Annotated in this window: 53 protein-coding genes (2 of these 53 running past the window's edge); 18 read left to right on the forward strand and 35 right to left on the reverse strand. The window is 73.1% G+C overall.

Features of this window, described 5'->3' with window-relative positions; all coding sequences use genetic code 11:
* Both NE235_RS18480 and NE235_RS18485 read right to left on the reverse strand, forming a co-directional pair.
* A protein-coding gene (locus NE235_RS18480; RefSeq protein WP_252804546.1) for a quinone oxidoreductase family protein crosses the window boundary here: on the reverse strand, positions 1–457 show its start. The gene continues 524 nt to the left of window position 1, outside the view; 457 of the gene's 981 nt are visible here — the first part of the coding sequence; its start codon is at positions 455–457; its stop codon lies beyond the left edge, outside the window.
* Between the two features lie 44 nt (positions 458–501).
* Positions 502–1,362, reverse strand: coding sequence for a helix-turn-helix transcriptional regulator (locus NE235_RS18485; RefSeq protein ID WP_252804548.1), 861 nt, complete (start codon positions 1,360–1,362; stop codon positions 502–504).
* Positions 1,363–1,627: 265 nt separating this feature from the next.
* On the opposite strand from NE235_RS18485, the gene NE235_RS18490 reads away from it, so the two are divergent.
* On the forward strand, positions 1,628–1,972 hold the full coding sequence (locus NE235_RS18490; RefSeq protein ID WP_252804550.1) for a CU044_2847 family protein: 345 nt from the start codon (positions 1,628–1,630) through the stop codon (positions 1,970–1,972).
* Positions 1,973–2,035: 63 nt separating this feature from the next.
* The gene (locus NE235_RS18495) at positions 2,036–6,202 is read left to right on the forward strand and encodes an nSTAND1 domain-containing NTPase (RefSeq protein ID WP_308206104.1); all 4,167 of its coding nucleotides are present in this window, start codon (positions 2,036–2,038) and stop codon (positions 6,200–6,202) included.
* A 45-nt stretch (positions 6,203–6,247) separates the two neighbouring features.
* Here the strand turns inward: NE235_RS18495 and NE235_RS18500 are convergent, their stop codons facing one another.
* From NE235_RS18500 to NE235_RS18550, 11 genes are all read right to left on the reverse strand, one after another.
* A complete protein-coding gene (locus NE235_RS18500) occupies positions 6,248–7,708 on the reverse strand; it encodes a lipase maturation factor family protein (protein WP_252804553.1) in 1,461 nt (486 codons plus the stop codon).
* Entirely contained in the window at positions 7,666–9,156 is a 1,491-nt protein-coding gene (locus tag NE235_RS18505) for a phytoene desaturase family protein (protein ID WP_252804554.1), read from the reverse strand. The genes NE235_RS18500 and NE235_RS18505 overlap by 43 nt, the downstream gene beginning before the upstream one ends.
* Positions 9,157–9,202: 46 nt before the next feature.
* Positions 9,203–10,423, reverse strand: coding sequence for a cytochrome P450 family protein (locus NE235_RS18510; protein WP_252804557.1), 1,221 nt, complete (start codon positions 10,421–10,423; stop codon positions 9,203–9,205).
* A gap of 119 nt (positions 10,424–10,542) precedes the next feature.
* On the reverse strand, positions 10,543–12,249 hold the full coding sequence (locus tag NE235_RS18515; protein WP_252804559.1) for a sensor histidine kinase: 1,707 nt from the start codon (positions 12,247–12,249) through the stop codon (positions 10,543–10,545).
* A gap of 128 nt (positions 12,250–12,377) precedes the next feature.
* On the reverse strand, positions 12,378–14,072 hold the full coding sequence (cydC, locus tag NE235_RS18520) for a thiol reductant ABC exporter subunit CydC (RefSeq protein WP_252804561.1): 1,695 nt from the start codon (positions 14,070–14,072) through the stop codon (positions 12,378–12,380).
* Positions 14,069–15,802, reverse strand: coding sequence for a thiol reductant ABC exporter subunit CydD (gene cydD / locus NE235_RS18525; RefSeq protein WP_252804563.1), 1,734 nt, complete (start codon positions 15,800–15,802; stop codon positions 14,069–14,071). Before cydD ends, cydC begins: the two co-directional genes overlap by 4 nt.
* Positions 15,799–16,896 carry a cytochrome d ubiquinol oxidase subunit II gene (cydB, locus tag NE235_RS18530; protein ID WP_252804565.1) on the reverse strand — a complete coding sequence of 366 codons (1,098 nt, stop codon included), beginning with the start codon at positions 16,894–16,896 and terminating at the stop codon, positions 15,799–15,801. The genes cydD and cydB overlap by 4 nt, the downstream gene beginning before the upstream one ends.
* Before the next feature lie 13 nt (positions 16,897–16,909).
* Positions 16,910–18,283 carry a cytochrome ubiquinol oxidase subunit I gene (locus tag NE235_RS18535; RefSeq protein ID WP_252804566.1) on the reverse strand — a complete coding sequence of 458 codons (1,374 nt, stop codon included), beginning with the start codon at positions 18,281–18,283 and terminating at the stop codon, positions 16,910–16,912.
* A 143-nt stretch (positions 18,284–18,426) separates the two neighbouring features.
* Positions 18,427–19,299 (reverse strand): KPN_02809 family neutral zinc metallopeptidase, encoded by an 873-nt coding sequence (gene ypfJ, locus NE235_RS18540; RefSeq protein WP_252804568.1) that lies wholly within the window; start codon positions 19,297–19,299, stop codon positions 18,427–18,429.
* Between the two features lie 63 nt (positions 19,300–19,362).
* A complete protein-coding gene (menC, locus tag NE235_RS18545) occupies positions 19,363–20,469 on the reverse strand; it encodes an o-succinylbenzoate synthase (RefSeq protein WP_252804569.1) in 1,107 nt (368 codons plus the stop codon).
* Positions 20,470–20,475: 6 nt separating this feature from the next.
* The gene (locus NE235_RS18550) at positions 20,476–21,270 is read right to left on the reverse strand and encodes a GNAT family N-acetyltransferase (protein ID WP_252804571.1); all 795 of its coding nucleotides are present in this window, start codon (positions 21,268–21,270) and stop codon (positions 20,476–20,478) included.
* Between the two features lie 81 nt (positions 21,271–21,351).
* On the opposite strand from NE235_RS18550, the gene NE235_RS18555 reads away from it, so the two are divergent.
* Positions 21,352–22,506 (forward strand): M20/M25/M40 family metallo-hydrolase, encoded by a 1,155-nt coding sequence (locus NE235_RS18555; protein WP_252804573.1) that lies wholly within the window; start codon positions 21,352–21,354, stop codon positions 22,504–22,506.
* A gap of 34 nt (positions 22,507–22,540) precedes the next feature.
* Positions 22,541–25,081: an aminopeptidase N gene (pepN, locus tag NE235_RS18560; protein ID WP_252804575.1), complete on the forward strand. Its 2,541-nt coding sequence runs from the start codon at positions 22,541–22,543 to the stop codon at positions 25,079–25,081.
* A gap of 8 nt (positions 25,082–25,089) precedes the next feature.
* Here pepN and NE235_RS18565 read toward each other — a convergent pair whose 3' ends face one another.
* The gene (locus NE235_RS18565) at positions 25,090–26,040 is read right to left on the reverse strand and encodes an SRPBCC family protein (RefSeq protein WP_252804577.1); all 951 of its coding nucleotides are present in this window, start codon (positions 26,038–26,040) and stop codon (positions 25,090–25,092) included.
* Between the two features lie 162 nt (positions 26,041–26,202).
* On the opposite strand from NE235_RS18565, the gene NE235_RS18570 reads away from it, so the two are divergent.
* Entirely contained in the window at positions 26,203–26,493 is a 291-nt protein-coding gene (locus NE235_RS18570) for a hypothetical protein (RefSeq protein ID WP_252804579.1), read from the forward strand.
* A 61-nt stretch (positions 26,494–26,554) separates the two neighbouring features.
* Here NE235_RS18570 and NE235_RS18575 read toward each other — a convergent pair whose 3' ends face one another.
* From NE235_RS18575 to gvpJ, 8 genes are read right to left on the reverse strand one after another with little or no spacing between them, the layout of a single operon-like run.
* Positions 26,555–26,845: a gas vesicle protein K gene (locus NE235_RS18575; protein WP_252783625.1), complete on the reverse strand. Its 291-nt coding sequence runs from the start codon at positions 26,843–26,845 to the stop codon at positions 26,555–26,557.
* Complete coding sequence (locus NE235_RS38250; RefSeq protein ID WP_252804582.1) at positions 26,826–27,056, reverse strand: gas vesicle protein; 231 nt, start codon at positions 27,054–27,056, stop codon at positions 26,826–26,828. The genes NE235_RS18575 and NE235_RS38250 overlap by 20 nt, the downstream gene beginning before the upstream one ends.
* Positions 27,053–27,826 (reverse strand): GvpL/GvpF family gas vesicle protein, encoded by a 774-nt coding sequence (locus NE235_RS18585; RefSeq protein ID WP_252804584.1) that lies wholly within the window; start codon positions 27,824–27,826, stop codon positions 27,053–27,055. The genes NE235_RS38250 and NE235_RS18585 overlap by 4 nt, the downstream gene beginning before the upstream one ends.
* Entirely contained in the window at positions 27,819–28,277 is a 459-nt protein-coding gene (locus NE235_RS18590) for a gas vesicle protein (RefSeq protein WP_252804586.1), read from the reverse strand. Before NE235_RS18590 ends, NE235_RS18585 begins: the two co-directional genes overlap by 8 nt.
* Positions 28,274–28,639 (reverse strand): gas vesicle protein GvpO, encoded by a 366-nt coding sequence (locus NE235_RS18595; RefSeq protein ID WP_252804588.1) that lies wholly within the window; start codon positions 28,637–28,639, stop codon positions 28,274–28,276. The genes NE235_RS18590 and NE235_RS18595 overlap by 4 nt, the downstream gene beginning before the upstream one ends.
* 2 nt (positions 28,640–28,641) lie before the next feature.
* A complete protein-coding gene (locus NE235_RS18600; RefSeq protein ID WP_252804590.1) occupies positions 28,642–28,881 on the reverse strand; it encodes a gas vesicle protein GvpG in 240 nt (79 codons plus the stop codon).
* A 1-nt stretch (position 28,882) separates the two neighbouring features.
* On the reverse strand, positions 28,883–29,620 hold the full coding sequence (locus NE235_RS18605) for a GvpL/GvpF family gas vesicle protein (RefSeq protein ID WP_252804592.1): 738 nt from the start codon (positions 29,618–29,620) through the stop codon (positions 28,883–28,885).
* Positions 29,621–30,049, reverse strand: coding sequence for a gas vesicle protein GvpJ (gene gvpJ, locus NE235_RS18610; RefSeq protein WP_252804594.1), 429 nt, complete (start codon positions 30,047–30,049; stop codon positions 29,621–29,623).
* Between the two features lie 348 nt (positions 30,050–30,397).
* Here gvpJ and NE235_RS18615 point away from each other — a divergent pair, with 348 nt between their 5' ends.
* Positions 30,398–31,930, forward strand: a complete 1,533-nt coding sequence (locus NE235_RS18615; protein ID WP_252804596.1) for a UxaA family hydrolase — start codon at positions 30,398–30,400, stop codon at positions 31,928–31,930.
* 127 nt (positions 31,931–32,057) lie between these two features.
* Positions 32,058–32,657 (forward strand): LURP-one-related/scramblase family protein, encoded by a 600-nt coding sequence (locus NE235_RS18620; protein WP_252804599.1) that lies wholly within the window; start codon positions 32,058–32,060, stop codon positions 32,655–32,657.
* 58 nt (positions 32,658–32,715) lie between these two features.
* On the opposite strand, the gene NE235_RS18625 is transcribed toward NE235_RS18620, so the two are convergent.
* Positions 32,716–33,369, reverse strand: a complete 654-nt coding sequence (locus NE235_RS18625; RefSeq protein ID WP_252804601.1) for a response regulator — start codon at positions 33,367–33,369, stop codon at positions 32,716–32,718.
* The gene (locus tag NE235_RS18630; protein WP_252804603.1) at positions 33,357–34,610 is read right to left on the reverse strand and encodes a sensor histidine kinase; all 1,254 of its coding nucleotides are present in this window, start codon (positions 34,608–34,610) and stop codon (positions 33,357–33,359) included. The genes NE235_RS18625 and NE235_RS18630 overlap by 13 nt, the downstream gene beginning before the upstream one ends.
* Before the next feature lie 162 nt (positions 34,611–34,772).
* On the opposite strand from NE235_RS18630, the gene NE235_RS18635 reads away from it, so the two are divergent.
* Genes NE235_RS18635 through NE235_RS18645 form a run of 3 tightly spaced genes read left to right on the forward strand, consistent with a single transcriptional unit; the run spans position 34,773 to position 38,367 of the window.
* A complete protein-coding gene (locus NE235_RS18635) occupies positions 34,773–35,012 on the forward strand; it encodes a hypothetical protein (protein ID WP_252804605.1) in 240 nt (79 codons plus the stop codon).
* 2 nt (positions 35,013–35,014) lie between these two features.
* Positions 35,015–35,818, forward strand: coding sequence for an ABC transporter ATP-binding protein (locus NE235_RS18640; protein ID WP_252804607.1), 804 nt, complete (start codon positions 35,015–35,017; stop codon positions 35,816–35,818).
* Positions 35,819–35,826: 8 nt separating this feature from the next.
* Complete coding sequence (locus tag NE235_RS18645; RefSeq protein WP_252804609.1) at positions 35,827–38,367, forward strand: FtsX-like permease family protein; 2,541 nt, start codon at positions 35,827–35,829, stop codon at positions 38,365–38,367.
* A 72-nt stretch (positions 38,368–38,439) separates the two neighbouring features.
* Here the strand turns inward: NE235_RS18645 and NE235_RS18650 are convergent, their stop codons facing one another.
* The gene (locus NE235_RS18650) at positions 38,440–39,027 is read right to left on the reverse strand and encodes a TetR/AcrR family transcriptional regulator (RefSeq protein WP_252804611.1); all 588 of its coding nucleotides are present in this window, start codon (positions 39,025–39,027) and stop codon (positions 38,440–38,442) included.
* Positions 39,028–39,097: 70 nt separating this feature from the next.
* On the opposite strand from NE235_RS18650, the gene NE235_RS18655 reads away from it, so the two are divergent.
* Together NE235_RS18655 and NE235_RS18660 are read left to right on the forward strand one after the other, a co-directional pair.
* A complete protein-coding gene (locus tag NE235_RS18655) occupies positions 39,098–39,991 on the forward strand; it encodes an NADP-dependent oxidoreductase (protein WP_252804612.1) in 894 nt (297 codons plus the stop codon).
* A 130-nt stretch (positions 39,992–40,121) separates the two neighbouring features.
* On the forward strand, positions 40,122–41,750 hold the full coding sequence (locus tag NE235_RS18660; RefSeq protein WP_252804613.1) for a long-chain fatty acid--CoA ligase: 1,629 nt from the start codon (positions 40,122–40,124) through the stop codon (positions 41,748–41,750).
* A 65-nt stretch (positions 41,751–41,815) separates the two neighbouring features.
* Here NE235_RS18660 and NE235_RS18665 read toward each other — a convergent pair whose 3' ends face one another.
* Positions 41,816–42,013, reverse strand: coding sequence for a DUF3072 domain-containing protein (locus NE235_RS18665; protein ID WP_252804615.1), 198 nt, complete (start codon positions 42,011–42,013; stop codon positions 41,816–41,818).
* 68 nt (positions 42,014–42,081) lie between these two features.
* Positions 42,082–42,540 carry an Lrp/AsnC family transcriptional regulator gene (locus tag NE235_RS18670; protein WP_252804617.1) on the reverse strand — a complete coding sequence of 153 codons (459 nt, stop codon included), beginning with the start codon at positions 42,538–42,540 and terminating at the stop codon, positions 42,082–42,084.
* Positions 42,541–42,673: 133 nt separating this feature from the next.
* On the opposite strand from NE235_RS18670, the gene NE235_RS18675 reads away from it, so the two are divergent.
* Together NE235_RS18675 and kynU are read left to right on the forward strand one after the other, a co-directional pair.
* A complete protein-coding gene (locus NE235_RS18675) occupies positions 42,674–43,522 on the forward strand; it encodes a tryptophan 2,3-dioxygenase (RefSeq protein ID WP_252804620.1) in 849 nt (282 codons plus the stop codon).
* Between the two features lie 12 nt (positions 43,523–43,534).
* Positions 43,535–44,710 (forward strand): kynureninase, encoded by a 1,176-nt coding sequence (kynU, locus tag NE235_RS18680; RefSeq protein WP_252804622.1) that lies wholly within the window; start codon positions 43,535–43,537, stop codon positions 44,708–44,710.
* Positions 44,711–44,715: 5 nt separating this feature from the next.
* Here the strand turns inward: kynU and NE235_RS18685 are convergent, their stop codons facing one another.
* On the reverse strand, positions 44,716–46,347 hold the full coding sequence (locus NE235_RS18685; RefSeq protein WP_252804624.1) for an alpha-amylase family protein: 1,632 nt from the start codon (positions 46,345–46,347) through the stop codon (positions 44,716–44,718).
* Between the two features lie 216 nt (positions 46,348–46,563).
* Between NE235_RS18685 and NE235_RS18690 the strand changes: the two genes are divergently transcribed.
* Positions 46,564–47,592, forward strand: coding sequence for a mechanosensitive ion channel family protein (locus NE235_RS18690; RefSeq protein WP_252804626.1), 1,029 nt, complete (start codon positions 46,564–46,566; stop codon positions 47,590–47,592).
* A gap of 34 nt (positions 47,593–47,626) precedes the next feature.
* Here NE235_RS18690 and NE235_RS18695 read toward each other — a convergent pair whose 3' ends face one another.
* Entirely contained in the window at positions 47,627–48,103 is a 477-nt protein-coding gene (locus tag NE235_RS18695; protein WP_252804628.1) for a MarR family winged helix-turn-helix transcriptional regulator, read from the reverse strand.
* 42 nt (positions 48,104–48,145) lie between these two features.
* On the opposite strand from NE235_RS18695, the gene NE235_RS18700 reads away from it, so the two are divergent.
* The 3 genes from NE235_RS18700 (at position 48,146) to NE235_RS18710 (ending at position 50,205) form a co-directional block, all read left to right on the forward strand.
* Positions 48,146–48,640, forward strand: a complete 495-nt coding sequence (locus NE235_RS18700) for a universal stress protein (RefSeq protein ID WP_252804630.1) — start codon at positions 48,146–48,148, stop codon at positions 48,638–48,640.
* A 201-nt stretch (positions 48,641–48,841) separates the two neighbouring features.
* A complete protein-coding gene (locus NE235_RS18705; protein ID WP_252804633.1) occupies positions 48,842–49,861 on the forward strand; it encodes an SDR family oxidoreductase in 1,020 nt (339 codons plus the stop codon).
* The gene (locus NE235_RS18710) at positions 49,858–50,205 is read left to right on the forward strand and encodes a hypothetical protein (protein ID WP_252804635.1); all 348 of its coding nucleotides are present in this window, start codon (positions 49,858–49,860) and stop codon (positions 50,203–50,205) included. The genes NE235_RS18705 and NE235_RS18710 overlap by 4 nt, the downstream gene beginning before the upstream one ends.
* Positions 50,206–50,209: 4 nt before the next feature.
* Here the strand turns inward: NE235_RS18710 and hpnH are convergent, their stop codons facing one another.
* The 6 genes in view from hpnH to hpnD are tightly spaced (each overlapping or abutting the next) and all read right to left on the reverse strand, a layout consistent with a single transcriptional unit that may run on beyond the window.
* Entirely contained in the window at positions 50,210–51,214 is a 1,005-nt protein-coding gene (gene hpnH, locus NE235_RS18715) for an adenosyl-hopene transferase HpnH (RefSeq protein ID WP_252804637.1), read from the reverse strand.
* Positions 51,211–51,801 (reverse strand): phosphorylase family protein, encoded by a 591-nt coding sequence (locus tag NE235_RS18720; RefSeq protein WP_252804640.1) that lies wholly within the window; start codon positions 51,799–51,801, stop codon positions 51,211–51,213. Before NE235_RS18720 ends, hpnH begins: the two co-directional genes overlap by 4 nt.
* Positions 51,798–53,729 carry a squalene--hopene cyclase gene (gene shc / locus NE235_RS18725; protein WP_252804642.1) on the reverse strand — a complete coding sequence of 644 codons (1,932 nt, stop codon included), beginning with the start codon at positions 53,727–53,729 and terminating at the stop codon, positions 51,798–51,800. Before shc ends, NE235_RS18720 begins: the two co-directional genes overlap by 4 nt.
* Positions 53,730–54,743, reverse strand: coding sequence for a polyprenyl synthetase family protein (locus tag NE235_RS18730; RefSeq protein ID WP_252804644.1), 1,014 nt, complete (start codon positions 54,741–54,743; stop codon positions 53,730–53,732).
* Entirely contained in the window at positions 54,740–56,191 is a 1,452-nt protein-coding gene (gene hpnE, locus NE235_RS18735) for a hydroxysqualene dehydroxylase HpnE (protein ID WP_252804646.1), read from the reverse strand. Before hpnE ends, NE235_RS18730 begins: the two co-directional genes overlap by 4 nt.
* On the reverse strand, positions 56,188–56,394 hold the 3' portion of the coding sequence (gene hpnD, locus NE235_RS18740) for a presqualene diphosphate synthase HpnD (protein WP_252804648.1). It continues 651 nt past the right edge of the window; only the last 207 of its 858 coding nucleotides appear in the window; its start codon lies beyond the right edge, outside the window; the stop codon is at positions 56,188–56,190. Before hpnD ends, hpnE begins: the two co-directional genes overlap by 4 nt.

Here is a 56,394-nt window from a genome sequence, read left to right on the forward strand (position 1 = left end):
GCACCAGGACGCTCTGCCCGGGCTCGATGCGCGCCACCCGATCGAGCACGAGGAAGGCGGTGGTGCTGTTGGACGGCAGCGCCGCGGCCACGTCCAGCCCCAGATCGAGACCGTCCAGCGGAGCGACCAGGTCCGCGGAGGTGACGACCACCTCCGCGTACCCACCGCTGTCGACGATCGTCAACGCGGCCACCGGCCGGCCCGGCGTCAGATCCTCGACGCCCTCGCCGACCGCGCGGATCCGGCCCGAGACCTCGATCCCGGGAACGAAGGGCAACGGCACGTCCACCACGCCACGCCGGTAGAGGACCTCGGCGAAGTTGGCGCCCGCGTACGCGACGTCGATGGAGACCTGGCCCGGACCGGGCTCGGGGATCGCCACCTCGTCCGTACGGAGCACCCCGGCCTCGCCGAACTCGGGGATGGTCACTGCCGTCATCTGCTCACTGCTGCTCATGACGACGAGTCTGGCGACGCGGCCGGAACTCGGGCAGTGTCAGCTCATCCTGGGTGTGACGCCACCAGGTTGCGCTCCCGCATCAGTTGTTCCAGCCGCTCCCGGGTGCCGGTGCCCGGACGGGGGTTGTGCAGGATCAGGTGATGTCCGGGGTGCTCGGGCAGCGGCAGCAGCGTGGCGTCGAAGGTCAGCGTCCCGGCCTCGGGGTGATCGACCGCCTTGACCGCGCTCGTGTGCTCGGCCACGTCGTGGCGCGCCCACAACTCGGCGAACTCCGGGCTGACCTCGGCCAGCTCGGCGGCGATGCGGTCGAACTCCGGGTCGTCGGGGTAGCGCGCGGCGTCGGCACGGAACCCGGCGGCCACCTCCGGCGCGGTCTCGGCCCAGTGCCGGTGCACCACCCGGTAGCGGGCGTTCGTGAAGAAGGACACCAGGCAGTTGTGGTCGGTCTCGCCGTAGCCGAACACGATCCGGGCGGCGTCGTTGATGGCGGTGAAGTTCCAGTGGCGGTCACGGATGTACCCGGGCCGCGGCGACCAGGCGTCCAGCAGCCGCCGCACCTCCGGTGAGGCGGCCACGGAAGGCGCCGAGCGTGCCTGCGGCGGGTTGAGCCCGGCCAGCAGGTACAGGTGCGCGCGCTCGGCGGAGTCCAGCAGCAGCGCGCGGGCGATCGCGTCGAGGACCTCCTCGGACACCTTGATGTCGCGCCCCTGCTCCAGCCAGGTGTACCAGGACACCCCGACCCCGGCCAGCACCGCGACCTCCTCACGCCGCAACCCCGGCGTACGGCGGCGGCCGCCCGCCGGCAGCCCGACGTCGCCGGGCGAGATTCGCGCCCGGCGGCTGCGCAGGAAGTCCCGCAACTCGGCACGCCGACGATCATGAGATGAGGACGAACCGGTCATGAATCCCAACTCTCAGCAATTCCCTCATGCAAGCCACAGTGCCCCCGACCAGCGCGGCGGATACCCCGACCACCCCCCGCCGCGCCGCCCCGGGCGCGGCGGCTACGACGGCCCCGAGCGCTCGACGCGCCGGCGAAGAACGCCGGCCGAATACCTAATGCCGAATTTCGACTTGACCCCTAGAATAATCGTCGCCTGCCTCGTCTTACGTACTGGGGGTCGCGTGCCTTCTTTTCTAGAGGTTTCGCTTGAAGATGGTGGAACGATGCTGGTGGAGATCACCAAGCAGGAGGACACGCTCGCACCGGTAGGGCGGACACGCGACGCGGTAAGTCGGCTTCCCGAGGCTTTCAGCGCCGGGTTGGATCGGGCGCAGCGGTTCGCGAACGAGGTCGTCGAGAAGATGCGGGCGTTCCCCGAGCCGCCGGACCGGATCGCCGTCGAATTCGGTTTGAAGCTCTCTGCCAAGACCGGTGTCGTCGTCGCCGAATCGACGGGCGAGGCACATTTGAAGGTCACGGCCGAGTGGTCCGGTGGGCTGCCGCCCCGCGACGATGACGATGACGATGACGATGACGAGTCCATCGGAAGCGACGCCGGGAATCAATAAGTGACGTTTCCAGCGCGGGGACATGGCGCCGGCGGTTGGGAGGTTCCGCTGGCGTGGGCGCTCGTGCGCATACTCGAGTCGCCGTCTTCGCCTGATGACGCGGAGGCGGGCTCGCCGGATCCGATTGAGGACGGACGACGTCGTCACTGCGGGTTCGGCTTACTGGTCGACTCCGCCCGGGTGATCACCTGCGCTCATGTCGTCGCCCGCTCCCTCGGCGAGCCGGACGACTGCGAGGCTCCTCCGCCGGGAACCCGCGTGCAACTCGACTTCCCGCTTCTGGCGCCTGGCGAGGTGCTCACCGCCACCATCGAGGCCTGGGCGGCCATGGCGGATGACGGCCGTGGGGATGTGGCCGGGCTCGTACTGGACGATTACCCGCCGGCAGGTGCCCGTCCCCACGCGCTGGCGCGGAGCGGCGAGGTCAGCGGCCACGACATCATGATCTACGGCTACCAGGACCGGGCGGGGCACCAGCCGACCTGGGTGCCGTGTGCCGCCGTCGCGCCGGTCGAGGGTGGATGGCTGCAACTCGGTCTCGCCGAGTTCACCGGTGGTCTGCGGATTCGACCGGGTTTCAGCGGCAGCCCCGTTCTCGACCAGCAGACGGGGCAGGTCGTCGGGCTGACGGTCCGCGCCGACACGCGCGAGGGTGTGTGGCACGCGTACGCCGTGACCGGTGAGGTCGTCTTCGAGGCATGGGAACAACTGCGCGAGTCGCGCGGTCGCGCCAACCCGTTCAAGCTCCTCCGCCCGTTCGAGGCCGCCGACCGCAACGTGTTCTTCGGCCGAGACGCTCTCGCCGAGCAGACCCTAGAGAAGATCACCGGCCACGATCGCGCGCTGGTCACCGGGGCCTCCGGGACCGGCAAGACCTCGATGCTGAACGCCCTGGTCGTTCCGGGCCTGAATGAGATCGGCCGCGCCGTGCTCGTCCTCACACCGTCCGGGGACACGACGTTCTGGAACGACGTCGTCGAGGCGGTCGATATGACACGCCTTCCACTCGGGGCGGGACCAGCGGAAGCGCCACCGGCGGACAGTCCGCTGGACCTGAAGGTCTCCTGGCTGCGGGCGGCTCTGGGCGCCGAGCGCATCGTGCTCGTCTTCGACCAGTTCGAAGAACTCCTGTCGGCCGAGCCGACGAGAGTCCGCGACTACACCGACGAACTCAGCGAGTGGCCGACCGTACACGACCACGGTTCCCCGTACGTGCGGGTGGTCGTCGTCGTACGTGACGATCTTCTGCCGCGGTTGCGTCAGGTATGGCGAGCCGCTCCAGGGCCATCCGCGACGGTCACCGTGGGGCCGTTGAGCCGCGAACAACTCCTGCAGGCGGTGACCGGGCCGGTCACGGCGACGGGGTTCGTGCGGTACGAGGAACGGCTACCGGAACGGATCGTGACCGACCTCGGCACTCAGCCGTACTGTCTTCCCGCGCTCCAAGTGGTCTTGCATGATCTGTGGGAGCACGGCGTCACCGACGGTCTGCTGAGGCACAGCGTCTACCAGGAGCTCAACGGCCGGGACGGACCGTTGGCCGGTCATCTGCGCCGAACCTGGCACGGGCTGGCCGAGTCCACGCGCGCCAATGCCCGTGCGTTGTTCCTGAACCTTGTGGTCCCCGTCGGGGATGACGCGTTCGTCCGCCGGGTGGCCTACCGCTCGGAGATCGGGGAGGAACAGTGGGAGACGGCGGTCTCCCTGGCGTTTCACCGGTTGGTGGTCGTACGCGGTTCGGCCAGGAACGACGCGACGGTCGAGCTCGTCCATGACGCGCTACTGGTCCAGTGGCAGGAACTGGCAGAGCATCTCGCCGCGCATCGAGATCTGATCGAGTGGCGCGAGGACATGCGCCGCCGGGTCTCCGCCTGGCAGCGAAGTGGAGAGCAGCCCGGCCATCTGCTTCGCGGCAAGGCCCTGGCGCAGGAACTACGCCGGGTGAACCGGCTCGGTCCGGTGCTGACCGCCCCCGAAGCGCGGTTCCTGTCCGCCGCCCGGGCCCACCGGCGTCTACGTCGCCGGCGGCGGGCCATCGCCGCGGTCACGGTCGTCACGCTCCTGATCGCCCTCACCGGGGTCCTGCTGCGCCTGGACGGTTCCGCGGAGGAGGCCTCGCGAGGTGACCTGTCGCGGCGGCTGGCCGCCCAGAGCCAGGCGCTGACCGAATCGGACCCGGCCTTGTCGGCGCTGCTCGCGGCGGCGGCGTGGAAGACCTCCGAGACCCCCGAGGCTCGTTACAGCATGCTCAGGGTGCGGTACAGCCCGAATCGGGCGACGCTCATGGGCACCGGCGGTTCCTCTCTCGGCGGGGCCTTCAGCCCGGACGGCAGGCTGCTGGCCACCGGCGGAGGGCACAACGATGAGGCGATTCACCTGTGGGATACGCGCACGCACCGGCATCTGGCGCAGTTCTCACAGGGTGAGGGCACGATCTGGAACACCGCTTTCAGTCCCGACGGGAAGATGGTCGCGGGCGCCAGCAAGTTCGGTCATGTGGCGCTGGTCGATCTGACCGGCCGCCGCGTACGAAAGCTCGATCTGACCTCCCACTTCGACATCAGGGACGTGGCCTTCAGCCCGGACGGCCGCATCGTGGCCGGTGTCGCGGGTGACGTTCACCTGTGGGACACGACCACCGGCCGCGAGACGATTCCCGCCATCCGGCCGGCGGAAGGCGCGGAGAGCATCACGTTCGACGCTCGGCGGGGTCAGCTGATCACCGGCGGCAGAGACGGGGTCGTACGGTTCTGGACGTTGTCGGGCAGGCCCGTCGGCTCGCTGAAGGCCGCTGCCGGTCCGCCGGACAAGGCCGTGCTGTCGTACGTGGAGATCAGCGCAGACGGGAAGGTGCTGGTCACCTCGGACGCGAGCCGGCGCATCCGGGTGTGGGACGTTACCGGCCGCCGCCGAATCGGCGGCACGCTCACAGGATCCAGCGCGGCCGTCAGTCCCGACGGCAGGATCATCGCGTATGCCGACCACAAGTCGGTCCGACTATGGAACGTGGAACAGCGTCGGCCTGTCGGCGCCGCACTCACCGGCCACTTCGTCGACATCAACGGGATGGCGTTCAGTCCAGACGGCGGCACTCTCGCAACGACCAGTGGCGACACCACCGTCCGGCTCTGGGACATCGGCGCCTATCGCTCCATCGACGCGCCGTTGGCCGTCGCCTCCGGTAAGAACCTGAATACCGGGGGCGGTCCCGCCGATCCGCGAGAGGTTCCCGGTGGCGTTGACGAGGTCGCGTTCAGCCCGGACGGGAGGACACTGGCGACCGGAGGCGCCGACCTTCGACTATGGGATGTCGCCACGAAGAGGGAGATCGGGACACCCCTCGCGATCTACAACCACGGCTCCGGGAACACCGGGGTAGCGGGCAGGATCTCCTTCAGCCCGGACGGACGCTACCTTGTGGCGATCGGTGGGCAGGTGACCTCGAATGTCACCATCTGGGATCTCAGCACACGGCCGCCGATCCCGTACCCGCTCACCGACCATGGGAAGCCGATCGACGTCGGTCAGGTGGGCTTCGCCTCCGGTGTCTGGCGGATGTACTCCATCCCCGACCATGGTCGGATCGAAGTATGGGACCTTTCCTCGCGACGGGTGATCACCACCATCCCGGGCGACTTCACAGCGCTGAACGACCTCGCCGTCAGTCCTGACGGGAAGATGATCGCAACGTCGCACTACATCCTCCGGACGATTCAGCTCTTCGATATGGGCAAACGAAAATTGGTCGCGACACTGAATTCCGGCCATGCCAACGCTGTCCGTACCGTGGCGTTCTCGCCACAAGGGTCGCTCTTCGCGAGCGCCGGCGATGACCCCGACCCGCGCTTGTGGAACACCACGACGAGGGCCCCCGTGGGCGCACCTCTTCGAGGCCATTCTGGGCCGGTCTTCACGCTCGCCTTCAGCCCTGATGGTAAGACGCTCGCCGCAGCGGACGCGGATCACTCCGTACGGCTGTGGGACGTCGACTCCCGGCAACCGATAGGACAGCCGCTGACGGGCCACACGAGCGACATACGCTCAATGTCCTTCAGCCGGGACGGGAGGCTGATGGCCACCGGCAGCTCCGACGGCACCGTCCGGTTCTGGAGGATGACGCCGACCACCGACCTCCCCACCACGATGTGCCGGATAGCCGGACGCCCGCTGGAGGCCGCCGAATGGCATCGATACGCCCCCGGGGAAGAGATGCCTCACGTATGCGATTAGGGCCGGTCCGATCGCAGCGGGCGACCATCTCGTCGAGACGGTCGTTCACATTCTCTCCCCCGGAATGTCAGGCGAAGGTGTGGAGCCGGCGGCGGGGCGCAGGCCGATGGGAGGGAGGTACTCCCGTACGAGCCGGCGGTCCCACCAGCGGCCGGTCTCGCGGCGTTCGTGCCGCGTGGTGAAGCGGTAGCGGTACAGGCGGGCGCGGACGACGGCGGGCGGGACGTCCGGGAAAGGATTGCGCCGGAGGAGCCGGAGGATCGCCGGGTCGTTCTCCAGCAGCCGCTCGGCGAGCGGGACGATCCACGGCTCGGCGTACAGGGAGGACAGGCCAGCGAACCACATCATCCAGTCGAGCCGGAGATGGTACGGCGCGACCTGCGGCGGCCGCCGCCGCGGGTCGCCCGGTTTGCCCTTGAACTCGTACTCCCGCCACTCGCCGTCCGGGCCGGGGTCGGGGTCCGCACTGCCCTCGATGACGACCTCGTACCGGACCTTGGTGATGCTGCCGAACGCGCCGTAGGAGTTGACGAGGTGCAACGGGTTGAAGCTGGCGTTCATCCGCTGCCGCCGGGAGATCAGGTTGCGGGCCGGCCAGTAGCTCAGCACGGCGACCAGCGCGGTGACCGCGATGACGAGCGCCTGGTGCCACAGGGGCGCGGCGGTGGGGCGGGGGGCGCCGGCCAGGCCGAGGGCCCGCCAGTCCACGACCGAGGTCGCCAGGATCGCGGTGATCCAGTTCAGCCAGGCGAAGTTCCCCGAGACGATCAGCCAGAGCTGGGTGACGATGACGATCGCGGCGGCGACGGTGGCGTACGGCTGCGGCGCGAACAGGCCGAACGGGACGATCAGCTGGGTGACGTGGTTGGCCGCCACCTCGACGCGGTGCAGCCGCTTGGGCAGGTGGTGGAAGTACCAGCTGAGCGGGTTCGGCATCGGCTGGGTCTCGTGGTGGTAGTACAGGCAGGTCAGGTCGCGCCAGCACCGGTCGCCGCGCAGCTTGATCAGGCCCGCGCCGAACTCCAGGCGGAACAGCAGCCAGCGCAGCAGCCACAGGATCAGGACGGGCGGCGCGGTGCGCGCGTTGCCGAGGAAGATGGTCAGGAAGCCCGCCTCGCACAGCAGCGACTCCCAGCCGAAGCCGTACCAGACCTGCCCGACGTTGACGATGGACAGGTACAGCACCCACAGCACCGCCCACAGCGCCATCGACGCCCCGAGCGGCACCACGTCGGCGAGCCCCGCCAGGACGGCCGCGGACAGCGCCGTCCCGGCCCAGGCGACGGCCTCGAGGAAGCGGTCCGAGTAATGGGCGTGGAAGAGGCTCGGGGCCCGCCGGAACGACACCCTTCGCAGGTACGCCGGGACGGGGGTGAGGCCGCGTTCCCCCGCCAGCGCGCGGAACTGGTTCACGGCGCAGAGGAAGGCGAGCAGGTAGATCGCGGCGAGGCCCCGCTGGAAGATCAGCCGACCCGGCCAGTACCCGGGGTCCGTGAGCCACCGCACGGCCGTCGCACCTCCTCCCCGGCGAGTCGGAAGACGCGGCGCAGGGCGGTGCGGGCGGCGTGGTGCCCGCACATGCCGTGGACGCCGGGGCCCGGCGGCGTCGCGGAGGAGCAGAGGAAGACGCGCGGGTCCGGTGTGGCGTACGGGACCCGGGCCAGGGTCGGCCGGAAGAGCAGCCGCAGGTGGTCGCAGGCGCCACCGGCGATGTCGCCGCCGACGTTGTTCGGGTTGCGCGCCTCGATCGCGGCCGGTCCCGACACCGCGCGGGCGAGGACCAGGTCCGTGAACCCGGGCGCGAACCGCTCGATCTGGCGCTCGATCGCCCCGGTCAGGTCGCCCGGCCACCCGCGCGGCGCGTGCCCGTAGACCCACAGGACGTGGGAGCCCGCCGGGGCCCGGGACGGGTCGAACAGGCTCGGCTGGGCCACGATGAGGAACGGCCGCTCCGGCGGTGAACCGTCGTACGCGGCGCGCAGCGCCGTGCCGATCTCGGCGGACGACGGGCCGATGTGGACCGTGCCGGCGCGCCGGCACGCCTCGGCCGTCCACGGCACGGGGCCGGACAGCGCATAGTCGATCTTGAAGGCGGCCGGGCCGTGCCGGTACCGCCGGAGCCGGCCCGCGAACCGGTCCGGCAGCCGTGGCCCGGCGAGGGCGGCCAGGTGCTCGGGCATCACGTCGAGCAGGTACGCGCGGGCGGACGGCAGTTCGCCGAGGTCCCGTACGTGCCGCCCGGTCTCGATCCGGCCGCCGAGGGAGCGCAGGTGATCCGCCAGGGCCCCGGCGATCGCCTGGGAGCCGCCGGCCGGGAACGGCCAGCCCACCTCGTGGGCCGCGAGGGCGAACAGCAGCGCGATCCCCCCGGTCGCGGGCGTGGTGAGCGGCGCGATGGCGTGCGCGGCCAGCCCGGCGAGCAGGGCGGGACCGCGCTCGCCGCGGAAGAGCCGCGCCAGCAGCGCGGCGGGCGCGGCGGCCCGTACACCGAACCGGGCGAGCAGCAGCGGATGGGCGGGCAGGCCGTCGAGGGGGGCGCGCAGCACGTCGGGCGCGAGGTCCCGCCAGTGACCCAGGAAGGGCTCGACCAGGCGGCGGTACGCCGGGCCGTCCCGCCCGAGGGCGACCGAGGTCTCCTCGACGGACCGCGCGAGGATCGCGGCCGACCCGTCGGGGAACGGATGGGCGAGCGGGAGCGGCGGCTCGACCCAGGTGACGCCGTGCCGCTCCAGCGGCAGTCCGAGGAAGGCGGGCGACCCGGCGCCGAGCGGGTGCACGGCGGAGCACACGTCGTGCCGGAAGCCCGGCAGGGTCAGCTCCTCGGTGCGCGTCCCGCCGCCGATCTCCGGGGCCGCCTCGTACACCCGCACGCCGAGGCCGGCCCGGGCGAGCGTGACCGCCGCCGTCAGCCCGTTCGGACCGGCGCCGACCACGACCGCGTCGACTTCGACCATGAATCGTGGGCTGCCCCGCCCGCCGATCGTTACACCGTCCGGCGCGTCAGGGACGCGCGGCGCCCAGGTCGACCGGGAGCGACAGCGGGCCGATCGTGAAGAACGACGGCGAGTACGGGATGTCGTCCGGGTCGATGGCCAGGCGGAGCCCGGGGAACCGACGGTAGAGCGAGGCGAGCGCCAGCCTGCTCTCCAGGCGGGCCAGCGGCGCGCCGATGCAGTAGCGCGGGCCGTGCCCGAACCCGAGGTGCCCGGTCTGCTCGCGGGTGAGGTCGAACCGATCGGCCGTCTCGCCGTACTGCTCCGGGTCGACGCCCGTCGCCTGGTAGACCACGCCGACCGCGCTCCCCTTGGGGATGCGCACTCCCGAGATGGTCACGTCCTCCGCCGTGAACCGGAAGCTCGTCATCATCACCGAGTGGCGGTAGCGGAGGGTCTCCTCGACCACGTCGGCCCACCGGTCCCCGGCCTTGGCCAGCGCGAGCTGGTCCGGGTTCTGCGCGAGCGCCACGATGGCGTACCCGAGGAGGTGGACGGTGGTCTCGTGACCGGCGACCAGCATCAGCCACAGCACGCCGACCAGTTCCTCGGTGGTGAGCCGGTCGTCCTCGTCGCGGGCCTGGACCAGGCCGGAGGTGAGGTCGTCACCCGGCTCGCGCTGCTTGCGCTCGACGAGTTCGTGCAGGTATGTCTGCAGGCTGTGCTGCGTCGCGAACGCCACGTCCGGCGGCGTCGTGTGCGCCAGGAGTGTGGCGGTCCAGTCCCGCAGCCGCTGCCGTTCCCCGGCGGGCACGCCGAACAGCTCGCAGATCACCCACATCGGCAGCGCCTCGGTGAAGGCGGGCACGAGGTCGACGACACCGTCACCGGCGGCGACGTCGTCCAGCAGGCTGTCGATGATGTGCTGGATCCGCGGCTCCAGGGCCCGCACCCGGGCCGGGGTGAACGCCTTCCCGACCAGGCCGCGCAGGCGCCGGTGATCGTCTCCGTCCTTCGTCGACAGGTGACCGCCCTGGACGATCGCGCGCAGCGGCCAGTCGTCGGGGATCGTCCCGTCGTACAGGGCGGGCCAGTGCCTCGGCTCCCTGAGGAAGGTCCTGTTGTCCCCGGCGAGGATCTCCCGTACGGCGTTGTGGGTCAGTGCCAGGTAGGCGGCCACGCCTCCGGGGAACTCCACCTCGACCACGGGAGCGATCTCCCGGAGCCGGACGCAGGTGTCGAGCGGTTTCTCGTCGGCCGCAGGAAAGGGAGGGAGGGTGGTCGCCATGTAACGCCCTTGGGGTGAAGGAGCCCGGAAGAGAGGTCGCTACCCGGATACCCGCTCCCGGCACCAAGATCACCGAACCGGGCCATCAGTCACCCGATCGTTACGCGGCTCCCGGCCGACTACTGGTGCGCCGCCGGGGGGACACGCCACTCCAGGACGGTGCCGCCGCCGTCACGCGGGCGGATCTCGAAGGTGCCGCCGAGGGCCTCGGCGCGTTCGGCCATGTTCCGCAGGCCACTACGGCGGCCGCCCTCGGGGATGCCCACGCCGTCGTCCTCCACGCGCAGCACGAGTTCGTCCCCGACCATGAGGGAGACGGTGACGTGCCGGGCGCCGGAATGCCGCGCCGCGTTGGACAGGGCCTCCTGCAGGACCGCGACGGTCTGGTCCCCCGTGGCCTCGTCGACCACGATGTCCAGCAGGCCGTCCAGCCGGACGGCCGGGGCGAAGCCGAGGGTCTCGGCGGCGCTGTCGACGACGCCGTGCACGCGGGTCCGGAGGGTCTGCTCCATCGTGCTCTGCAACGCGAAGATCGTGGAGCGGATCTGCCGGATCGTGTTGTCGAGGTCGTCGACGGCCCGCTGTACGCGGTGGGCGACCTCCGGCTTCTCGGTGATCTTGATGGCGCTCATCAGGGTCATCGCCGTGGCGAACAGCCGCTGGATGACCGTGTCGTGCAGGTCCTTGGCGATCCGGTCGCGGTCCTCCAGGACGACGAGACGCTCCGCGTCCCTGCGGCGGCCCGCCAGCTCCAGCCCGACCGCGGCCTGGGCCGCGAACGGCTCCAGCAGGCGGCGCACCGGCTCGCCGAAGACGGGCTTGCCGGGGGCGTTCACGACGGACAGCACGCCACGGGCGCCGCTACCGAGCCCCAGCGGCACGATCAGCGCCGGGCCGGTCGGCACCGCCTCGGGGACGCCGAGGCGGTGCTCGGCCGCCACCGTGTCGGTGAGCACGAGCGGCTCGCCGCTGCGGAACACCCGGCCGGCCAGCGACCCGTCGATCGGCACCCGGAGCCCGCGCAGCCCGTCGGCGCGCTCCCCGGCCACCGCCGCGACGGCCAGTTCGCCGCCCTCGACGAGCGCCACCATGGCCATGTCCGCGTCACAGATCTCCCGGGCGCGCTCGGCGACGAGCTCGATCACGTCGCCGGCCTGCGTGCCGGACAGCAGCGTCGTCGACACCTCCGCCGACGCCTGCAGCCAGCGTTCCCGGCGCCGGGCCTCCTGGTAGAGCCGGGCGTTCTCGATCGCCACGCCCGCCGCGGTGGCGAGCGCGGTGACCACGCTCTCGTCGTCCTCGTCGAACTCGCCGCCGCCGGCCTTCTCGGTGAGGTACAGGTTGCCGAACACCTCTTCGCGCACCCGGATCGGCACGCCCAGGAAGCCGCGCATCGGCGGATGACCGGCCGGGAAGCCGGCGGACTCCGGGTGCGCGGCCAGGTCCGGCAGCCGCAGCGGACGCGGGTCCTTGATCAGCAGGCCGAGGATGCCTTCGCCGTGCGGCCAGTGGTCGATCCCGGCGATCTCCTCCTCGCTGATCCCCACGGTGACGAACTGCACGAGCCGTCCGCCGTCACCGATGACGCCGAGCGCGCCGTAGCGGGCCTCCACGAGCGTGGTCGCGGCCTCGACGATGCGCCGCAGGACCGTCTCCAGCTCCAGGTCGCTGCCGATCGACACCACGGCCTCGAGGAGCGCATGGACCCGGTCCCGCGTGGCCAGGACCGCGGCGAGCCGGGACTGCAGCTCGCCGAGGAGATCGTCCAGGCGCAGCTGCGGGAGTGACAGACGGTCGTGCTCGTCTCCGGGCGAAACCTGCGACACGTGGACGCTTCCTCTCGACGGGACCGGCGGCGTTCCCTCCTATCATCGGCGTCCCTCCACCGTCCCGCCACTCCGGGCCGGCGGTCCTCCGGGGCGGAGGGTCGTTCCGCCCGTGAGGTCGCGCCCGGTCAGCGGGGCGCGCGGGCGGGCACGGTCCGCTCGGCGACCCGGCCCGCGTCCAGGACCACGATCTCGTCGACCTCGTCCAGGCCCGCCCGGTCGTGCGTGATGAGGAGCGTGGTCCGCCCGCGCGTCGCGGACAGCAGGTCCGCGGTGAGCGCCCGCCGGGTCGGCTCGTCCAGGTGGACGGTCGGCTCGTCGAGGATGAGGACCGCCGGGTCGGCGAGCAGGGCGCGGGCCAGTGCGAGCCGCTGCCGTTCCCCACCGGAGATCGCTTCGCCGTGCGCGCCGACGGGGGTGTCCCAGCCCAGGGGGAGCGACTCGATCCACTCCAGCAGCCGGGCGTCCAGGGCCGCGGCGCGCAGTTCGCCGTCCGTGGCCGCGGGCCGGGCGAGCCGGAGGTTCTCCCTGATCGTCGTGTCGAAGACGTACGGGTCCTGCGGGCAGCCGCCGATCACCCGCCGCACGTCGTCGGGGTCGTACGCGGCCAGGTCCACGCCGTTCAGCGTGGCCGTTCCGGCGTCAAGGTCGGCGAAGCGCAGCAGCACGGCGGCGAGCGTGCTCTTGCCCGCGCCGCTCGGCCCGACCACCGCGACGCGCCGGCCCGGAGTGAGGTCGAGGTCGACGCCGTCGAGCGCGCGCACCGGGCCGTACGTGACGCGGGCTCCGCGCAGCCGCACCGTGACCGGCGCCTCCGGAGGCGGGGCGGGACGGGCGGGGGCAGGGACCGGCTCGGGCGTGTCGAGGACGCCGGTGATCCGCGCCGCCGCCGCGCCCGCCTCGCTGACCTGGGCGGCCGCGGCGGGCAGCGGGCTGACCGCCTCGAAGGCGGCGAGCGCCGTCAGGACCAGCACCGCGAGCGGTACCCGTGGTTCGACCGCCAGGACGCCGAGCAGCAGGACCGCCCAGACGGTAAGGCCGGCGAGCAGGGCGCCCAGGCCCGCGCCGGCGGCCCGCGCGAGCGCGCTGCGCCTGGCGTGCTCGGTCAGGTCGGCGTCGGTGCGGTGCACGCCGTCGAGGGCGGCGCCCACCGCGCCGTACGCACGCAGTTCGGCGGACCCCTCCAAGAGGTCGACGACCTGGGTCGTCAGGCGGGCACGGGACGCGGCGGTCTCCCGGCCGGCGCGGCGGGCGATCCCGGCCGACAGCAGCGGGACCGCCACGCCGGCGAGGAGCAGCCCGGCGGCCAGCGCCGCTCCGCCCGGCACCAGGATCGCGGCGCACACGGCGACGGCCCCGCCGCCGGCGAGGGCGGCCGCCGCGGGCGGGACGATGCCGCGGACGAACAGGTCCTGGGTCGCGTCGACGTCGGAGACCAGGCGGGCGAGCAGATCCCCCGAGCGCAGGTCGCGCAGCGGGACGAGACGCTCGAGCTTGCGGTACACGCGTACCCGCACGTCGGCCAGCACGCGGAAGGCCGCGTCGTGCGCGATGAGCCGTTCGGCGTAGCGGAAGACCCCGCGGCCGATGCCGAGGGCCCGGACCGCGACGACCGCGACGGCGAGCGCCGTGACGTTCGGGTGCTGGGCCGCGCGGGCGATGAGGTACCCGGAGACGGCGAGCAGCGCGATTCCGGCGGCGGTCGTGGTCGCGCCCGCGAGCACGGCGAGGATGAGCCGTCCCCGCAGCGGCCGGGCCAGTGCCAGGAGCCGCAGGAGGGGGTCGCGGCGGACGGCCGGGCGCAGTGTGGTCTCGATGGTCATGCCGGTTCCATCTCTCGCAGGCGGCCGGCGGTCAGGCCGGTGACGCGGTCGGCGGCGGCCGTCCACGCGGCGTCGTGGGTGACGAGCACGACGGTGCGGCCGGCCATGAGGCGCTCGACCGCGTGGCGGACGACTCGGGCGTTCTCGTCGTCCAGGTGCGCGGTCGGCTCGTCCAGCAGCAGGATCGGCGCGTCGCGCAGGAACGCCCGGGCCAGCGCGATCCGCTGCCGCTGGCCGGAGGACAGGCGCAGGCCGCGTTCGCCGACGTCGGTGCCGTAGCCGTCGGGCAGCGCGGCCACGAACTCCGCCGCGCCCGCGAGACGCGCGGCGTCGCGGACCGCGTCCGGTGAGGCGTCCGGGTTCCCGAGCCGGATGTTGTCGGCGACCGTCCCGGCGAACAGGTGCGGGTGCTGCGGGACCCAGGCGATCCGGCGCAGCCATTCGTCTTCGGGGATCGTCTCGAAGGAGGTGCTCCCGGACTCCGGCCGGACGAAGCCCAGCAGGACGGCCAGGAGCGTGCTCTTGCCGGCGCCGCTCGGGCCGGTGACGACGAGGCGCTCCCCCGGCTCCACGGTCAGGGAGACGTCGTCGAGCGCGGGCGCGTCCCGGTCGGGGTGGCGCACGGTCACCCCGTCGAGCCGGATCGCGGCGCCACCGGTCGTGCCCCCACCGCTGGGAGCGGCGGACGCGGCCCCGCCGGTCCCGGTGCCGGACGCGGCTCCGCGGATCGCGCCGCCGTCGGCCAGGGCGGCGGGGGCGTCCTCGCCGGTCGCCGGAGCAGCGGCGGGCCGCCGCCGGGCCCCGAGAGGCTCGGGGGCCTCGATGAGGTCGAGGACGCGCTGCGCCGCGGTGACGCCCTCCATTCCCGCGTGGTACTGCGCGCCGACGTTCCGCAGCGGGAGGTACGCCTCCGGCGCCAGCAGCAGGACGAACAGCGCCTTCTCGTACGGCAGGCCGCCGCTGAGGAGGCGCAGGCCGACCTCGACCGCGACGAGCGCCACGGCGAGGGTGGAGAGGAGTTCGAGCACGAGGGCGGACAGAAAAGCCACGCGCAGGGTCCGCATCGTGGCCCGCCGGTGCGCCGCCGTGATGTCCCGGATGATTGCCGCCTGGGCCTTGGCGCGGTTGAAGACCTTGAGCGTCGGAAGGCCCTCGACCACGTCGAGGAAGTGGCCGCCGAGACGTTCGAGCAGGAGCCACTGGCGCTCCGTCCGCGCCTGGGTCTGCAGGCCGACGAGGACCATGAAGATCGGGATGAGCGGCAGCGTCACCGCGATGACCAGCGCCGACAGCGGGTCCACACCGGCGGCGACGGCGAGGACCGCCAGAGGGGTCAGGCAGGCGAGGACGAGCTGCGGCAGGTAGCGCGCGAAGTAGGCGTCGAGGGCGTCCAGCCCGCGGGTCGCGAGCGTGGCCACCTCCCCAGCCGCCCGGCCGGGCCGCTCGACCGCGCGGGCGATGAGCCGCCGCCGGAGCTGTGAGCGGACCAGGGCCGCGGCCCGCAGGGCGCTCGCCTCGCCTCCGTACGCGGCGAGCGCCCGGCCCGCGACGACGGCGAGCAGCGCTGCCAGGGTCGCCGCCACGGCCCCATGGCCCGCGAGCACGTGCGCGAGCAGACCGGCCTGGGCCAGCACCAGGCCGGTGGTGACGAGGCCCAGGGCGACGGTGAGCACGAGGTGGGCGCGGGCCGCCGTCGCGTACCGGGGCAGCCGCGGGTCGAACGGCTTCATGCCGAGGTTCCCTCCGGCGTCGCCGGCTTCGCGATCCCCTCCGGCCTCGCGGGCCCCTTAGCCGCCGGGGACGCCGCGGGCGTGGCGGCCGGGATGACGTCACGGGTGAGCCGCGCCCGGAAGACCCAGTACGTCCACGCCTGGTACGCGAGGACCACCGGCGTGAAGATCACGGCGACCCAGGTCATGACGGTCAGCGTGTAGTGCGTCGAGGCCGCGTTGTGCACGGTCAGGCCGAACGCCTCGTTCGTCGTGGAGGGCAGGACGTGCGGCCACAGGTCCCCGAAGAGGGTCGCGACCGACAGGACGACGGTCAGGGCGGTGCCGGCGAACGCCCAGCCGTCCCGGCCGCGCAGCGCCGCGGTCACCGCGGCGAGCAGCGCGACGGCGGCGGCCGACGCGGTGACCCAGGTGGCCGCCTTGCCGTGGCCGGCCTGCGTGATGAGCAGGAAGGCGGCGGCGACCGCGACGACCGGCGGCCAGATCCGGGTGAGCAGCAGGCGGGCCCGGTCGCGCACCTCACCGCGCGTCTTCAGCGCGAGGAACACCGCGCCGTGCAGGGTGAACAGGCCGAACGTCGTCAGCCCGGCGAGCAGGCCGTACGGGTTGAGGAGCGTGAAGAGGGTGCCGGTGTAGTGGTGTTCGGCGTTGAGCGGTACGCCGCGCACGATGTTGGCGAAGGCGACGCCCCACAGCAGGGCGGGCACCGCCGAGCCCCAGAAGATCGCGCGGTCCCAGTTCCGCCGCCACCGCGCGCTGTCGATCTTGCCGCGGTACTCGAAGGCCAGGCCCCGGACGATCAGCGCGACGAGGATGATCAGGAGGGCGAGGTAGAAGCCGCTGAAGAGGGAGGCGTACCACTCCGGGAAGGCGGCGAAGGTGGCCCCGCCGGCGACGAGCAGCCAGACCTCGTTGCCGTCCCAGACGGGCCCGATGGCGTTGATCATGACCCTGCGGTCGATGTCGCTGTGCGGATCCCGGCGCGGGGCCAGGGCGGGCAGGAGGATCCCGACGCCGAAGTCGAAGCCCTCGAGCACGAAGTACCCGGTCCACAGCACGGCGATCAGGACGAACCAGACGGTCGTCAGTTCCATGGTGAGTCCTCGGTCAGTAGGAGAAGGCGGGCAGCGGGTCCTCGGTCGCCGTCTCCTCTTCCGAGGGCGGTCCCGACCGCACGTACCGGACCATGAGCGCGCCGGCGATGACGGCGAGCACCGCGTACAGGAGCGTGAAGACGGTCAGCGAGGTGACGACGCTGCCGAGGCCGACACCCGGGGAGACACCGTCCTTCGTCCGCAGCACGCCGAAGACGGTCCACGGCTGACGGCCGATCTCGGTGAAGATCCAGCCCATCGTGTTCGCCAGGAACGGCAGGGCCATCGACGCGAGCGCGGCGCGGTAGAACCAGCGGTTGCCCCGGCGCTGGAACCACAGCCCGGCCAGCGCGAGCAGCCCGGCGAGGAACCCGAACCCGATCATCAGGCGGAAGCTCCAGTAGGTGACCGGGACGACCGGCTTGTACGACCCGGCGCCGTACTTGGCCTCGTACGCCTTCTGCAGGTCGTCGATGCCCTCGACCTTCCCGTTCGGGTCGCCGGTGGCCATGAAGGACAGGACGTGCGGGGCGCGGACGCTCCACAGTTCCCGGCCGCCGTCCAGCGAGCCGATCGTGAACAGTGAGAAGGACGCGGGCGCGGAGGTGGTGTACAGGGCCTCGGCGGCGGCCATCTTCATCGGCTGCTGCTTGGTCATGATCCGTGCCTGCAGGTCACCGGAGACGCTGACGCCGATCGCCGCGATGAGGGAGACGACCAGGCCGTACCGCATCGCCTTGCCGAACAGGACGGTTTCGTTCTTCCGCGCCAGGTGCCAGGCGCTGACGCCGATCAGGAAGACGCCTCCGGTGAGGAACGCGCCGAACAGCACGTGCGGGAAGGTCACGAGGGTCGTGGAGTTGGTGAGGACCTTGGAGATGCTGGTCAGCTCGGCGCGGTGGGTGACCGGGTTGAGGCGGTAGCCGACCGGGTGCTGCATCCAGGAGTTGGCCGCGAGGATGAAGTAGGCCGACAGGTTCGTGCCGAGGGCCGCGAGCCAGATGGTGGCCAGGTGCAGGCGCGGCGAGAGCTTATCCCAGCCGAAGATCCACAGGCCGAGGAAAGTGGACTCGAGGAAGAAGGCCAGCAGGCCCTCCATCGCGAGGGGGGCGCCGAAGATGTCGCCGACGAACCTGGAGTAGTCCGACCAGTTCATGCCGAACTGGAACTCCTGCACGATCCCGGTGACGACGCCGATGGCGAAGTTGATCAGGAAGAGCTTCCCGAAGAATTTCGTCATGCGCAGGTACACGGGGTCCCTGCGCACGTACCACGCGGTCTGCATGCCGGCCACGAGGATGGACAGCCCGATGGTGAGCGGTACGAAGATGAAGTGGTAGACGGTCGTGATCCCGAACTGCCATCGGGCCACGTCGAGTGCTGTCACGGTTCCCCTCTTCTCAGGACGCATCCGGAAGCCGCTTTTCTGCGGCCTCCAGCGCATCACCCGAGGGGGGTGCCGGAGGAGAGACCAAGGTCCCGACGGCCGGGGACCTCAGGGCCCGGCCGCCGGGCCCGCGCGAGCGGCGGTCAGATGCCGCCGGAGAAGGTGTTACAGCGTGACGGCTCGCCGGTGTCGTACCCGGTGGAGAACCAGTGCTCGCGCTGCGCGGCCGTGCCGTGGGTGAAGCTCTCCGGGTCGACGCGTCCCCGCGCGCGCTGCTGGATGCGGTCGTCGCCGACCGCGCCGGCGGCGTCGAGGGCCTCGGCGATGTCGCTCTGGGTGAACGGCTTGCTGAAGAAGCCGGTCTGCACCCCGTGCTTGGCCCACACCCCGGCGTAGCAGTCGGCCTGCAGCTCCAGGCGGACGGAGGCGCTGGTCGCGCCCTGCCGGTCGCCGCCGACCCGGTCCATGGTGCCGAGCAGGTCCTGGACGTGGTGGCCGTACTCGTGCGCGACGACGTACGCCTGCGCGAACGGGCCGCCCTTGGCGCCGAACTTCTCCTGCAGCTCCTGGAAGAAGCCCAGGTCGAGGTAGACGCGCTTGTCGCCGGGGCAGTAGAACGGGCCGACCTCGGAGGTGGCGGCGCCGCACGCGGTCGACGTCTGCCCGCTGAACAGCCGGGTGCGCGCCACCGTGTACGTCTTGCCCCGGTCGGTGAACTCCTTCTTCCAGTACGCCTGGACGCTGTTGACGACGCCGACGATGCGGCAGTCGTCGGCCTGGTCGGCGTCGGCGCCCGTACGACACTTCGAGGACAGGCTGCCCGCGGGCGGCGCGCCGCCGGTGCCGCCACCGCCTCCCCCGCCGATGATGTGGCCCGGGTTGACGCCGAAGAGCACCGCGGCGACCAGGGCGATCAGGCCGATCGCGCCGCCGCCGATGGCCATCCCGCCGAAGGGCATGCCGCGCGCGTCCTCGACCTGGGACGCGTCGAGCCCGGCATCGTCGTCGAAGTCCACCAGAAACCTCCCGTGCGTGGTACGACGGGTGGATCCCCCGTGGGCACGGAATTTAACAGGACTTCACCAGACCATGACGGCGGACGCGAGGCGGCGCACGAGATTCTCGTCGACGTCATGGCCCAGGCCGGGCCCCGGCGGCACCGGGACGAGCCCGTCGGCCGCCCGGATCGGTGGCTCGACGACGTCCCGCTGGTAGTACTTGTCCGAGCCGGACACGTCGCTGGGCAGGGTGAAGCCGGGCAGCGACGCGATCGCGACGTTGGCGGCCCGCCCGACGCCGAACTCGTGCATGCCGCCGCACCAGACCTGCCAGCCCGCCGCGACGGCGCGGGCGTGCGCGGCCCGGGCCCGCGCGAGACCGCCCATGCGCGAGACCTTGATGTTGAGGATGCGGCCCGCCTGGAGGGTGATGGCGGTGTCGAGCCGGTCCAAATCCTCCACCGACTCGTCCAGGCAGAGCGGCGTGGCGATCCGGGCCTGCAGCCGGGCGTGCGCGGCGAGGGCCCCCGGGGCGTACGGCTGCTCGATCATCGTCAGGCCGAAGTCGTCGAGTTCGCTGAACACCGCGCCCTGGTCCTCGGTGTACGCGCCGTTGGCGTCGACGTGCAGGGGCAGGCCGGGGCGGGCGGCGCGGACCGCGCGCACGGGTTCGACGTCCCAACCCGGAGCGATCTTCAGTTTGATCCTGCGGTAGCCCTCGGCGGCGTACCGGTCGACCTGGGCCAGCAGGTCGTCGACGGTCCGCTCGATGCCGAGGCTGACGCCCGCCTCGATGGCCGTCCTGGTCCCGCCGAGCGCCCGCGCCAGCGGCAGGTCCGTCGCCCGGCACCACAGGTCCCAGCAGGCCATCTCGAAGCCCGCCTTGGCGAACTCGTGGCCGCGGATCCGCGCCCACACCGCGCCGACGTCGCCGGGATGCGTCCAGTCCGCGGCGAGGAGGGCGGGCGCGAGATACCGGTCGGCCATGAGCAGGCAGTCCTCCACGGTCTCCGGGCAGTAGTACGGGTCGGAGGGCGAGGCGATCTCCCCCCAGCCGACCATTCCGTCACCGTCCTGGACCCGGACGAGGATGTGCTCCAGGTACGCCTTGCGGTGGGAGCTGGTCTCGAAGGCGCGCACGAGCGGCAGGCTCACCCGGAACGCCTCGATCTTCGACACCCGCGGCACGGCGCCTCACCCCTCCCCCGGACCGTCCGGCCGTACCCGGTCCGCGGGCCGGAACCGGTAGACCGCCGTGTCCTCCGTGCACGTCTCACAGGAGATCGCGGCGTACCCCTCGTCGATCAGCCGCCGCATCGCGGCCGCGAGGTCGTCGCGGACCCGGAGCGACGTCGCGCGGTCCCGGGCGACCAGGGCGTCCCAGTCCCGGGGCGCGCCCAGCAGCACGTCGCCGCCCTCGCGGCGCGTCTCTCCCCAGCCGGCGTACGCGGGCGGCGGGGCGGACGGCCCGGGCGGCCGGAGCAGATCCCACTCGACGATCAGCCGGTCCGTGCGCATGCCCGGATCGCGTCCGATGTCCTCGACGCCGTAGAAGTCGCGCAGGAACCAGCGGCCCGTCGCGCCGAGCACGTCCAGGTTGAAGTGGGCGTTGTGCGTACGGACCGGGTCGAACGCCCAGCGCATCCGGGTGACGCCGCCGGCCAGGACGTAGTCGCGCTGGCTGAGCTTCAGCGCCCGGCCCACGCCGCGCCGCTGCCAGTCCGGCCGGACCGCCGCCACCTGCGAGTAGTGGTAGACCGTTCCACCGTCCGAGCCCAGGAAGCCGTACGTGAACCCGACCAGCTCGTCCCCGGCGAACGCGCCGATGACCGACCCGGCGTTGCGCTGCAGCGCGGCCAGCAGCCGCGGGCTGACGGCGGGGTCCGTGGGGCTCAGCGCGAACGCGGCGCGGTACACCTCCACCCCGGCCCGCATCTCGGCGGAGGTGGTGAGCGGCCGCACGGTCAGCTGCGGCGTGAGGGGCGGCAAGAGGTGCTCACGGGTACGCTCGGTGCAGGGCTGCTACCTGCGACTTCTTCCATTATCGACCTGAGGTTCCGCGGAGGTGAGATGACCCCCGACCTGGCCACCGCCCTGACCGGCGCGACCGCCCGGCTGCTCGGGTTCGGCCGCGCGCGGCTCCGGGAGTACGCCCTGGCCGAGTCGCCCTCCGGCGACGCCGCCGCGCTGGCCCACTGCGCCGCGCTGATCGAGGCCGGTCACCGCGAGGCCGGCGGCGCCGTGGCCTACGAGGGCGAGCACCTGGTGTCGCGGTTCGGCCCGGAGGACGGCCCGCACCTGCTCCTCGTCGGTCACTACGACACCGTCTGGCCGGTCGGCCGGCTCGACGCCATGCCCTACACCGACGACGGCACGACGATCACCGGCCCCGGGACGTACGACATGAAGGGCGGCCTGGTCGCCGTCGAGATGGCGCTGCGCGCGCTGCGGGCCGCCGGGGCGGCGCCGGCCCGGCAGGTGCGGCTGGTCGTCGTCGCCGACGAGGAGGTGGGCAGCCCCACGGGCAGTAGCGTCGTCGAACGTCATCTCGACGGCGCGGTCGCCGTGCTCGGCCTGGAGTCGCCGCACCCGGACGGCGCGCTGAAGAACGCCCGCCGGGGCAGCGTCCGGGTCCGCCTCGGCGTCCGCGGCCGCGAGTCGCACGCCGCACTCGACCCCGGCAAGGGCGTCTCCGCCATCGACGAGCTCATCGACCAGCTCGCGGTGGTGCGCGGCGTCGTGCCCGCCGACGGCAGCACGCTGTGCAACGTCGGCCGGATCGAGGGCGGGCGGCGCGCCAACGTCGTCGCCGGTGAGGCGTCGGCCGAGATCGGCCTGCGGTTCGCCTCGGCGGCGGCCGAGCGCACGGTGCTGGACGCCCTGGCGGCCCTGCGTCCCGTACGATCGGGCGCCGCCGTCGAGGCGACCGTGCTGTCCGCGCGGCCGACCTGGCCGGAGCGGTCCGCGGATCCGCTGCTCGACCACATCGCCGGCGTCGGGCGGCTGCTGGGCCAGCGGATCACCGGGCGGCCCGCCGCCGGCGCCGGTGACACGAACCTGCCGGGGTCGCGCGGGCTGCCCACCCTGGACGGCTTCGGCCCTCCCGGCCGGGGCGCGCACGCCGCGGACGAGGCGGTCCGGGTGACCGGCCTCGCCGAGCGGGCCGCCCTCCTCGCGGGGATCATGGCCTTTCCCCCGCCGGACGCCTCGGGGGACCGCGAGTGACCGCCCCGTCGCCGCCATACGGCACTATTGCCGCATGCCGGCTCTAACCCGCGCGGAGGCGCAGACCCGCGCCCGTCTGCTGGACGTCCGCGCCTACACCATCCACCTCGACCTGACGTGCGGGGACGAGGTGTTCCACTCCGACACCGTCGTCCGGTTCGGCGCCGAGCCGGGAAGCGAGACCTTCGCCGAGATCCGGCCCGCGCGGCTGCGCCGCGCGCTGCTCAACGGACGGGAACTCGACCCGGCGTCCCTGCGGGACGGCCGCCTGCCGCTGCCCGCCCTGGCCGCCGACAACGAGCTGCGCGTCGAGGCCGACATGCCGTACTCACGGACCGGTGAGGGCCTGCACCGGTTCACCGATCCGGCCGACGGCGAGGCGTACGTCGCGTCGCAGTGCGCCCCGGACGACGCCCCGCGGCTGTTCGCCTGCTTCGACCAGCCGGACCTGAAGGCGCCGATCGAGCTCACCGTCACCGCCCCGCCGCACTGGACGGTGCTCGGCAACGTCGCGGGCGAGAAGGAAGCGGACGGCCGCTGGCGCTTCGCCCCGACCGCGCCGATCAGCACCTACCTCGCCGCCGTCGCCGGCGGCCCCCTGCACTCGGTCCACGCCGAGCACGACGGGATCCCGCTGGGCGTCCACTGCCGGCGTTCCCTGGCGCCGTACCTCGACGCCGAGGAGATCCTGGAGATCACCCGGCGTTCCTTCGACCGGTACCACGAGCTGTTCGAGGACCGGTACCCGTTCGGGAAGTACGACCAGGTCTTCGTGCCCGAGCTGAACTTCGGGGCGATGGAGAACCCCGGCTGTGTCACGTTCCGCGACGAGTTCCTGTTCCGCTCCGCCGTCACCGACGTCGAGCGGGAGACCCGCGCCATCGTCATCGCGCACGAGATGGCGCACATGTGGTTCGGGAATCTCGTCACGATGCGCTGGTGGGACGACCTGTGGCTCAACGAGTCGTTCGCCGAGTACATGGGCTACCGGGTCGTCACCGAGACCACCCGTTTCACGACCGCCTGGACCGGCTTCACGATCGCCCGCAAGCCCGGGGGCTACGACGCGGACCAGCGCCGCTCGACCCACCCCGTCGCGGCCGAGGGCATCGACGACACCGCCGCCGCGCAGACGAACTTCGACGGCATCTCCTACTCCAAGGGCGCGTCCGTGCTGCGGCAGCTGGTCGCCTGGCTCGGCGACGAGGCGTTCTTCGCCGGCATCAACCGCTACTTCACCGACCACCGGTTCGGCAACGCCACCATGGCCGACCTGCTCGACGCCCTCGCCGCCGCGAGCGGCCGGGACGTGCACGGCTGGGCCGAACGCTGGCTGCGCACGAGCGGGGTCGACACGCTCCGCCTGCAACTGACCGAGGAGGACGGCACGCTGACCTCCGCGGCCGTCGTCCACACGGGAACGCCGGGCGACCCGCGGGCGCTGCGCCCGCACCGGATCACGGCCGCGGCGTACGACCTCGCCGACGACGGCGGGGACGGCCGCCGGCTGCGGCTCCGGGAGCGCTTCCCGATCGACCTGCCGGCGGACGCGGGTACGGACGGCGCCGCCCGCGTGCCGCTGGAGCGCCTGGCCGGCGTTCCCCGCCCCGACCTCATCGTGCTGGACGACGGGGACCTCAGCTACGCCAAGCTCCGGCTGGACGAGCGGTCCCGGCGGGCCGCCGCAGAGGCGCTGTCCACGATCGAGGACGGCCTCACCCGCGCCGTCATCTGGGACACCGCCCGTGACATGGTCCGGGACGGGGAGCTGCCCGCCGCGGAGTTCCTGGCCCTGGTCGAGGCCCATCTGCCCGCCGAACCGGACGTCAGCGTCGTCGAGGCCGTGCTCGCCTTCGGCCGGCGGCGGATCGCCGACCGTTACACGCCGCCCGCCGCGCGGCCGGCGGCTCTGGCCGCGATCGCCGGCGCCTGCCGGGAGATCCTGGCCCGCACCGCCGGCGGGCCCGCGCCGACGCCGCGCCTCGCCGCCGTCCGTGAGCTGATCCACTGCGCCGAGACGCCGGAGGCGCTCGCCGAGCTCCGGGAGTGGCTGCGGGACGAGCGCGTGCCCGGCGGCCCGGCGCTCGACCCGGACCTGCGCTGGAGCGTCCTGGCGCAGCTGTCCGCGCACGGGGCGGCGGGCGAGCCCGACATCGCCGCCGAGGTCGCGCGCGACCCCAGCGCCACCGGCCAGGAGGGCGCCGCCCGGTGCCGCGCGGCGCTCCCCGACCCGGCGGCCAAGGAAGAGGCCTGGCGGCGGCTGTTCACCGACGGCGCCCTGTCCAACCGCCTGCTGACCGCCACCGCGCAGGGCTTCTGGGGGCCGGCGCAGGCGGACCTCACGGCCGGATTCGTCGAACGCTACTTCGCGGACGTCCCGGCAGCGGGCGGGCGCGGCCCGGCGGTGGCCAGGGCGCTGGGCCGGGAGCTGTTCCCCGCCCACGCCGCCACGCCGGCCACCGTACGGGCCGCGGAGCGGTGCCTTGAGCGCGCGGACCTGACGACCGCCCTGCGCCGCGCGCTCGACGACGAGCTGGACGACCTGCGCCGCGCGCTCCGGGTCCGGGGCGGCTGACGCCGTTCCTACTGGTCCTTCGCCCCGGCGGTCTCCTTGCCGGCCGGCCGCCGGCTGTTCGAGGAGGAGCCGCCCGACGACTTCTTGGCGCCGCCGGACCGCCGGGAGCCCGAGGACTTCGTCCCGGAGGACCGGGCCGATGAGGAGCCGGACGACGACTTCGCCGAGGACGAGCCACCCGACGACGACTTCGCCGACGACCGCTTCGCCGACGATGACCTGGCGGAGGACGACTCGTCCTCGGGAGACTTGGTCACCTCGCCGTCGTGGATCTCGCCGCGCCAGCCCGCCACGTCGTCGCCCGGGTGGAGCAGCGTCTGCGACATCACGTGCCGGCGGAAGTGCTTGAGCTCGAGCCGGACCCGGCGGCCCTGCGCGCGCCACAGGTTGCCGGTCTTCTCCATGAGGCCCTGCGGGTGGTACTCGAGGACGAGCAGGACGCGGGTCAGGTTCGGCGCGAGTTCGTGGAACGTCACGGCCCCGTCCACGTGGCCCTTCTGGCCCGTGGAGCGCCAGACGATCCGTTCGTCGGGGACCTGCTCGACGATGGTCGACTCCCACGTGCGAGTGGACCAGAAGATCTTCGCCTTCCAGCGCACCTTCTCGTCGGCGAGCTGGTCGGTGCCCTCGACCTTCTTCATGAAGGACGGGAACTCCTGGAAACGGGTCCACTGGTCGTAGACCAGCCGCCGGGGCGCGCCGACGTCGACCTCTTCGATGATGTTGGTGACCTTGGTCTTCGCGGACCCGCCCGCGCCCTTCCCGTCGCTCTTGCCGAGCACCTGTCCGCCGACCTCCTTGAGCGCGGTGACCCCTCCGGCGATCGCCTTCGGCCCCAGGTCACCGCCACGGCGGGCCTCCTTGGCGACCGTCTTGACGGTGCTCCCGATCTGCTTGGTCACGGGCTTGGCGATGTTCGTGGCGCGCTTCGCCAAAGAACTTCCTGGCAGCTCGGCCATCTTCGTACCCTCTCGTTCGAAACCTTGCTTCTTTGTTGCTTTGACCGCCTTGCTTACCCGGGAAAAGACGACACATTCCCAATGCGCGGGATCAGGAATAGGTCGCGCTGTCCGGGTACCACCCTGTTACGGAACGGATGTCCCCCATAGGAGAGACCTGATATGCGCAAGAACCTCGCCGGTGCCGCGGTGAACAAGGCCGCCGAGTCCCGTCCGGACAAGAAGATCGCGCAATCCGCCGGCACGCTGAAGAACGCCCCGAAGAAAGCGGCGCAGGAAACGGTGATGAAGGGACTTCGGGCCCCGGTCGTCGGAAAGGTGCTGAAGTCGTTCGCGCTGGCCCGGCTGGTGCGGGTGCTGGGCGCGGCCGTCCGCTTCATCGGCCCGCGCGCCCTGCCGGTGGCCGCCGTCGTTCTCGCGGGCTGGTTCGTCCGCCGGCTGCGGAGGAAGTGAGCTGCTCCATCCGCCGGCGGGAGGACGCCCTCCCGCCGGCGGATTCTCGTGTTCGAGGCGGTCAGGCCTCGGGCAGGAGCGTCCCGAGCGGGCCCAGGTCGAGGTTGAGGTCCTCGGCCGTGAGCCCGAAGTGGTCCTTCAACCGCTCCATGGCCTCGTCGAGCCGCATCAGCGCCAGGCCCAGTTGCTCGACCTGATCGTCGGTGAGGCTTTCGTCCTCCTCGACCCGGCGCAGGGCCTGCTTCTCCATCAGCTGCCGGATCAGTTCGATCACGGTGAGGACCAGGGCCGCGAGGTCGTGCTCGACGGTCTCCGGGTCCGTCCGCAGCCGTTCAGTGAGGGAGGATGTCATCATATTCCTCTCGAACCGTCGTGATCAGGGCACGCAGCGACACCCGGACAAGGTCGATCTCCGCGATCGAGATGACGACGTCGCCCGCGATCACCACGCCGCCTGCGAGCAGCCGGTCCAGCAGGTCGACCAGCGCGACGCGCTCGGACGGCGGCACCCGCGGGTCCTGGCGCACCGCCACGGCGCGCTCGACGTCCTCCCCCACGCTCACGAGGTCGCGTCCAGTTCGGTGAACGAGTAGGCGGGCCAGGGACCGGTCAGCTCGATCCGCACGCCGGGCAGCCGGGCCGCCAGGTCGTCGGCCGCGGCGGCGAGGGTCTCGGCCCGGTCCTGGTCGAGCAGGTACGCCACGTTGAGGATCATCGTTCCCTCGTGGCCGGACAGGCGCGGGTCCTGCGGCGGGTGCTGCCGGCTCGCCACGGCGTACTCCGACAGCGTGGCGTGGATCTCCTGGGCCTGCTCGGCGAGCCGCCGGGACGCCTCCTCCCGGCTCTGCCGCTCCAGCCTCCGGCGGCGCAGGTAGGCCATGCCGGGCCGCTCGTCCGCGCCGTCGCCGGCGCCGGGCGGCTCCGGCGCCGCCTCGGCGGTCCCGTACGCCTTGACGCCCCACTCGACCCGGCCGACGACGCGCCCGAGGACCTCGGTGAGCTCCTCCCGCCGCTCCCGCAGCAGCTCACGGACGCGGTCGTCGTCGCGGTAGACCGTCGCGATCCGCACCGGAGCGGTGGGGGCGGTCCGCGCCACCGCGTCGACGACGTCGTGGTGTGCCCGCGCCGTCGCCTCCAGCCACTGCAGGCTCTCCAGGTTCCGCCGCAGCGCCGTCTCCCCGAACTCCTCCAGGTCGACGGTGCTCACGAGCGCGGTGAACCCGCCGTCCGCGACGGCGCGGACCGGGACGCCGGCCACGCCGGTGAGGTCGCGGAGGACGTCGGGGGCGAGGTCCTGCGCCACTCCGTACAGGTAGACGCCGGCGTCAGCCACGGTCCGCCTCCGCCTTCTCCTCCGCGGTCTTCTTCTCCGCGGCCTTCTCCTCCTCCGCGGGACTTCCGTCGCCCTTGTCCACCGCAGGGCTTCCGTCGCCCTCCTCCGCCGCGGGGCTCCGGCCGTTCCCGTCGCCGCCCTCGAGCGCGGCGAGGCGCTCGCGCAGCCGGCGGTTCTCCTCGATCACGTCGCTGTGCTTGGAGGAGAGGGTGGGGTCGTGCTCCCACCAGTCGATCCCCATCTCCTTCGCGCGGTCCACGGACGCGATCAGCAGCCGGAGCTTGATCGTCAGCAGCTCGATGTCGAGCAGGTTCACGCGGATGTCGCCCACGACCACGATCCCCTTGTCGAGGATCCGCTCGAGGATGTCGGCCAGGTTGGCCGAGGACGGCCCGTCGCTCCGCTGGGGGGAGGCGGAGCGCGAGCCGCCGGCCCACGTCACTTCTGTCATCGTTTGTCCCTATCGAACCGTCCGCGGAAGTAGCGGTCGGTCCTCCGGTATGAGAGCAGGTTGCCCTCGTCGTCGAGTTCGGCCTCGTACACGGCGAGGATGTCGTTGGTGTCCGGGATGCGGCCGGACTCCACGACCTCCACGCCGACCTTCCAGCCGTCGTCGGTCCGTTCCAGCGCGATGACGCCTTCGCTCTCGCGGCCCGTCATCTCGACGACGTGCTCGACGGCCTTACGGGCGACCTCCTCGGGGGCGAGGCCGTTCCCGCTCCGGCTGCTTCCACGGCCTCCACTCCGGCCGCCTCCGCTCCGGCCGCCTCCGGTCTGGGTGCTCTTGCTCTGGGTGCTTCTGCTCTGGGGCATGGTCACCTACCTCGGCGGGACCCCTCGGCCAGGAGGTTCACCAGTTCGTCCTCCCGGCGGGCGGCCTCCTCCTCGCTGATCTCGCCGGCGTCACGCGCCTCGGCCACCTCTTCGAGCAGGCGGACGATGCGCTGGGGGTCGTACAGCTGGCGCTCGGCCTGTTCCTGTACCTGCTCGGCGAGCCATACGACCCCCCGTACCGGAGCCAGCGGCAGCAGCACCAGCCCGGTGAAGAGTCCCATGTCAGGTCTCCTGGCCGACGAAGTCGTACGGCGGCAGGGGCCCGGCGACGCGCAGGTGGATGCGTCCGTCGATCTCCTTGCCGACCTGGTCGACGATCTTCTCGAACTCCTCGCGCTCCTTGCGGTCGATGAGGAACCCGGCGTCCAGGACGTCGTCCTCACGGGACAGCTCGTGCTGCGCGACCGCGGTGGCGCGGGGCGCCAGGGCGTCGAGGAGTCCCTGCCCGTCGTTCTCGCGGCGGCGGGTGAATGCCTGGGCGATGAGCTCACCGAGGCGTACGCGGTCGTAGTAGGCCGCGTCCTCCGGAAGCTCGCGGACCCGCTGGTTGAGCTCGGCGATCTCCGGCTCCTCCTGGACCATCTCGCGCAGCACGGCGTCCTCGACGTACCGCGCCTTGATCCGCACCTCGACCTGCCCGCGCAGGGGCTCGAGCTGCTCGACGAACGTGTCCTCGTGGGGGCTGAGGAGCTCTTCGACGACCGCGTCCCGGTCGGTCAGCGCGCCACCGAAGCGGAAGGGCAGGACGGTCCCGCCCGCCTCGACGATCGCCTGGAGGACGCCCTGATGGGCCATGAGGTCGTCGCGCGTGCCGAGGGGCCGGTCGGCGGCCAGGTCGCTCACCAGGGCGGCGCAGCGGCCGTGCGTGACGAGCGAGACCTCCTGCCCGTCGATCCCCTTGAGCTGCCCGGGGATCTCTGCGCCGGCGTCGGTGACGCCGTAGACGTACTGCACGGTCACTTACTCCTCCTCGTCGTCGTTGTCGTTCTTCTTGCTGCGGGACCCGGCCTTCTCCTTGTCCTGCTGGCCGCGGCCGAGGGAGTCGCGGAGCGTCTCACCGGCGCCCTGCAGCGCGCCCCTGGTCTTGCGCTTGGCGCCGCTCTCCGTCATCTGGCCGATCATCTGGGGGAGGCCCGCGCTGGAGCCGTCGTTGGCGATGTCGAGGCGGTTGCATGCCTCGGCGAACCGCAGGTAGGTGTCGACGCTGGCGATGACGACGCGTGCGTCGATGCGGAGGATCTCGATGCCGATGAGGGACACCCGGACGAAGGCGTCGATGACGAGGCCCTTGTCGAGGATCAGCTCGACGACGTCGGCGAGACCGCCGCCACCACCACCGGAGGACTGCTGTACCGGAGCGCCACGCTGGGCTATCTGCCCGCTGCCCATGTTCCATTCCCTTCTTCGATGGTCCGGCCGGAACCGGTACCCGCGGTTCGGCCGGCGTTGGTCAGCGGCTACCCGCACAAATCACCTCCAAACAGACAGGGGGTCTACGGCGTCCGTAACCAACGCCCGAGGTCACCGGGCATGTCGGCGCCGTGGTCGACGGAGCGGATGCGGCCTTGCACAACGCGTAGGAATGGAGCACCTGAACACCCGAAAACTGTCACGCAGTGTTGACGGGCGGCCACGATCCGGCAGATCTTCCGGTCGCCGAAATTCCCGTGGGTTCCGCCACCGCGGCGGCTCGGGGAAGATATCGGACAGTGCTCGCCGTCCCGGATGGAGTAACGGATGACCGCCCTGCTGATCCTGCACCAGGACGACGACGTGGCCCTGGCCACCGAGGATCTCGCGGCGGGGACGCCCGTCCGTGACGGTCTGGCCGCCCGGGACGACGTGCCGCGCGGCCACAAGGTCGCGCTGCGCGACCTGCCCCCCGACGCCCCGGTGCGCAAGTACGGCCAGGTCATCGGCTTCACGACGCGTCCGGTGACCGCCGGGGAGCACGTGCACACCCACAACCTCGGCTTCCAGCGGTTCGACCGGGAGTACGAGTTCGGTGTCGCCGTCCGCCCCGAGGAGAGGGTGCCCGTGGCGGAGCGGGCGACCTTCGACGGGATCGTCCGGCCCGACGGCCGCGTGGCGACCCGCAACCACATCGGCGTCCTCACCGCGGGGACCGGCTCGGTGACGGTCGCCCGGCGGATCGCCGAGCGGTTCCGCCGGCAGGAGGGCGTGCCCGGACTCCTCGACGCCCACCCGGCCGTCGACGGGGTGGTCGCGCTGCCGCACGGTCTCGGCGGCGGAACACCCGGCGAGGAGGGCGAGGAGGCCGCCGTGCTGCGGCGCACGCTCCGCGGGTACGCGCGCCACCCGAACTTCGCCGGATTCCTCCTCCTCGGCGCCGGCCGCGAACTCGACGAGGCGCGGTCCCTCCTCGATGAGTGGGGCGTCGGCGCGGACACGCCCGTCACGGTGATGGGGGTCCAGGACCTCGGCGGCGTCCGGGCGGCGGTCGCCGAAGGGGTGGCCCGGATCACGGACCTGCTGCCCGCGGCGGACGCCGTCCGCCGGCGGCCCGTGCCGGCCTCCGAGCTCGTCCTGGCGATGGAGTGCGGCGGCTCGGACGGCTACTCCGGCATCACCGCCAACCCCGCCCTCGGCGCCGCCGCGGACCTGCTGATCCGGCACGGCGGCACCGCGGTGTTCGGCGAGACACCGGAGATCTACGGGGCCGAGCACCTGCTCGCCCGGCGGGCGGTCAGCCGTGCCATCGGGGAAAAGCTTGTCCGGCGGATCCGCTGGTGGGAGGACTACACCGCCCGCCACGGCGGCTCGATGGACAACAACCCCTCCCCCGGCAACAAGGCCGGCGGCCTGACCACCATCCTGGAGAAGTCGCTCGGCGCGGCCGCCAAGGGCGGCCAGTCCAACCTGGCCGACGTCGTGGAGTACGCCGAGCCGGTCACCGCCAAGGGCCTGGTGTTCATGGACACGCCGGGCTACGACCCGGTCAACGCGACCGGGATGGTCGCCGGGGGCGCGCACGTGCTGTGCTTCACGACCGGCCGCGGGTCGGTGTTCGGGTGCAAGCCGGCGCCGAGCCTGAAGCTCGCCACGAACACGCCGCTGTACGAGCGGATGACCGGCGACATGGACCTCAACTGCGGCCTGATCGCCGACGGCGAGTGCGACGTCGCCGAGATGGGCCGGCGGATCTTCGACCTGATCCTGGCCACCGCGTCCGGCCGCCGCACGCGCAGCGAGGAGCTCGGCTTCGGCGACGAGGAGTTCGTGCCCTGGCGGCTCGGCGCGGTGATGTGACACGGCCCGCACGGAGCGACCGGCTCAGATCTCGGTTTCGACACCGATCAGAAGAGTGCCTTGGAGCGCCCTTTACCTGTTCTGTACCTTTGCTGCTCCGATCGAAACAGTACAGAGACGGGGATAGATGGACTTTCAGACGTTCCAGGCGCAGCAGCGGCTGCTGATCCGCCAGCGCGTGCGGCTGATGGTGAACCAGTACGAGGTGCACGCCGCGAACCCCGACGGCTCCGAGGGCGAGCTCGTCGCCTTCGCGCAGCAGAAGCGCCTGGCGTTCAAGGAGCAGGTCACCTTCTACAGCGACGACCGCAAGGAGCAGCCGCTCTTCGGTTTCAAAGCCCGGCAGCGCATCGACCTCGGCGCGACGTACGACGTCACCGACCCGGGCGGGCAGCCGATCGGCAGCTTCCGCAAGGACTTCAAGGCCTCGCTGCTGGCCTCCACCTGGCACCTGGAGCAGCCGAACCTCGGCGTGACCACCGGCTCGGAGCGCAGCAAGTTCGTCGCCATCCTGCGCCGCGTCTGGAACTTCGTGCCCTACGTGGACAGCCTCCCGTTCGCCTGGCCGTACCACTTCGACTTCGCCGCGAACGGGCAGGAGACCTTCTCGGTGGACAAGAAGTTCGCGCTGCGCGACAAGTACGCCGTCGACATCAAGGACCCGCGCCTGGACCGCCGTCTGGTCATCGCCCAGGCGGTCGCGCTGGACGCCCTCCAGCACCGCTGATCCCCGGGGTTCCGCGGCCTCGGACGGCCCGGCGGCGACGGACGCCGCCGGGCCGCGTTCATCTCCCCGTGCTCTCGAAGTAGCGCAGGACGGCGGCGACGCGGCGGTCGGTGTGCTCGGTCGGCCGCAGGTCCAGCTTGGCGAAGATGTTGCGGATGTGCTTGTGCACCGCGCCCTCGGTCACGACCAGGCGCTGGGCGATGGCGACGTTGCCGAGCCCCTCGGCCATGAGCGCCAGCACGTCGCGTTCGCGCGGGGTCAGCCGGTCCAGCGGGTCGTCGGCGCGCCGGTGTGCGAACAGCTGGGCCACGAGCTCCGGGTCGATGGCCGTACCGCCCTCGGCGACCCGGTGCAAGGCCTCGAGGAACCGCTCGACCCGCCCGACCCGCTCCTTGAGCAGGTAGCCGACGCCGTTCGTGCCCTCGGCGAGCAGGTCGGTGGCGAAGCTCTCCTCGACGTAGGCCGACAGCACGAGGACGGCGAGCTTCGGGTGGCGGCGCCGCGCCGCCACCGCCGCCTTGATGCCCTCGTCGGTGTGCGTGGGCGGCATGCGCACGTCGACGATGGCGATGTCGGGCGGCGTCTCGTCGACGGCGGCGAGGAAGGCGTCCGGCGTGTCCACGGCGGCCACGACCTCGAACCCCTCCCCGCGCAGCAGCAGTTCGAGCCCCGCGCGGAGCAGGGCGTCGTCCTCCGCGATCACAACACGCACGGCAACTCCACCTCGAGTACGGTCGGCCCGCCCGGCGGGCTGGACAGGGTCACGTGTCCGTCGTAAGCCTCGACCCGGCGGCGGATGCCGACGATGCCGCTTCCGGCGCCCTCCTCCGCGCCGCCGCGCCCGTCGTCCTCGACGCGGACGCACAATCGGTCCCGCGTCTGGCGCACCTCGACGGCCGCGTGCCGGGCGTGACTGTGCTTGGAGATGTTGGTGAGCGCCTCGGCGACGACGAAGTACGCGGTCGCGTCGACGGACGCCGGCCGCGAGCCCGGGACGTCGGCCGACACGCGGCAGGGCACGGCGCACCCGGCGGCCAGCGCGGCCAGCGCGCCGCCGAGGCCCCGCTGTTCGAGCACGGGCGGGAGGATGCCGCGGACGACCGCGCGCAGTTCGGCGAGCGCCTGCTCGGCCGCCGACTGCGCCTGCTCCAGGGCGCCGTCCGCGAGGGCGGGGTCGTGCTTCAGCGCCCGCCGCGCGGCGCCCAGCAGGACGGTGACGCCGACGAGGCGGTTCTGCGTGCCGTCGTGCAGGGAGCGCTCGATCCGCCGCAGTTCGGCGGTGTGGGCGTCGAGGGCGGCGGCGCGCGTCGCGGTCAGCTCCGCGACCCGCGCGGACAGGTCGAGGCCCGGATGCGGCGCGAGCAGGCGCCTGCCGGGCCTGGCCTGCAGCCGGGCCATCGCCGGCCCCAGGCCGACCAGGATCGCCACCCATCCGGCGCCCAGGGAGACGCTGGACACCATTCCGGTCCATCCGCCGGCCGGGATGCCCACCGAGGTGGTGACCGTGCCGGGCGGCAGCGCCCACATGTAGAGCGGGCGGGTGAGGTCCTCGATCGCCAGCAGCGGCAGCAACGCGCCGAACAGGCCGAGGGCGAACCCGAACACCGCGTGAACGAACAGCCAGCGCAGGTCGCGCGGTGTCGCCGGGTCCCTGGCGGCGGCGCGGAGGCGGGCGGACCAGCCGCCCGGCCACGGGTCGTACGGGCTGATGACCTCCTCACCCCACCGGCTCAGCCGCTGGCGCTCCCGGTCGGCGACCGCGCGCACGGCGGCGAGCGCCCACGGCAGCAGCGGCAGCCCGACGCCGACGAGGCAGAGAGCGCCGACGACGATCAGCACCAGTGCGGTGAGCAGGGCGAGGACCGCGGTGCCCAGGCCGCCGACCAGCCGCGCGAGCGCGTCGATCGGGTCGCGCAGCGCGCGCACGACCGCGCCGTCGTTCCCATCCGGCATCCGACTCCTCCTCACGATCAGTGGCCACCTTATGGCTAATCGCAGTGGTCGGTGGCGTTACACCCGAAAAGTGGTGCCTGCTGTACCACGACCGGGTAGTGCGTGGGATCGCCGCAGGTCACGGCCGTCCGTAGCGTCGGAGTCGACCTTGAAGGAGGACCCATGACGAACGACCCTTACCGGCTCACCCGGCCCGAGACCGGCCCCGGCGCCCCGGACCGGAGCGGCGGCATCGGCGCGTGGCGCACGCTTCTCTGGACCGTCCTGGTGGTCAGCGCCGCCGGGAACGCCGTGACCTCGATGAGCCGGCTGCCGATCGCGGTGAGCCTGTCCTTCGGCGTCGTGACCATCCTGTGCATCGCCGGGCTGCTCGCCGACTGGTCCCGGCGGAGGCGGGCGTGAGGATGCGCGAATCTGCCGGCGTCCGGCCCGCGGCCCCGGGCGTGGCGGGCCACGCGGCCGGCCTGCGGCCCGGGCCACCGGACGTGGTCATCGGCCTGGACCGCGTCACGAAGGTGCACCGCGCCGGCGCGACGGCGGTCACCGCGCTCGACGACGTGTCGCTCACCGTCCCCCGCGGCACGTTCCTCGCGGTGATGGGGCCGTCCGGGTCCGGCAAGAGCACGCTGCTGCAGGTCGCCGCCGGGCTGGACACCCCGACGTCGGGCACGGTCACGGTCGGCGGCACGGACGTCTCCCGCCTCGGCGAGGCCCGGCGCACCGTGCTCCGCCGGGACCGGATCGGCTTCGTGTTCCAGGGGTACAACCTGCTCCCGGCGTTCACCGTCGAGCAGAACATCACCCTCCCGCTGCGCCTGGCCCGCCGGGCCCCGGACGGGGAGTGGATCCGCGCGCTGGTCGACCGCACCGGCCTGGACGGGGTCCTGCACCGGCGCCCCGCGGAGCTGTCCGGCGGGCAGCAGCAGCGCGTGGCGATCGTCCGGGCGCTGGCCGCGCGGCCCGACATCGTGTTCGCCGACGAGCCGACCGGGGCGCTGGACGTCCGCAGCTCCGGGCAGGTCCTCACGCTGCTGCGCGAGATCGTCGACGAGCTCGGCCAGACCATCGTGATGGTCACCCACGACCCGGCCGCGGCGGCCCGCGCCCACCGGGCCCTCATCATGGCCGACGGCCGGATCGTGGACGTGCTTCACGACCCCGCGGCACCGGCGCTCGCCGCCCGCCTCACCTCGCTCGGAGGCCGCTGATGCTCCGGATGTCCCTTCTGCTGGCCCGCGGCCGGCTCGGCGCGCTGGTCGCCATCGTCTGCGCGGTGCTGGGCGGGTCGGCGTTCCTCACGGCCACGGGCGTACTGGCGGAGTCCGGCCTGCGCTCCCACCTGCCGGTCGAACGGCTCGCCGGAGCGGACGTCGTCGTCGCCGCCCGGCAGTCGGTCGCGCAGGACGAGGACCTGCCCGAGCCGCTGCCCGAGCGGGCGGCGGTCCCGGCACGGCTGGTCGCCTCACTCGGGGCACTGCCCGGCGTCGCCTCCGCGATCGGCGACGTGAGCCTGCCCGCCGCCGTCGTCGGCCCGGGCGGCGCGGTCGTCGGCGCCGGTGACCCGCGCACCGCCGGGCACGGCTGGTCGTCCCGGACGCTGCCCGGACCCGGTTCCCTCCACGGCACTCCCCCGGCCGGTCCCGGGGACGTGGCGCTCGATGCGGCCACCGCCGCGCGCGCCGGCGTCCGGCCCGGCGACCGGGTGACGGTCGTGGCCGCCGGACGGCGGAACGGCTACCGGGTGTCCGCCGTCGTCGGCGGCCCGGCGGGCGTCTACTTCGACGACGCCGTCGCGGCCTCGCTGGCGGGCCGGGACGCCGGGCCGAAGCGCGGAACGGTCGACCTCGTGGCGCTGCGCGCCGCGCCCGGCACCGACCCGGGCGCCCTGGCCGCGCGCGTCCGCAGTGCCCTCCGCGCGGACGGCCGCGGCGACCTCACGGTGGCGGCGGGCGGGGCGCGGGGTGACGTGGAGCAGCCCGGCGGGATGACGGGCCGGGCCCTGCTGTTCGCGCTCGCCGGTTCGATCGCCGGGGTCGTCCTAATGATCGTCGGCTTCGTCGTCGCGGGCGCGCTGTCGGTGGCGATCGCCGGGCAGCGCCGCGACCTGGCCCTCCTGCGGGCCGTCGGCGCCACGCCCCGGCAGGTCCGCCGCCTCATCGCCACGCAGACCGGAGTGATCGCGCTGTTCCCCCTGCCGTTCGGCGTGGCGCTCGGATACGTCCTCGCCGGCCGGTTCGGCGGCATGCTGGCCGGGCACGGCGTGCTGCCGGGCCGCCTGCCGCTGTCCTGGAGCCCGCTGCCGGGCCTCGCGGCGGTCCTGCTGCTGTCCGCCGTGGTGCGCGTGTCTGCGCTGGCCGCCGCGTTCCGTACGTCACGGATGCCGGCGACCGAGGCGGTCGCCGAGTCCCGGGCCGAGCCCCGCACGCCGTCGGCCGTGCGCACCCGCATCGGGCTCCTGCTCATCGCCGGTGCGATGACGCTCGGGGCCGTTCCGCTCTTCCTCCGCACCGCCGAGGCGACGGTCGCGACCGGCTCGGCCAGTCTGCTGGCGGTCATCGGCCTCGGCCTCGCGGGCCCGTCCCTCGTCCGGCGCGGCAGCGGCGCGCTGCTGCGGCGGCTGCCGCCCCGTACGTCGCCGGCGACCTGGCTGGCGGTCGGCAACGGCCACGGCTACGCCCTCCGGGTCGGCGGCGCGGTCACGGCGCTCGGCATGGCCGTCGCGTTCACGCTGAGCTACGCGCTGACGCAGACCACGCTGATGACCGCGACCACCCACCAGGCGAGGGCCGCGACGCACGCCGACGTCGCGGTCACCGCCCCCGCGCTCGGCGGGGTCCCCGCGAACCTCGCCGGCGAGATCCGTACGGCGCCGGGCGTCGCCGCCGTCGTGCCGGTCGGCACGACGACCGTCCTGTGGCCGCACCGGGAGGACGGCGCGAACGCCGTCGCGGCCTACCGCGCACTCGTCACCGGGCCGGACACCCCGGCCGTCCTGGACCTGGGACGGCGCGACGGTGACCTGAGGCGGCTGAGCGGCGCCACCATCGCGGTCAGCAGGACCACCGCCTTCGCCCGGGGCGCCGAGGTCGGCGACCGCGTCACCGTGCTCCTGGGCGACGGGACGCGGGCCACCGCCGAGATCGTCGCGACGTACGACCGCAGCCTCGGCTTCGGCGACGTCGTCGTCTCCCGCGACCTGGCCGCCGGCCACACGACGACCGGCCTGGCGGACCGGCTGCTGGTCCGCGCGGCCCCGGGGCGAGCCGAGGTGGTCCGGCGTTCACTCGCGGCGCTCACCGCGCGGGAGCCGGGCGTACGGGCCGGCGACGCGCGCGGCGCCATCGAGAAGGCGCCGACGCCCCCGGAGGTGTGGGTGAACGTCGTCGTCCTCGCCGTACTCCTGGGGTACGTCCTGCTCGCGGTGGCGAACCGCCTGGCGGCCGCCGCGGCGCAGCGCCGCGACGAGTTCACCGCGCTCCGGCTGATCGGCGCCACTCCCCGGCAGATCGTCGGGATGGTACGGCGCGAGGCCGCGCTGGTCGCGGCGGCGGCCGTCGGCGCGGGCGTCGCGTTGTCGGCGGTGCCGCTGGCCCTGCTGGGCGCCGGCTTCCTCGGCCGCCCCTGGGCCGCCGGGCCGATCTGGCTCCTGCCGGCCGCCGCGGCCACGGTCGCGCTGATCGCCTGGCTCGCCACCGAGCTCCCGGTCCGCGGCGCGCTGCGCGCCGCCCCGGCGAACGTCCTGGCCCAGCGCTCCTGACCTCTCGGTCCGCGCCGAGGATTCTGGTGGCGGGCGCCACCAGAATCCTCGGCGGTGACCGGCGTTGTGGTTTCACGCACCTTCAGATGGGCGGGTGACTCCCCAGGCCGCCTCGATCATCTGGAAGATCTCGTCCACCGCGGTCTCCGGATCGGGCGCCTCGCGGGCCAGCGAGAAGGCGTCGATCACGAACCTCGCGATCGTCCGGCAGGCCGTCGTGGTCCGCGCCAGGCCGAGATCGGCGGCGATGGCCGTCGCCAGCGACTCCGTGTGGCGCAGCCGCATCGACTCCTCGTACTGCCGCAGGGCGGGTGATCCGTCGATCATGCGCCAGATGGGGGCGGCGCCGTCCCCGGTGCAGTGGCGCACCAGGGCCTGGATCTCGCGGCGCAGCGCGAGGATGAGCGGCTCGTGCGGCGCCCGGCCGGTGACCGCCTGCGTGAGGCGATGCTCGAAGTCCTCGTCCTGCTCGAACACCAGGGCCTCTTTCGAGGCGAAGTGGGAGAAGAGCGTGGTGACGGCGACGTCGGCCTCGGCGGCGACGTCACGGATGCCCACCGCGTCGTACCCGTGCTCCAGGAAGAGCCGCAGCGCGGTGTCGGCGATCTTCTGGCGGGTCGCGGCCTTCTTACGCTCCCGGCGTCCGGTCGGCACGGTCACGCCGTGATGCTATCAGGTACGAAGCCGTAACCGTTCCAAAACACTAACGGTTAGTGCTACGGTCGGCCGCATGAGGAAAGTGAGTTTCGCCGAGTTCGGCGGTCCGGAGGTGCTGCGCCTCGTCGACGCCGAGGAGCCCCACGCGGGCCCCGGTCAGGTGCGCGTCGCCGTGCGGGCGGCGGGCGTGAACCCCGTCGACTGGCGCATCCGTGAAGGCCAGATGCAGAAGGTCCGTCCGATCGAGCTGCCCGCAGGAGTCGGGCTGGACGCCGCCGGGGTGGTGGACGAGGTCGGCGCGGACGTCGAAGGGGTCGCGGTCGGTGACCGCGTGTTCGGCGAAGGGTCGAGCACCTACGCCGAGTTCGCCGTGCTCTCGGCCTGGGCGGAAATGCCCGAGGGCCTGACGTTCGAAGAGGCCGCCGGGTACCCCTCCGTGGTGGAGACCGCGCTGCGCGTCATCCGCGAGGTCGGCGTGCGGCCCGGGCAGACGCTGCTGGTCAGCGGCGCGTCCGGAGGAGTCGGATCCGCGGTGCTGCAGATCGCCCGCGACCGCGGCATCACCGTGATCGGCACGGCCGGGGCCGCGAACCAGGACTACCTGCGCAGCCTGGGCGCCGTCGCCACCACGTACGGCGAGGGCTGGGTCGAGCGGGTGCGGCGGCTCGGCCGGGTCGACGCGGCCCTCGATCTGGCCGGCTCGGGCGTGATCCGCGAGCTCGTCGAGCTGACCGGGGATCCGCGGAAGGTGGTCTCCATCGCCGATCTCAGGGCGCCGGAGCTCGGCGCCCGGTTCTCCGGCGTGGCCGGGAGCATGCCGGAGGCGCTCGCCGAGGCCGCCCGCCTCATCGCGCGGGGACGGCTCCACATCCCGGTCGAGAGGTCGTACCCGCTCGCCGATGCCGCGGCGGCGCACATCGACAGCCAGGCCGGCCACACGCGCGGGCGCCGGGTCATCATCATCTGAGCCGCTCCCCGCCCTCCGGTGAAGGGCGCACGGTCGTCGTGAACCTTCCGTGACAGGACATCGTTGACGGGGTGACGGTGGCGCTCCTAACCTGCTACCGACCGGTCGGTATGTAGGCGGAAGGTCCGTGATGTTCGCCAGCACGATGCAGGAGTTCCCCCTCACCGTCTCCGCGATCCTGCGGCACGGCGCCCGCGTGTACGGCGGGAGCGAATGCGTGACCTGGGCCGGCGGCGGCGAGCCGCGCCGGGCGTCGTACCGGCAGGTCGCGGCGAACGCCGAGCGGCTCGCCGCGGCCCTGACCAGGCTCGGCGTGCGCGCGGGCGACCGGGTGGCGACCTTCTGCTGGAACAGCCAGGAGCACCTGGAGGCGTACTTCGCCGTCCCGGGGATGGGCGCGGTGCTGCACACGCTGAACATCCGGTTGTTCCCCGACCAACTGGCGCACATCATCGGGCACGCCGAGGACCGGTTCGTCATCGTCGACGACACGCTCGTCCCGCTGCTCGCCCGCGTCGCCGGGCGGCTGCCCACGGTCGAGGCGTTCATCGTCGTGGGCGACGGCGACGCGTCCGCGCTGGGCGACGCGCGGGTGCTGCGCTACCGCGAGCTGCTGGCGGCCGAGGAGCCCGGGTTCGACTGGCCCGAGCTGGACGAGCGGTCGGCCGCGTCGATGTGCTACACCAGCGGCACGACGGGTGACCCGAAGGGCGTGGTCTACTCCCACCGCTCGACGTTCCTGCACGCGATGGCGGCCATGTCGGCGTCGCTGATGGGCATCACCGAGGCGGACCGCGTGCTCGCCATCGTCCCGATGTTCCACGTCAACGCCTGGGGCCTGCCGTACGCCGCGTTCCTGTCCGGCGCCACGCTGCACATGCCGGGCCCGTTCCTCCAGCCGGAGCACCTGACCGCGTTCATCGCGGCGGAGCGCAGCACCGTCTCCTCGGCGGTGCCGACGATCTGGAGCGCGATCCTCAACTACGGCGCCGACCACGAGCTCGACCTGTCCTCGCTGCGGTCCGGCACCTCCGGCGGCGCCGCCGCGCCCCGCGCGCTCCTGGAGGGTTTCGAGCAGCGGTACGGCCTTCGGATCATCCAGGGCTGGGGCATGACCGAGACCAGCCCGCTCGGCGGCATGGCCTTCCCGCCGCCCGGCGTCGCGCCGGGCACGGCCGAGGACGTCGACTGGCGCCTCAAGTCGGGCCGCGTGGCGGCGGGCGTGGAGATGCGGATCGTCGACCCGGCGGGCGAGGAGCTACCCTGGGACGGCGAGTCCGTCGGCGAGATCGAGGTGCGCGGGCCGTGGATCACCGGCTCGTACCACCGCGACCCCGCGCCGGAGAAGTTCCACGACGGGTGGCTGCGCACGGGCGACATCGGCACCATCGACGACCGCGGCTTCTTCCAGATCACGGACCGCGCCAAGGACGTGATCAAGTCCGGTGGTGAGTGGATCTCCTCGGTCGAGCTGGAGAACCACCTGGTCTCCCACCCGGCGGTGCTCGAGGCGGCGGTGATCGGCATCCCGGACCCGCGCTGGGACGAGCGTCCGCTGGCCTTCGTCGTCCTGCGCGACGGCGCCTCGGCGACCGCGGCGGAGCTGGCCGGCTTCCTGGCCGGCAAGGTCGCGCGCTGGCAGGTGCCGGAGAACTGGGCGTTCGTCGAGGAGATCCCCAAGACGACGGTCGGCAAGTTCGACAAGAAGCCGCTGCGCGCCCGCTACCGCGCCGACGAGGTCAAGGTCGAACGCCTCTGACGCCTCCGCCGCAGCGGAACCGGGGCGACCTCACCCGCCGGCGAGATCGCCGCCGGTAGGTCCGCTCACCGGTCGCGCAGGCGCCTGCTGCGCCCCTGCAGTTCGTCGATCAGCTCGGACGCCTGGGCCTTGGACAGGTTCTCCGGCACCTCTTCGCCCGCCTCGCGGGCGAGCGTGCGCAGGTAGGACTCCTGCGGTCCGGTCATCGGCTCGTCCCCCGTCGCCCAGTCCTGCGGGTCCTTCTCCGCCGGCCGTTCCGTCATGGCCCCTCCTTCGGTCATCGAACTCAGGTTCGAGGCAGTACCCCTCTTCCGAGGAGGGAAACGGCAGGTCAGGGGTGCGATGGTGGAGTGAGCGGCCGCCAGGAGATCGGCGTGGACAGGACCATCGCCGAGCTCGTCTCGCCGTGCGAGGCGAGCCGGACCAGGATGCGCTCGAGCTCGGCGACCGAGGTGGTGGCGACCAGGACCATGGAGCACACGTCCCCGGTGAGCCGCGACACCTGCAGCACCTCGGGAAGGTCGTCGAGCAGTTCGGGATGCACCGTGATGCAGCGGGCGCCGTAGCACTTCATGCGGACCTGGGCGACGACGGGGAAGCCGGCCGCCGCCGGGTCGACGCGGGCGTGGTAGCCGGTGATCACTCCGGCGTCCTCCAGCCGGCGGACCCGCTGGGCGACCGTCGGCGCGGACAGGTGCACCCTGCGGGCGAGCTCGTTGTACGAGAGGCGGGCGTCCTCCTGGAGCGCCCCGAGGAGCGCCCAGTCCACCGCGTCGAGGTCCGGTTTCACGGTCGTAAGCCTAACCGCCCGATTCGGTGGCGTTCGTAAGAAAACAGCGGCTTCACGCCCTCCACCGCCCCTTGGATGTCCGAATCGTCCTTAACAGAATGGTCGGTGCCCCGAGTGACGAAGGAGGTTCGAAGTGACGGCCGAAGCACTGTCCGGCTGCCCGGTCCTGCACTCCGCCGACGAGCCCAGGCTCGACTTCGGCGGCACCACGCCGTACGAGGACTACGTCCACGCCGCCACGCTGCACGACCTCCAGCGGCCGGTCACCGACGAGCCGCTGGAGAGGTCGTTCCTCGTGGTCACCCAGGTCATGGAGCTGTACTTCGGCCTGCTGGCCTTTGACCTGAAGTACGCCCGCGACCGGCTCGCCGAGGACGACGTCCGCTCGGCCACGGCCGCGCTGCGGCGCTGCGTCCTGCACGTGAAGGCGCTGCGGGCCGCCTGGCTGCCGATCGCGCGGATGACGCCACGGGAGTTCAACGCCTTCCGCGACGCGCTCGGCGAGGGCTCCGGGTTCCAGTCGGCGGCGTACCGGCACGTGGAGTTCCTGCTCGGCGAGAAGTCCGCGTCGATGCTCGTCCCCCACCGGTCGGTGCCCGCCCAGCACGCCGAGCTGGCGCGCGCGCTCGCCGAGCCCGGCGTGTACGACGCGGCGCTCGCGCTGCTCGCCCGGCGCGGGCACGGGGTCCCGGACGACGTGCTGAACCGCGACCTCACCCGCCCGTACACCCCGTCCCCCGCCGTTGAGGAGGTCTGGGCGAAGATCTACGCTACCGACGACGGCGAACCGGTCCGGCTCGGCGAGGCGCTGACCGACGTCGCCGAGGAGTTCACCGGCTGGCGGCACGACCACCTGATGGCCACCCGCCGCGCGATGGGTTCCAAGCCTGGGACCGGCGGCTCCGCCGGAGTGTCCTGGCTGGAGAAGCGCGCCCGCCGGGACCTGTTCCCGGAGCTGTGGACCGCCCGTTCCCACGTCTGAAGGATCACCTTGATGGACCTGACCGCACGCGCCGCCGAGCTGGACGCCGAGGATCCCCTCGCGCACCTGCGCGCGGAGTTCGACCTCCCGCCCGGCACCGTGTACCTCGACGGCAACTCCCTCGGCGCCCCGCTCCGGCGCGTCGCCGACCAGCTGCAGCGGGTCGTCCGCGAACAGTGGGGCGGCCGGCTCATCCGGTCATGGTCGGAGGGCTGGTGGGAGGCGCCCCGCCGGGTGGGCGAGCGGATCGCGCCGCTGCTCGGCGCCGCGCCCGGTCAGGTCGTGGTCGCCGACTCGACCAGCGTCAACGTCTTCAAGGCGCTGGTCGGCGCCGTACGGCTCGCGCCCGGCAGGAGCGAGATCGTCGTCGACGCGGCCACCTTCCCGACGGACGGCTACATCGCGACGTCGGCCGCCGAGCTGACCGGCCGCGTCCTGCGCACCGCGGACATCGACGACCTCCCGGCGGTGCTCGGCGACCGCACCGCGGTCGTGCTGCTCAACCACGTCGACTACCGCACGGGCCGGTTGCACGACATGGCCGCCGTGACGGCGCGCGTGCACGCGGCCGGCGCGCGCGTCGTGTGGGACCTGTGCCACAGCGTCGGCGTGCTCCCGCTCACCCTCGACGCGCTGGGCGTCGACCTCGCGGTCGGCTGCACCTACAAGTTCCTGAACGGCGGCCCGGGCGCGCCCGCCTTCCTGTACGTGCGGCGCGACCTGCAGGAGGCGTTCGACCAGCCGCTGTCCGGCTGGGGCGGGCACCGGGAGCCGTTCGCCATGGCCCCGGACTACGTTCCCGCCGAGGGGATCGAGCGCGGCCGCTGCGGCACTCCGGACATCCTGTCCCTGCTCGCCCTGGAGTCCGCCCTGGAGGTGTGGGACGGCGTGGCCCTGGCCGACGTACGCGCCAAGGGCCTGTCGCTGACCGGCTTCTTCATCGAGTGCGTGACGGAGCTCCCGGCGCCGGGCACGGTCGAGGTGCTGACCCCCGGGGACGAGCGGCGCGGCCACCAGGTCTCCCTCCGCCACCCCGATGCCGAGGCTGTCATGACGGAGCTGATCGCCCGTGAGGTCATCGGCGACTTCCGCGCCCCCGACGTCCTGCGCTTCGGCTTCGCCCCGCTGTACGTCACCCACGCCGACGCCCTCCACGCCGCCCGGACCCTGGCGGACGTCCTCGGGTAGCGGCCTCAGATGATGGCGGTGGTGGCCTCGTCGTCGATGAGGCGCAGCCAGCGGTAGCCGTAGCCGGCCAGCTCGATCTCCCGGCCGAGGTCGGTGGCCGGCGCGTCGCCGAACATCTGGCGGATCCGCTCGACCCCGGTCAGGTCCAGGTCGTCCGGCAGCTTGACGCGCACCGGGTCGGCCGAGACGTTGTGCAGGGTGACGACGCGGCCGTCCCGCCACCGGTACGCGAGGCCGAGCACGCGCGGGTCGCCGACGTCGAGGACGTCCCACTCGCCCCAGCCGAACTCCGGGCACTCGCGCCGGACGCGGATCGCGCGGGCCGTCCACGAGGACAGCGAGTCCGGGTCGTGGCGCTGGGAGACGACGTTGACCTCGCGGAAGCCGTACTCGCGGTCGGCGAGGACGGGCCGGTAGACCTCTTCGGCCGGTGAGAACCCGCCGTTCGGGCGGGCGGACCACTGCATGGGCGTACGGACGGCGAGACGGCCGTTCAGGGACAGGTCCTCCCCCATGCCGATCTCGTCGCCGTACAGGAGGACCGGTGTGCCGGGCAGCGCGAGGGTGAGCGCGAGGACGAGGCGGATCCGGCGCGGGTCGTTGCCGAGCATGGGCGCGAGCCGCCGCCGGATGCCACGCCCGTACACGCGGTGGGTCTCCTCGGGCGCGAAGGCGGCGAAGATCTCGTCGCGCTCGGACTCGCCGAGCAGGCCGAGGTTGAGCTCGTCGTGATGGCGGCAGAAGTTGGCGAACTGGCCGCCGACCGGATGCGGCGGCCGGTTCTTCAGCGCCTCGGCGAGCGGGGCCGCGTCGCCGCGGGCGTGCGACAGCCACTGGGCCGCGCAGCCGCGGAAGTCGAACAGCATCTGCACGCCCTCGCCGCCGTCGAGGCCGAAGTAGCGCTGCTGTTCCTCCGGGGAGACGTTCGCCTCGCCGAGGAAGATGGCGTCGCCGCGCCGCCGCTGGAGGAACTCGACCATCGACCGCAGGAAGGTGACCGGGTTGTCGCGGCAGTCGGTGCCGACCGTCTCGATCATGAACGGCAGCGAGTCGACCCGGAAGCCGGAGATGCCCAGCTCCAGCCAGAAGCCGAGGATCTTGTTCATCTCGTCGCGGACCTCGGGCTTGGTGATGTCCAGGTCCGGCATGAAGTCGTAGTACCGGTGCATGTACCACTGGCCTCTGGCCTCGTCGTAGGACCAGGTGCCGTCCTGCTCACCGGGGAAGGCGACCTCGCTCGGCTCCTCGCGCGGGCGGTCGCTCCAGACGTAGTAGTCGGGCCGGTCCCGGAACCAGCGGTGCTCGATGCTCGTGTGGTTGAGCACGAGGTCGACCAGCACCCGGAGGCCGAGGTCGTCGGCGGTGCGGAGCATCTCGACGAAGTCGCCGAGGCTGCCGAATCGCTCGTCGACCGCGTAGTAGTCGGTGATGTCGTACCCGTCGTCCCTGAGCGGCGAGGGGTAGAACGGCATCAGCCACAGGCAGTTCACGCCGAGTCCGGCGAGGTAGTCCAGCCGCCGGGTCAGGCCGGACAGGTCGCCGACGCCGTCGCCGTCGGTGTCCAGCCAGGTCGCCACGTCCACGCAGTACACGACCGCGTTCTTCCACCACAGGTCACTGGTCGCCTTGTCCGTCATGGGCGGCTCTTTACCCTGCTTTACCCGGAGTGCACGTACCCCGGGGATGCGCGGTGCGTAATCGACTATGCGCGACATTCCGCTAAAAAGCCGTCTAGCAGGCTTTTCACCGGAAACCCGCCTATAGCGCCACATGGCATCGACGGGCTGGCTACGCTCGCTGATTCGCGGCCTCTCGGCCAGATCAACCCCGACATCGAGTGGAGGAATACGAACGTGCACTGGCAGCGACTCGTGATGGCCGTGGCCGTGACCGCCGCCGCGGTGGGAGCGGGATTCGCCCTGCGCGCGCTCCTCGGCCGGCTCGCGCACCGCGCGGGCAACACCCGGTGGGCCTGGGACGACCTGTTCGTCCGGCTGCTGCGCGACCTCGCGGTGGTGCCGTGCACGGTCCTCGGCCTGTGGATCTCGGTGCTGACGCTGCACCTGAAGCCCGGTATCCGGACGACGACGGGCCGCGCCCTGGTCGCCGTCCTCATCCTGACCATCTCCATCGCGATCGCGCGGTTCGCCGCGGGGGTCGTCTCCTCGATCGCGCTGGCCCGCTCGGGCGTCGCGCAGTCCGCGACGATCTTCGTCAACATCGTCCGGGTGGTGATCGTCGGGATCGGCGCGCTCATCCTCCTGCAGAGCCTCGGCGTATCGATCACCCCGTTGCTGACCGCCCTGGGCGTGGGCGGCCTGGCGGTCGCGCTGGCGCTCCAGGACACCCTGGCCAACCTGTTCGCCGGAGTGCACATCCTCGCGTCGCGAAAGGTCCAGCCGGGCGACTTCGTCCGGCTGGACAGCGGCCAGGAGGGCTACATCGTCGACATCAACTGGCGGAACACCACGATCCGCCAGCTCCCCGACAACCTGGTGGTCGTGCCGAACTCGCGTTTCGCCGACGCGATCGTGACGAACTTCCACCGGCCGGCGCAGGACATGTCGATCTCCGTCAAGGTCGTCATCGGCTACCACAGCGACCTCGACCACGTGGAGAAGGTGACCCTCGACGTGGCCGAGGAGGTGATGGCGACGGTCGACGGTGGCGTCACCGACTACGAGCCGTCGGTCCGGTTCACCACGCTGGGCGAGACGAGCATCGGCTTCTCGGTCAACCTGCGGACCCGGGAGTTCACCGACCAGTACGTCGTGATCCACGAGTTCATCAAGAGGCTGCACCGCAGGTACCGGGAGGAGGGCATCGACTCGCCGCTCACCCAGACCGGCATCCTCCTCGCGAGCGCCGCCCAGCCTCGCTGACCGGCCTTACGCGACCGCCTCGTCGCCGGCCGGCTCAGACGAGCCGGTCGGTGATGGCGGACAGGCGGCGGACGAGGGACACGGCGTGTTCGCGTTCGCCGGCCGGCAGGTCCGCCCAGAGTTCGGCGAACCGGCCGACGATCTCCTGTCTCTTCTCCTCCAGTACCGCCCGGCCCGGGGCGGTCAGCGCGACGCACCTGCTCCGGCCGTCGCTGGCGTGCGGAGTCCGCTCGACCATTCCCCGGCGTTCCAGCGCGACGAGGGCGCGGGTCACGGTGGGCTGAGCCAGCCCGGCCCGCTCCGCCACCGCTGAGATCCCGCGGTCCCCCGCGACGTCGATCGCCCCCAGGACCACCAGCTGCGGCACCGAGATGGCGTCCCCCGCGACCGCGTTGGCCGCGCCGCCCGTACGGCGGGCCGCACGGAGCAGGTCCAGCACCGCGTCGACGAAGTCTTCAAAAAAGTCGACCTTTTCGTCACTTCCGGTCGTTACAGGACCCCGGTCCGTCATGTATATAGCGTACTATGGAGTCGGATTGAGGAGACGGCCATCATGGACGAGGCATTCATTCCCAGCCCCGACGGCGCCGAGCGGAGCGCCCCGCACAGACCCCTGTACGTCGTGGGCGTGGACGGATCCGACTCCGGCCGCGCCGCGCTGTGCGAGGCCGCCGACGAGGCGGACCGGGCCGGTGCGCGGGTCCTGTGCGTGCACGTGCGCTGCCAGCCGAGCATCGGCGAGATGGCCGCGCTCGTCGCCCCCGGCGCCGCGCTGGCCAGCCGGGACTGCCGGGACCTCATGGAGATGCAGGCGTGGCTGGACTGCGTGCAGATCCTGGACCCGCTCGCCTGCCCCTGGGAGTTCCAGGTCGTCATGGGCCGTCCCGACAAGATCCTGCGCGAGGTGATGATGACCCGGCACGGCGACGCGCTGTTCGTCGGGCAGTCGCCCCGCCCGGGCCGGTGGGCCCGGTGGTTCCACCGCTGTCCCGCGCGCCGGCTGGCCGGTGCCCGGGAGTACTCCGTCCATCTCGCGATCGCGCCGTGACGGACCGTCGCGAGCGGCGTCCAGGGACGCGTCCGCCGCTGATGATGAAGGCGCGCAAGGCGAAGAAGGCGACCTGAGCGCCGCTCCCCGCCTCGGTGTCCCGTTAACCCGTGAGCCTCGCGGGTAGGGGCGGAGCGTTGCCACGCCGTGCCCGGCCCACGGGCCGGCGGATCCTCGGGAACGCTCGTGAGGGGTGATGGGATGACGGACCGCAACAGACCTCGCGTCGTCGTGGTGACGGGGGCGAGCGGGGGCATCGGACGCGCGGCGGCACGGGAGTTCGGCGCGCGCGGCGACAAGGTGGCCCTGCTGGCCCGGGGCGAGACCGGGCTGCGGGCCGCGGCGGAGGAGATCCGCGACGCCGGCGGGGAGGCACTGCCGATCCCCACCGACGTCGCCGACTGGGAGCAGGTACGCGACGCCGCCGACCGCGTCGAGGAGGAGCTCGGCCCGATCGACGTGTGGGTGAACGTCGCGTTCAGCTCCGTGTTCGCCGAGTTCAAGGACATCGACCCCGCGGAGTTCAGGCGCACCACCGAGGTGACCTATCTGGGGTACGTCCACGGCACCAAGGCGGCGCTCGACCGGATGCTGCCGCGCGACCACGGCGTGATCGTGCAGACCGGGTCGGCGCTGGCCAAGCGCGGCATCCCGCTCCAGTCGGCGTACTGCGGCGCCAAACACGCGATCCAGGGGTTCCACGAGTCGCTGCGGACCGAGCTGCTGCACCGCAAGAGCAACGTCCGGGTGACGATCGTGCACATGCCGGCGGTCAACACCCCGCAGTTCGACTGGGTGGAGAGCAAGCTGCCGAGGCACGCGCAGCCGGTCCCGCCGATCTACCAGCCGGAGGTCGCCGCGCGGGCGCTGGTGTACGCCGCCGACCACCCGAAACGCCGGGAGTACTGGGTGGGCGGCAGCACGGTGCTGACGCTGCTGGCCAACCGGATCGCCCCGGGCCTGCTCGACCGCTATCTCGCGCGGACCGGGTACGACTCGCAGCAGACCGACCGGCCCCGCGACCCGCACCAGCCGGCGAACCTCTGGAAGCCCGCCGACGGCCCCGACGGTCACGACTTCGGCGCGCACGGCGACTTCGACGACAAGGCGCACCCGCGCAGCATCCAGACCTGGGCGGCGGAGCACCGCGGCCTGCTGGCCGTCGGCGCGGGGGCCGCGCTGGGCCTGACCGGCGCCGGACTCCTGCGGAACGGACGATGACGACGCCGCTGAGGATTCAGCCGCTTGCGCGGCTGACGTGGGGCACGCTCCTGGTCACGGCGCCGGGCGCGGTCCTGCAGATGATCACCGGGCGGCCCGCCACGGCCTCGCAGCGGTGGGTGCTGCGCGTGCTCGGCGGCCGGCACGCCCTGCAGGCCGGAATCGACCTGGCCCGGCCGACCCCGACGGTGCTGCGGCTCGGCGCGGCGGTGGACCTGCTGCACGCGGCGACCTGCGCGGGCGCCGTGGCGTTCCTGCCGCTGTGGCGGCGCCCGGCCGCCGTGGACGGGACGGGCGCGCTCGTGCTCGCGGCGGGCGCGCTGGCCCACGCGCGGACCCGCTGACCGCTCAGCCGCTGCGTACGGCGCGCAGCGTCTCCTTCAGCGAGGACAGGGTGGCGAACACGGCCGTGGGCTCGTAGCCGCAGTGCGCCATGCAGTTGGCGCAGCGGGGGTCGCGCCCGCGGCCGTAGGAGTCCCAGTCGGTCTCCTCGACCAGCTCCCGGTAGGTGCGGGCGTACCCGTCGGCCATCAGGTAACAGGGCCGCTGCCAGCCGAACAGCGAGTAGGACGGGATCGCCCAGGCCGTGCACGGGAAGTCGACCCGGCCCTCGAGGAAGTCGAGGAAGAGCGGTGAGTGGTTGAAGCGCCAGCGCCGCCGGTTGCCGCCGGCGAACGCCTTCTGGAACAGCCGCGTCGTCTCCTCGACGCCCAGGAAGTGCTCCTGGTCGGGGGCCCTCTCGTAGGCGTACGCCGGGGAGATCATCATCTGGTCGACGGCCAGGTCGTCGTTCAGGTAGTTCAGCACGTCGATGACCGTCTGCGGGCTGTCGGTGCTGAAGAACGTCGTGTTCGTCGTCACCCGGAACCCGCGGCGCCGGCACTCCCGGACGGCGGCGACGGCCTCGTCGAACACGCCCTCCTTGCACACCGAGGCGTCGTGGCGCTCGCGCAGGCCGTCGATGTGCACCGTCCACGCGAAGTACGGCGACGGCTCGAACTGGTCGAGCTTCTTGGGGATGAGCAGCGCGTTGGTGCAGAGGAAGACGTACTTCTTGCAGGCGACGAGTTCGCGGACCATCCGGCCGATCTGCGGGTGCATGAGCGGTTCACCGCCCGCGATCGACACCATCGGCGCCCCGCACTCCTCCACGGCGGCCACCGCCTGCTCGACGGGCATGCGCCGGCGCAGCACGTCGGCGGGGTGCTGGATCTTGCCGCAGCCCGCGCAGGCGAGGTTGCACGCGAACAGCGGTTCCAGCTCCACGAGCAGCGGGAATCTCCGCACGCGCCGCAGCCGGCGCCCCAGGATGTACGCGCCGATGCGCAGGCTCTGCCGGACCGGCATGCTCATGCCCCGCCCTCCTTCGTGATTCCCGCCCAGGCGACCAGGACCGGGGCGACGCGGCGCAGCCGGCTCCGGGCGATGAGGACGCGGCGTACGGTGCCGGGCCGCAGGAGCGGCAGGGCCGGGGTGTCGACGATGACGCGCACGGCGACGAAGGGCGTTCCGGTCGCGGCCTCGGCGAGCGGCCCGGTCTCCATGTCGACGGCGCGGACGCCGGCGGCCGCGAGGCGCAGCCGCTCCCCGCCGGTGACGAGGCGCGGCGAGGTGAACAGCGGCCCCGTGCGCGGGTTCAGGCCCGCCAGCGTCAGGCGTTCGGCGATCGGGCGGGCCGCCGCGCACGGGATGACCCGCTCGCCGAACCGCACCTCGGTCGCCACGAGCACGTCGCCGGGGCTCAGCCCGCGGTCGAGCGCGCCGCCGAATCCGGTGATCGCGAGGGCGGCGTGCTCGGGCAGCCGGGCGGCCGCGCGGGCGGCGCGGCGCGGCCCGAGGCCGGTCCGGACGACGCGGACGTCGCGCGCGGACGACGGCACCCCGCGCCGTACGGCCCGCCGCTCGACGCGCAGCGCGGTGCAGATCACCAGCCCGCTCACGGTCCCTCCGCGAGACCGGCCGCCGAACCGGCCGCGGTGTCCTCCGCGGCGGCGTCCGCGCGCAGGTAGCGGCCGAGGGCGCTGATCGGGAAGACGAGCCGGTACAGGTGATAGTTGATGTAGAAGTCGCCGGGGAAGCCGGTCCCGGTGAAGTAGGGCTCGTCCCACGTGCCGTCCGCGCGCTGGGCGCCGACGAGCCACGCCACCCCGCGTTCGACCGCCGCCGAGCGCTCCCCCGCCGCCAGGAGCCCGATGAGCGCCCAGGCGGTCTGGGACGGGGTGGAGTGCCCGCGCCCGATCCAGGCCGGATCGCGGTAGGACCGCAGGTCCTCGCCCCAGCCGCCGTCGTCGTTCTGGTGACGTTCGAGCCAGGCGACGGCCCGCCGGACGCAGGGCCGCTGCGGGCGCACGCCGGCCGCGACCAGGGCGGGCAGCACGGCCCCGGTGCCGTACACGTGGTTGGCGCCCCAGCGGCCGAACCAGGAGCCGTCCGGCTCCTGGGCCTCCAGCAGCCAGACGACGGCCCGGCGCAGGACGTCCTCGTACTCCGTGGGGCGCTCGTGCGCCAGCGCCTCGACGACGTGCGCGGTGACGTCGGCGGACGGCGGGTCGATCACGGCGCCGAAGTCGCAGAACGGCAGGCGGAGGCACAGCTCACGGGTGTTGTCGGCGTCGAACGCGGCGAACCCGCCGTCGCGGGACGCCATCCCGGCCATCCAGCGCAGCCCCCGGTCGATCGCCGGTCCGGCGCCCGGGTGCGCGACCCGGCGCAGCCCGAGGATCACCTCGGCGGTGTCATCGGTGTCCGGATAGCCGTCGTTGTCGAACTCGAACGCCCAGCCGCCCGGCGGCAGCGACGGCCGCCGTACGGCCCAGTCGCCGGGGCCCCTGACCTCCTCGTCGAGCAGCCATCCGGCGGCCCGTACGAGCGCGGGCTGGTCGCCGGGCACGCCGGCGTCGCGCAGCGCGTTGACGGCCAGCGCGGTGTCCCACACCGGCGACTGGCACGCCTCCAGGCGGCGGCCCCGCTCGTCGCGGATCGTGAACCGCTCGAGCCCGGCCAGGCCCCGGCGCATGACGGGGTGGTCCACCTCGTAGCCGCACAGGTGGAGGGCGATGAGCGAGTACACCCACGGCGGCTGGATGCCGCCCCAGGAGCCGTCCGGCTCCTGCCGGGCGACGATCCACTCGGCGGCGCGGCGCAGGGCCGCGCGCCGCAGGCCGGGCACGGGCCGCCGCTCGTAGCGGTGCAGCGCGCGGTCGAGGGCGCCGAAGAACCCCTCCCAGCCGAACCGGGGCCCGCGGCGCGGCCTGCGGCCGGTGCGCAGTTCGTCCAGGTCGAATGGCAGGGGCCGGACCGGGCGCCGCGCGCTCACGATGGTCAGCGGCACCACCGTCTGCCGGGCCCAGCACGCCCAGTCGTAGACGTTGAGCGGGAACCACGGTGGCAGGAACACCAGCTCGGGCGGCATGACCGGCAGGTCCGTCCACGGCCACTGCCCGAACAGCGCCAGCCAGATGCGGGTGAAGACCCGGCTGGCCTCGATTCCGCCGTGCCGGCGCGCGAAGGCGGCGGCGGCGCGCATGTGCGGGGCGTCGGCGGGGTCGCCGGCCAGGCGCAGCGCCGTGTACGCCTCGATGGTGGTGGACAGGTCACCGGGTCCCTCGTGGAAGTTGGCCCACGAGCCGTCCGCGCGCTGCTCGGAGCGGATCCAGCGGGCGGCCTCGGCGGTGTCGCCGGCGTCGCGGACGCCGAGGAACTCCCGCAGCAGCAGGTCCTCGGCGTCCATCGTGACGTTCGTCTGCAGCTCGGCCTTCCACCATCCCTCCCCGGCCTGCAGGCCGAGGAGGTGGTCGCAGGCCGCCTTGAGCGCGGCGTCGGCCCGAAGGGCGACGCCGTCGACGGCGGTACGGGTGTCTGTGCTCACTCAGTGGTCCCGGGATGCGATGAAACGGATGATCTCCCCGAACTCCTCGCGGACGCCGCGGGGCAGGTCGAGGGCCGCGAGCTGGCGCTCGGCCGCGTCGAGCCGGTGCTCGGCCTCGGCCTCCGCCCACGCGCGCCCGCCCGCCTCCTCGACGAGCCGGGCGGCCTCGGCCAGCTCGGGCTCCGACAGCGGGTCCGGCTGGGCGAGGAGCTTGGCGAGGCGCTCACCGGCGGTCGTCCCGCTGGTGATGGCGGCGACGACCGGCAGGCTCTTCTTGCGCGCCCGCAGGTCGGCCAGGACCGGTTTGCCGGTGACCTCCGGCGCGCCCCAGATGCCGAGCAGGTCGTCGGCGAGCTGGAAGGCCAGGCCCGCCTGCGCGCCGAACGCCGCGAGCGCCGCGACGAGGTGCGCGGGACCCTCGGCGACCATCGCGCCGATCGAACAGGAGCAGGCGAGCAGCGAGCCGGTCTTGTCCGCCGACATGCGGCGGCACTCCTCCAGGCTCACCTCGGGCCGCCCCTCGAACTCCAGGTCCGAGGCCTGCCCGGCGATGAGGCGCTGGGTGGCGGCGGCCAGCCCCCGCGCCGCCCACACGCCGCCGCGCGTGCCCTGTTCGAGGAGGAGCTCCCCGGCCAGGACCAGCAGCGCGTCGCCGGCGAGCATCGCGGCCGACCGGCCGAACACGGTCCAGGCGGATGGCCGGTGCCGGCGGACGCGGTCGCCGTCCATGATGTCGTCGTGCAGCAGCGAGAACGCGTGCACGAGCTCCACGGCGGCGGCGGCCGGCAGGCACGACCCGACGTCGGCGCCCGCCGCGCGGGCCGACAGGATCGCCAGCGCCGGCCGCAGCGCCTTGCCGCCCGGCGTGGCGGGCCGGCCGTACGGGTCGCTCCAGCCGAGGTGGTACCCCGCGACGCGGGCGGTCAGCGGGTCGAGGCGCGCCACGGCGTCGCGGAGCACCGGTTCGACGAGCGAGCGGGCGCCGGCGACCGACGGCGGGGCGGGCGCCGTCATGAGGCGCCTCCCGCCAGGTGGCTCCGGACCAGACGGGCGGCGGTGAGTCCGCTGCGCACGGCTCCCTCCATCGTGTCGGGCCAGCCCGTGTCGGTCCACGAGCCGGCGAGGTACAGCCCGGGCCACCGTGTGGCGGGTCCGGGCCGGAGTGCGCCGCTGCCGGGCGCCTGGCGGAAGGTCGCGCGGCGTTCCCGGGTGACGAAGAAGTCGCGCAGCCGGGCGTTCCGTGCCGCGGGGAACAGCTGTTCCAGCGCCGGGACGAACTCCGCGCGGAGCTTGGCGGTCGGTTCGTCGATCCAGCGGTCCGCCGCCGACACCGAGACGGCGAGGTACTGGCCGGCGCGGACGCCGGAGGCGCGGGTCCGGTCGAAGACCCACTGCACGGGCGAGTCGACGACGGCCGCGAACGGCAGATCGGTGACCGGCCGTTCGTAGTGGAGGTGGACGTTCACGATCGGGCTCTCGCCGAGGCCCGCCCAGCGTTCCCGGTCCGGGACGGCGTCCCACGGCACGAGGTGCGCGGCCTGCCGGTGCGGGGTCGCGACGATGACGGCGGCCGCGTCGATCCGCTCGCCGTCCACGACGAGCACCGGTCCGGGCTCGATGGCGGTGACCTTGGCGGCCAGCCGTACACGGCCGCCCCGTTCCCGGATCGCGAGCTGGGCGGCGGCGCCGTGCAGGTCGCCGAGGGGCACGGCGGGCACGCCGAGGTCGGCGGCGTCCGCCCGGCCCAGCAGGGCGGTGCGGAACACCATCGCGGCCGGGCCCAGGGCCGCCTCCTCCACGCCGATGTTCAGGGCGGCGACGGCGAACAGCTCCCACAGGGCCCGCCGCGCCGTGTCACGCTGCCCGTGGGCGGCCAGCCAGTCCCCCAGGCCGATCCCGTCGAGGCCCGGGTCGGCGGGATCGAGACGGCGCAGGGCGAGCGCGCAGCGCACGGCGCGCAGCCGGTCGGCCGGGCGGAGCAGCGAGTAGGCCGCCAGGGCCGGCATCAGGTGCAGCGGCCCCGGAAGCGCCGCGCGCCGGAGCCGGCCGGGCCGCCCGGCGGGAGTGAGGACCCGCAGGTCGAACCGGTCCTGGAGCCGGACCCGGTCGGTGACGCCGAGCCGGTCGAGCAGGCCGCGGTAGGCGGTGCAGCAGCGCAGGAAGACGTGCTGGCCGTTGTCGACGACGAGCCCGTCCCGCTCGAACGAGTGGGTGGCGCCGCCCAGCCGGGGACGCGCCTCGTACACCGTGACCGGGAGACCGGCCTCGCCGAGCGCGAGCGCGGCGGTGATGCCCGCCAGGCCGCCGCCGACGACCGCGATCGGCGTCATCGGCCCGCGGCGGCCCGGCGGACGCACCGGCCGCCGGGCCGCCGACGGCGCCGGCCGGTCGGCGCGGCCCGTCGCGGGCCACCCGCCCAGGCCGGGCGCCTCCGGCCGGCGGTCCAGCACCGACGGGTTCACCGGCCGGCCCCCACCAGGGCACGGGCCGCGACCATCGCCTTCTCCCAGGTCGGCAGGGCCGAGCGGGCGGCCAGCGCGGCGGTCGGGTCGGCGGCGATCCGCTCGAGCAGCGACTGGTAGATGCCGGCCATCGCCGCCGTGCAGGCCGCGCTGCGCCGGTCCAGCAGGGGCAGCAGCCGCAGGCCGCGCAGGTACCAGCCGCG

The sequence above is a fragment of the Actinoallomurus spadix genome (assembly GCF_024055725.1).
Classification (GTDB): Bacteria; Actinomycetota; Actinomycetes; order Streptosporangiales; family Streptosporangiaceae; genus Actinoallomurus; species Actinoallomurus spadix.

Excerpts from the sequence above, each read along its gene's own strand:
- NE235_RS18695 (WP_252804628.1), bottom strand. The coding sequence starts at position 48,103 with ATGACGGACCGGGGTCCTGTAACGACCGGAAGTGACGAAAAGGTCGAC.
- NE235_RS18490 (WP_252804550.1), top strand. The coding sequence starts at position 1,628 with ATGCTGGTGGAGATCACCAAGCAGGAGGACACGCTCGCACCGGTAGGG.
- NE235_RS18570 (WP_252804579.1), top strand. The coding sequence starts at position 26,203 with ATGCGCAAGAACCTCGCCGGTGCCGCGGTGAACAAGGCCGCCGAGTCC.
- NE235_RS18660 (WP_252804613.1), top strand. The coding sequence starts at position 40,122 with ATGTTCGCCAGCACGATGCAGGAGTTCCCCCTCACCGTCTCCGCGATC.
- NE235_RS18510 (WP_252804557.1), bottom strand. The coding sequence starts at position 10,423 with ATGGCGACCACCCTCCCTCCCTTTCCTGCGGCCGACGAGAAACCGCTC.
- cydD (WP_252804563.1), bottom strand. The coding sequence starts at position 15,802 with ATGAAGCCGTTCGACCCGCGGCTGCCCCGGTACGCGACGGCGGCCCGC.
- NE235_RS18645 (WP_252804609.1), top strand. The coding sequence starts at position 35,827 with ATGTCCCTTCTGCTGGCCCGCGGCCGGCTCGGCGCGCTGGTCGCCATC.
- NE235_RS18590 (WP_252804586.1), bottom strand. The coding sequence starts at position 28,277 with ATGACAGAAGTGACGTGGGCCGGCGGCTCGCGCTCCGCCTCCCCCCAG.
- NE235_RS18630 (WP_252804603.1), bottom strand. The coding sequence starts at position 34,610 with ATGCCGGATGGGAACGACGGCGCGGTCGTGCGCGCGCTGCGCGACCCG.
- cydB (WP_252804565.1), bottom strand. The coding sequence starts at position 16,896 with ATGGAACTGACGACCGTCTGGTTCGTCCTGATCGCCGTGCTGTGGACC.
- kynU (WP_252804622.1), top strand. The coding sequence starts at position 43,535 with ATGGACCTGACCGCACGCGCCGCCGAGCTGGACGCCGAGGATCCCCTC.
- NE235_RS18595 (WP_252804588.1), bottom strand. The coding sequence starts at position 28,639 with ATGCCCCAGAGCAGAAGCACCCAGAGCAAGAGCACCCAGACCGGAGGC.
- NE235_RS18635 (WP_252804605.1), top strand. The coding sequence starts at position 34,773 with ATGACGAACGACCCTTACCGGCTCACCCGGCCCGAGACCGGCCCCGGC.
- hpnH (WP_252804637.1), bottom strand. The coding sequence starts at position 51,214 with ATGAGCATGCCGGTCCGGCAGAGCCTGCGCATCGGCGCGTACATCCTG.
- cydC (WP_252804561.1), bottom strand. The coding sequence starts at position 14,072 with ATGACCATCGAGACCACACTGCGCCCGGCCGTCCGCCGCGACCCCCTC.
- NE235_RS18615 (WP_252804596.1), top strand. The coding sequence starts at position 30,398 with ATGACCGCCCTGCTGATCCTGCACCAGGACGACGACGTGGCCCTGGCC.
- NE235_RS18685 (WP_252804624.1), bottom strand. The coding sequence starts at position 46,347 with ATGACGGACAAGGCGACCAGTGACCTGTGGTGGAAGAACGCGGTCGTG.
- NE235_RS18700 (WP_252804630.1), top strand. The coding sequence starts at position 48,146 with ATGGACGAGGCATTCATTCCCAGCCCCGACGGCGCCGAGCGGAGCGCC.
- NE235_RS18555 (WP_252804573.1), top strand. The coding sequence starts at position 21,352 with ATGACCCCCGACCTGGCCACCGCCCTGACCGGCGCGACCGCCCGGCTG.
- NE235_RS18575 (WP_252783625.1), bottom strand. The coding sequence starts at position 26,845 with ATGACATCCTCCCTCACTGAACGGCTGCGGACGGACCCGGAGACCGTC.
- NE235_RS18505 (WP_252804554.1), bottom strand. The coding sequence starts at position 9,156 with ATGGTCGAAGTCGACGCGGTCGTGGTCGGCGCCGGTCCGAACGGGCTG.
- NE235_RS18710 (WP_252804635.1), top strand. The coding sequence starts at position 49,858 with ATGACGACGCCGCTGAGGATTCAGCCGCTTGCGCGGCTGACGTGGGGC.
- gvpJ (WP_252804594.1), bottom strand. The coding sequence starts at position 30,049 with ATGGGCAGCGGGCAGATAGCCCAGCGTGGCGCTCCGGTACAGCAGTCC.
- NE235_RS18665 (WP_252804615.1), bottom strand. The coding sequence starts at position 42,013 with ATGACGGAACGGCCGGCGGAGAAGGACCCGCAGGACTGGGCGACGGGG.
- NE235_RS18705 (WP_252804633.1), top strand. The coding sequence starts at position 48,842 with ATGACGGACCGCAACAGACCTCGCGTCGTCGTGGTGACGGGGGCGAGC.
- NE235_RS18620 (WP_252804599.1), top strand. The coding sequence starts at position 32,058 with ATGGACTTTCAGACGTTCCAGGCGCAGCAGCGGCTGCTGATCCGCCAG.
- NE235_RS18655 (WP_252804612.1), top strand. The coding sequence starts at position 39,098 with ATGAGGAAAGTGAGTTTCGCCGAGTTCGGCGGTCCGGAGGTGCTGCGC.
- NE235_RS18565 (WP_252804577.1), bottom strand. The coding sequence starts at position 26,040 with ATGGCCGAGCTGCCAGGAAGTTCTTTGGCGAAGCGCGCCACGAACATC.
- pepN (WP_252804575.1), top strand. The coding sequence starts at position 22,541 with ATGCCGGCTCTAACCCGCGCGGAGGCGCAGACCCGCGCCCGTCTGCTG.
- NE235_RS18730 (WP_252804644.1), bottom strand. The coding sequence starts at position 54,743 with ATGACGGCGCCCGCCCCGCCGTCGGTCGCCGGCGCCCGCTCGCTCGTC.
- NE235_RS18600 (WP_252804590.1), bottom strand. The coding sequence starts at position 28,881 with ATGGGACTCTTCACCGGGCTGGTGCTGCTGCCGCTGGCTCCGGTACGG.
- NE235_RS18485 (WP_252804548.1), bottom strand. The coding sequence starts at position 1,362 with ATGACCGGTTCGTCCTCATCTCATGATCGTCGGCGTGCCGAGTTGCGG.
- NE235_RS18640 (WP_252804607.1), top strand. The coding sequence starts at position 35,015 with ATGCGCGAATCTGCCGGCGTCCGGCCCGCGGCCCCGGGCGTGGCGGGC.